The organism is Natronorubrum halophilum (genome assembly GCF_003670115.1).
In the GTDB taxonomy this organism is placed as follows: Archaea; Halobacteriota; Halobacteria; order Halobacteriales; family Natrialbaceae; genus Natronorubrum; species Natronorubrum halophilum.
Genome location: NZ_QQTY01000002.1, coordinates 558,603 through 614,990 on the forward strand (window position 1 = coordinate 558,603; position 56,388 = coordinate 614,990).

Annotated in this window: 55 protein-coding genes and 1 pseudogene (2 of these 56 running past the window's edge); 29 read left to right on the top strand and 27 right to left on the bottom strand. The window is 65.3% G+C overall.

All coding sequences use genetic code 11. The annotated features are described in order from the left end of the window. The 4 genes and pseudogenes from smc to DWB23_RS08845 form a co-directional block, all read left to right on the top strand. Window positions 1-3,431: the 3' portion of a chromosome segregation protein SMC gene (smc, locus tag DWB23_RS08830; protein WP_121742453.1), read on the top strand. 154 nt of this gene lie to the left of the window's left edge; only the last 3,431 of its 3,585 coding nucleotides appear in the window; its start codon lies off the left edge, out of view; it ends in the stop codon at window positions 3,429-3,431. Then, window positions 3,424-4,563 (top strand): segregation and condensation protein A, encoded by a 1,140-nt coding sequence (locus DWB23_RS08835; RefSeq protein WP_238717373.1) that lies wholly within the window; start codon window positions 3,424-3,426, stop codon window positions 4,561-4,563. Before smc ends, DWB23_RS08835 begins: the two co-directional genes overlap by 8 nt. A gap of 206 nt (window positions 4,564-4,769) precedes the next feature. Beyond that, on the top strand, window positions 4,770-6,221 hold the full coding sequence (locus DWB23_RS08840) for an MATE family efflux transporter (RefSeq protein WP_121742455.1): 1,452 nt from the start codon (window positions 4,770-4,772) through the stop codon (window positions 6,219-6,221). Window positions 6,222-6,281: 60 nt separating this feature from the next. After that, a pseudogene (locus tag DWB23_RS08845) lies at window positions 6,282-6,901 on the top strand (class I SAM-dependent methyltransferase). 65 nt (window positions 6,902-6,966) lie between these two features. Here the strand turns inward: DWB23_RS08845 and DWB23_RS08850 are convergent. Next, window positions 6,967-7,665, bottom strand: coding sequence for a phosphoribosyltransferase (locus DWB23_RS08850; RefSeq protein ID WP_121742456.1), 699 nt, complete (start codon window positions 7,663-7,665; stop codon window positions 6,967-6,969). Window positions 7,666-7,870: 205 nt separating this feature from the next. Here DWB23_RS08850 and DWB23_RS08855 point away from each other — a divergent pair, with 205 nt between their 5' ends. The 12 genes from DWB23_RS08855 (at window position 7,871) to DWB23_RS08905 (ending at window position 22,935) form a co-directional block, all read left to right on the top strand. Further along, on the top strand, window positions 7,871-8,692 hold the full coding sequence (locus tag DWB23_RS08855) for an undecaprenyl-diphosphate phosphatase (protein WP_121742457.1): 822 nt from the start codon (window positions 7,871-7,873) through the stop codon (window positions 8,690-8,692). A gap of 179 nt (window positions 8,693-8,871) precedes the next feature. Further along, entirely contained in the window at window positions 8,872-10,386 is a 1,515-nt protein-coding gene (gene thiC / locus DWB23_RS08860; protein ID WP_238717374.1) for a phosphomethylpyrimidine synthase ThiC, read from the top strand. A gap of 26 nt (window positions 10,387-10,412) precedes the next feature. Then, window positions 10,413-11,312 (top strand): PhzF family phenazine biosynthesis protein, encoded by a 900-nt coding sequence (locus DWB23_RS08865; protein WP_121742458.1) that lies wholly within the window; start codon window positions 10,413-10,415, stop codon window positions 11,310-11,312. Window positions 11,313-11,423: 111 nt separating this feature from the next. Then, window positions 11,424-13,550, top strand: a complete 2,127-nt coding sequence (locus tag DWB23_RS08870) for an AMP-binding protein (RefSeq protein WP_121742459.1) — start codon at window positions 11,424-11,426, stop codon at window positions 13,548-13,550. Between the two features lie 84 nt (window positions 13,551-13,634). Continuing rightward, entirely contained in the window at window positions 13,635-13,757 is a 123-nt protein-coding gene (locus DWB23_RS23720; RefSeq protein ID WP_275086296.1) for a hypothetical protein, read from the top strand. A 367-nt stretch (window positions 13,758-14,124) separates the two neighbouring features. Next, complete coding sequence (locus DWB23_RS08875) at window positions 14,125-15,933, top strand: L-lactate permease (RefSeq protein WP_238717402.1); 1,809 nt, start codon at window positions 14,125-14,127, stop codon at window positions 15,931-15,933. 240 nt (window positions 15,934-16,173) lie between these two features. Next, on the top strand, window positions 16,174-17,664 hold the full coding sequence (gatB, locus tag DWB23_RS08880; RefSeq protein WP_121742461.1) for an Asp-tRNA(Asn)/Glu-tRNA(Gln) amidotransferase subunit GatB: 1,491 nt from the start codon (window positions 16,174-16,176) through the stop codon (window positions 17,662-17,664). Between the two features lie 511 nt (window positions 17,665-18,175). Then, window positions 18,176-19,411, top strand: a complete 1,236-nt coding sequence (locus tag DWB23_RS08885; protein ID WP_121743057.1) for an ABC transporter substrate-binding protein — start codon at window positions 18,176-18,178, stop codon at window positions 19,409-19,411. Window positions 19,412-19,414: 3 nt separating this feature from the next. Further along, window positions 19,415-20,308, top strand: coding sequence for a branched-chain amino acid ABC transporter permease (locus DWB23_RS08890; RefSeq protein ID WP_121742462.1), 894 nt, complete (start codon window positions 19,415-19,417; stop codon window positions 20,306-20,308). Further along, a complete protein-coding gene (locus DWB23_RS08895; RefSeq protein ID WP_121742463.1) occupies window positions 20,301-21,491 on the top strand; it encodes a branched-chain amino acid ABC transporter permease in 1,191 nt (396 codons plus the stop codon). The genes DWB23_RS08890 and DWB23_RS08895 overlap by 8 nt, the downstream gene beginning before the upstream one ends. After that, entirely contained in the window at window positions 21,488-22,216 is a 729-nt protein-coding gene (locus DWB23_RS08900) for an ABC transporter ATP-binding protein (RefSeq protein ID WP_121742464.1), read from the top strand. Before DWB23_RS08895 ends, DWB23_RS08900 begins: the two co-directional genes overlap by 4 nt. Beyond that, window positions 22,216-22,935 carry an ABC transporter ATP-binding protein gene (locus DWB23_RS08905; RefSeq protein WP_121742465.1) on the top strand — a complete coding sequence of 240 codons (720 nt, stop codon included), beginning with the start codon at window positions 22,216-22,218 and terminating at the stop codon, window positions 22,933-22,935. Before DWB23_RS08900 ends, DWB23_RS08905 begins: the two co-directional genes overlap by 1 nt. A 52-nt stretch (window positions 22,936-22,987) precedes the next feature. Here DWB23_RS08905 and DWB23_RS08910 read toward each other — a convergent pair whose 3' ends face one another. Both DWB23_RS08910 and DWB23_RS08915 read right to left on the bottom strand, forming a co-directional pair. Next, window positions 22,988-23,446: an acyl-CoA thioesterase gene (locus DWB23_RS08910; RefSeq protein WP_121742466.1), complete on the bottom strand. Its 459-nt coding sequence runs from the start codon at window positions 23,444-23,446 to the stop codon at window positions 22,988-22,990. A gap of 103 nt (window positions 23,447-23,549) precedes the next feature. Then, window positions 23,550-24,341: an N-acyl homoserine lactonase family protein gene (locus DWB23_RS08915; protein ID WP_121742467.1), complete on the bottom strand. Its 792-nt coding sequence runs from the start codon at window positions 24,339-24,341 to the stop codon at window positions 23,550-23,552. Window positions 24,342-24,478: 137 nt separating this feature from the next. On the opposite strand from DWB23_RS08915, the gene DWB23_RS08920 reads away from it, so the two are divergent. Then, entirely contained in the window at window positions 24,479-24,613 is a 135-nt protein-coding gene (locus DWB23_RS08920) for a transporter (RefSeq protein WP_121742468.1), read from the top strand. Between the two features lie 124 nt (window positions 24,614-24,737). Then, the gene (locus tag DWB23_RS08925) at window positions 24,738-26,039 is read left to right on the top strand and encodes an NAD(P)/FAD-dependent oxidoreductase (RefSeq protein WP_121742469.1); all 1,302 of its coding nucleotides are present in this window, start codon (window positions 24,738-24,740) and stop codon (window positions 26,037-26,039) included. Here the strand turns inward: DWB23_RS08925 and DWB23_RS08930 are convergent. The 3 genes from DWB23_RS08930 to artA all read right to left on the bottom strand — a co-directional run bounded on the left by DWB23_RS08930 (window position 26,031) and on the right by artA (window position 28,234). Next, a complete protein-coding gene (locus DWB23_RS08930) occupies window positions 26,031-26,351 on the bottom strand; it encodes a hypothetical protein (protein ID WP_121742470.1) in 321 nt (106 codons plus the stop codon). The two genes, DWB23_RS08925 and DWB23_RS08930, sit on opposite strands and share 9 nt — an antisense overlap. Window positions 26,352-26,498: 147 nt before the next feature. After that, entirely contained in the window at window positions 26,499-27,209 is a 711-nt protein-coding gene (locus DWB23_RS08935) for a metallophosphoesterase (protein WP_121742471.1), read from the bottom strand. Continuing rightward, on the bottom strand, window positions 27,206-28,234 hold the full coding sequence (artA, locus tag DWB23_RS08940; RefSeq protein WP_121742472.1) for an archaeosortase A: 1,029 nt from the start codon (window positions 28,232-28,234) through the stop codon (window positions 27,206-27,208). Before artA ends, DWB23_RS08935 begins: the two co-directional genes overlap by 4 nt. Before the next feature lie 200 nt (window positions 28,235-28,434). On the opposite strand from artA, the gene DWB23_RS08945 reads away from it, so the two are divergent. Beyond that, window positions 28,435-29,214 carry a DUF7839 domain-containing protein gene (locus DWB23_RS08945; RefSeq protein ID WP_121742473.1) on the top strand — a complete coding sequence of 260 codons (780 nt, stop codon included), beginning with the start codon at window positions 28,435-28,437 and terminating at the stop codon, window positions 29,212-29,214. Window positions 29,215-29,314: 100 nt separating this feature from the next. Here DWB23_RS08945 and DWB23_RS08950 read toward each other — a convergent pair whose 3' ends face one another. Continuing rightward, entirely contained in the window at window positions 29,315-30,214 is a 900-nt protein-coding gene (locus tag DWB23_RS08950) for a glycosyltransferase family 2 protein (RefSeq protein ID WP_121742474.1), read from the bottom strand. 169 nt (window positions 30,215-30,383) lie between these two features. Next, window positions 30,384-31,091, bottom strand: a complete 708-nt coding sequence (locus DWB23_RS08955) for a class I SAM-dependent methyltransferase (RefSeq protein ID WP_121742475.1) — start codon at window positions 31,089-31,091, stop codon at window positions 30,384-30,386. Window positions 31,092-31,416: 325 nt separating this feature from the next. On the opposite strand from DWB23_RS08955, the gene DWB23_RS08960 reads away from it, so the two are divergent. After that, window positions 31,417-31,695, top strand: a complete 279-nt coding sequence (locus DWB23_RS08960) for a helix-turn-helix domain-containing protein (RefSeq protein ID WP_121742476.1) — start codon at window positions 31,417-31,419, stop codon at window positions 31,693-31,695. Between the two features lie 112 nt (window positions 31,696-31,807). Continuing rightward, window positions 31,808-32,620, top strand: coding sequence for an MBL fold metallo-hydrolase (locus DWB23_RS08965; RefSeq protein WP_121742477.1), 813 nt, complete (start codon window positions 31,808-31,810; stop codon window positions 32,618-32,620). Here DWB23_RS08965 and DWB23_RS08970 read toward each other — a convergent pair. Next, the gene (locus DWB23_RS08970; RefSeq protein ID WP_121742478.1) at window positions 32,604-32,867 is read right to left on the bottom strand and encodes a hypothetical protein; all 264 of its coding nucleotides are present in this window, start codon (window positions 32,865-32,867) and stop codon (window positions 32,604-32,606) included. The genes DWB23_RS08965 and DWB23_RS08970 overlap by 17 nt on opposite strands. Before the next feature lie 171 nt (window positions 32,868-33,038). Between DWB23_RS08970 and DWB23_RS08975 the strand changes: the two genes are divergently transcribed. Beyond that, window positions 33,039-33,710 (top strand): YkgJ family cysteine cluster protein, encoded by a 672-nt coding sequence (locus DWB23_RS08975; protein WP_121743058.1) that lies wholly within the window; start codon window positions 33,039-33,041, stop codon window positions 33,708-33,710. Between the two features lie 64 nt (window positions 33,711-33,774). Continuing rightward, a complete protein-coding gene (locus DWB23_RS08980) occupies window positions 33,775-34,539 on the top strand; it encodes a geranylgeranylglyceryl/heptaprenylglyceryl phosphate synthase (RefSeq protein ID WP_121742479.1) in 765 nt (254 codons plus the stop codon). Window positions 34,540-34,736: 197 nt separating this feature from the next. On the opposite strand, the gene DWB23_RS08985 is transcribed toward DWB23_RS08980, so the two are convergent. Both DWB23_RS08985 and DWB23_RS08990 read right to left on the bottom strand, forming a co-directional pair. Beyond that, window positions 34,737-35,147, bottom strand: coding sequence for a TRAM domain-containing protein (locus DWB23_RS08985; protein ID WP_121742480.1), 411 nt, complete (start codon window positions 35,145-35,147; stop codon window positions 34,737-34,739). Between the two features lie 154 nt (window positions 35,148-35,301). Then, window positions 35,302-37,086, bottom strand: coding sequence for a radical SAM protein (locus tag DWB23_RS08990; protein ID WP_121743059.1), 1,785 nt, complete (start codon window positions 37,084-37,086; stop codon window positions 35,302-35,304). Between the two features lie 258 nt (window positions 37,087-37,344). Here DWB23_RS08990 and DWB23_RS08995 point away from each other — a divergent pair, with 258 nt between their 5' ends. Together DWB23_RS08995 and DWB23_RS09000 are read left to right on the top strand one after the other, a co-directional pair. Continuing rightward, window positions 37,345-37,503, top strand: coding sequence for a DUF7559 family protein (locus tag DWB23_RS08995; protein WP_162989777.1), 159 nt, complete (start codon window positions 37,345-37,347; stop codon window positions 37,501-37,503). A 171-nt stretch (window positions 37,504-37,674) separates the two neighbouring features. Next, a complete protein-coding gene (locus DWB23_RS09000) occupies window positions 37,675-38,124 on the top strand; it encodes an Hsp20/alpha crystallin family protein (RefSeq protein ID WP_121742482.1) in 450 nt (149 codons plus the stop codon). Window positions 38,125-38,139: 15 nt separating this feature from the next. Here DWB23_RS09000 and DWB23_RS09005 read toward each other — a convergent pair whose 3' ends face one another. Next, window positions 38,140-39,324 (bottom strand): NAD(P)/FAD-dependent oxidoreductase, encoded by a 1,185-nt coding sequence (locus DWB23_RS09005; protein WP_121742483.1) that lies wholly within the window; start codon window positions 39,322-39,324, stop codon window positions 38,140-38,142. Window positions 39,325-39,503: 179 nt separating this feature from the next. Next, the gene (locus DWB23_RS09010; RefSeq protein WP_121742484.1) at window positions 39,504-40,283 is read right to left on the bottom strand and encodes a DUF7388 family protein; all 780 of its coding nucleotides are present in this window, start codon (window positions 40,281-40,283) and stop codon (window positions 39,504-39,506) included. 196 nt (window positions 40,284-40,479) lie between these two features. Here DWB23_RS09010 and DWB23_RS09015 point away from each other — a divergent pair, with 196 nt between their 5' ends. Next, entirely contained in the window at window positions 40,480-41,163 is a 684-nt protein-coding gene (locus tag DWB23_RS09015) for a DUF502 domain-containing protein (protein WP_121742485.1), read from the top strand. A gap of 28 nt (window positions 41,164-41,191) precedes the next feature. On the opposite strand, the gene DWB23_RS09020 is transcribed toward DWB23_RS09015, so the two are convergent. From DWB23_RS09020 to DWB23_RS09035, 4 genes are all read right to left on the bottom strand, one after another. Further along, the gene (locus DWB23_RS09020; protein ID WP_121742486.1) at window positions 41,192-41,785 is read right to left on the bottom strand and encodes an NUDIX hydrolase; all 594 of its coding nucleotides are present in this window, start codon (window positions 41,783-41,785) and stop codon (window positions 41,192-41,194) included. A 117-nt stretch (window positions 41,786-41,902) separates the two neighbouring features. Then, window positions 41,903-42,382, bottom strand: coding sequence for a DUF7109 family protein (locus DWB23_RS09025; RefSeq protein WP_121742487.1), 480 nt, complete (start codon window positions 42,380-42,382; stop codon window positions 41,903-41,905). Window positions 42,383-42,408: 26 nt separating this feature from the next. Beyond that, window positions 42,409-43,584 carry a glycosyltransferase family protein gene (locus DWB23_RS09030; protein WP_121742488.1) on the bottom strand — a complete coding sequence of 392 codons (1,176 nt, stop codon included), beginning with the start codon at window positions 43,582-43,584 and terminating at the stop codon, window positions 42,409-42,411. Between the two features lie 106 nt (window positions 43,585-43,690). Next, window positions 43,691-44,911 carry an MFS transporter gene (locus tag DWB23_RS09035; protein WP_238717375.1) on the bottom strand — a complete coding sequence of 407 codons (1,221 nt, stop codon included), beginning with the start codon at window positions 44,909-44,911 and terminating at the stop codon, window positions 43,691-43,693. 127 nt (window positions 44,912-45,038) lie between these two features. Here DWB23_RS09035 and DWB23_RS22960 point away from each other — a divergent pair, with 127 nt between their 5' ends. After that, entirely contained in the window at window positions 45,039-45,209 is a 171-nt protein-coding gene (locus DWB23_RS22960) for an HVO_0758 family zinc finger protein (RefSeq protein ID WP_162989778.1), read from the top strand. Window positions 45,210-45,251: 42 nt separating this feature from the next. Here the strand turns inward: DWB23_RS22960 and DWB23_RS09040 are convergent, their stop codons facing one another. From DWB23_RS09040 to glmU, 5 genes are all read right to left on the bottom strand, one after another. After that, window positions 45,252-45,806 (bottom strand): metal-dependent hydrolase, encoded by a 555-nt coding sequence (locus DWB23_RS09040; RefSeq protein ID WP_121742489.1) that lies wholly within the window; start codon window positions 45,804-45,806, stop codon window positions 45,252-45,254. Between the two features lie 76 nt (window positions 45,807-45,882). Beyond that, a complete protein-coding gene (locus tag DWB23_RS09045) occupies window positions 45,883-46,401 on the bottom strand; it encodes a metal-dependent hydrolase (protein ID WP_121742490.1) in 519 nt (172 codons plus the stop codon). Then, window positions 46,394-47,011, bottom strand: a complete 618-nt coding sequence (locus DWB23_RS09050) for a Slp family lipoprotein (protein WP_238717376.1) — start codon at window positions 47,009-47,011, stop codon at window positions 46,394-46,396. The genes DWB23_RS09045 and DWB23_RS09050 overlap by 8 nt, the downstream gene beginning before the upstream one ends. A gap of 124 nt (window positions 47,012-47,135) precedes the next feature. Then, window positions 47,136-47,972, bottom strand: a complete 837-nt coding sequence (locus tag DWB23_RS09055; protein ID WP_121742491.1) for a hypothetical protein — start codon at window positions 47,970-47,972, stop codon at window positions 47,136-47,138. A gap of 318 nt (window positions 47,973-48,290) precedes the next feature. Further along, window positions 48,291-49,472 (bottom strand): bifunctional sugar-1-phosphate nucleotidylyltransferase/acetyltransferase, encoded by a 1,182-nt coding sequence (gene glmU / locus DWB23_RS09060; RefSeq protein WP_121743061.1) that lies wholly within the window; start codon window positions 49,470-49,472, stop codon window positions 48,291-48,293. Between the two features lie 281 nt (window positions 49,473-49,753). Between glmU and DWB23_RS09065 the strand changes: the two genes are divergently transcribed. After that, window positions 49,754-50,875 carry a sigma-E factor regulatory protein RseB domain-containing protein gene (locus DWB23_RS09065; RefSeq protein ID WP_121742492.1) on the top strand — a complete coding sequence of 374 codons (1,122 nt, stop codon included), beginning with the start codon at window positions 49,754-49,756 and terminating at the stop codon, window positions 50,873-50,875. 79 nt (window positions 50,876-50,954) lie between these two features. Here DWB23_RS09065 and DWB23_RS09070 read toward each other — a convergent pair whose 3' ends face one another. The 5 genes from DWB23_RS09070 to DWB23_RS09090 form a co-directional block, all read right to left on the bottom strand. After that, the gene (locus tag DWB23_RS09070; RefSeq protein WP_121742493.1) at window positions 50,955-52,487 is read right to left on the bottom strand and encodes an aldehyde dehydrogenase family protein; all 1,533 of its coding nucleotides are present in this window, start codon (window positions 52,485-52,487) and stop codon (window positions 50,955-50,957) included. Between the two features lie 131 nt (window positions 52,488-52,618). Beyond that, window positions 52,619-53,560: a phosphatase PAP2 family protein gene (locus DWB23_RS09075; protein ID WP_238717377.1), complete on the bottom strand. Its 942-nt coding sequence runs from the start codon at window positions 53,558-53,560 to the stop codon at window positions 52,619-52,621. Window positions 53,561-53,618: 58 nt separating this feature from the next. After that, the gene (locus tag DWB23_RS09080; RefSeq protein ID WP_121742494.1) at window positions 53,619-54,146 is read right to left on the bottom strand and encodes a hypothetical protein; all 528 of its coding nucleotides are present in this window, start codon (window positions 54,144-54,146) and stop codon (window positions 53,619-53,621) included. 92 nt (window positions 54,147-54,238) lie between these two features. Further along, window positions 54,239-54,484, bottom strand: coding sequence for a hypothetical protein (locus DWB23_RS09085; protein WP_121742495.1), 246 nt, complete (start codon window positions 54,482-54,484; stop codon window positions 54,239-54,241). A 74-nt stretch (window positions 54,485-54,558) separates the two neighbouring features. Beyond that, window positions 54,559-55,368: an RIO1 family regulatory kinase/ATPase domain-containing protein gene (locus tag DWB23_RS09090; protein WP_121742496.1), complete on the bottom strand. Its 810-nt coding sequence runs from the start codon at window positions 55,366-55,368 to the stop codon at window positions 54,559-54,561. A gap of 259 nt (window positions 55,369-55,627) precedes the next feature. On the opposite strand from DWB23_RS09090, the gene DWB23_RS09095 reads away from it, so the two are divergent. Further along, window positions 55,628-56,388, top strand: the 5' portion of a protein-coding gene (locus tag DWB23_RS09095) for a DUF7544 domain-containing protein (protein WP_121742497.1). Its footprint extends 412 nt past the window's final position; 761 of the gene's 1,173 nt are visible here — the first part of the coding sequence; it begins with the start codon at window positions 55,628-55,630; its stop codon lies off the right edge, out of view.

Sequence of the window (56,388 nt, forward strand, 5' to 3'; positions counted from 1 at the left end):
GCACCCGCGGCATTCGCGCCGAGAAACTGACCGATCTCATCTACAACCCCGGTCACGACGGCGGCGACGAGTCGTCGGGGCCGCGCGAGGCGACCGTCGAAGTGATCCTCGACAACACGGACGAGACGCTCGAGCGCTCGCAGGTCGTCAACGCCGCCGGAAGCGAGGACATCGGCGATATCGACGAGATTCGCATCCGTCGGCGGGTCAAGGAAACCGAGGACAACTACTACTCCTACTACTACCTCAACGACCGCTCGGTCAACCTCTCGGACATCCAGGACCTCCTCGCACAGGCCGGCGTCACGCCGGAGGGGTACAACGTCGTCATGCAGGGCGACGTGACCGAGATCATCAACATGACGCCCCACGCGCGCCGGGAGATTATCGACGAGATCGCCGGCGTCGCCGAGTTCGACGCCAAAAAGGAGGACGCGTTCGAGGAACTCGAGATCGTCGAGGACCGGATCGACGAAGCCGAACTCCGGGTCGAGGAGAAACGCGATCGGCTCGCCCAACTCGAGGACGAACGGCAGACGGCCATGCGATACCGACGCCTCCGCCGCGAGAAGGAGGAGTACGAGGGCTACAAGAAGGCCAGCGAACTCGAGGAGAAACGCGAGGCGCTCGGGAACGCCGAGGATCGCGTCGAGAGCCTCGAGGACGAACTCGAGGGGCTCCAGCGCGAACTCGACGAGCGTCAGGGTACGGTCGTTCGCCTCCAGGAGGACCTCGAGGACTTAAACGCCGAAATCGAACGCAAGGGCGAGGACGAACAGCTCCGGATCAAAAGCGAGATCGAGGAGATCAAAGGCGAGATCTCCCGACTCGAGGACAGGATCGAATCCAGCGAGGAACAGATCGAGGAGGCGGAGTCGAACCGCCGTGAGGCGTTCGTCCAGATCGACCGCAAACAGGAGCAGATCGAGGACCTCGACGGCGAGATGCGCGAGCACAAACTCGAGAAGGCCTCGATCAAAGGCGAGATTCAAGAACGCGAGCGTGAACGGGACGAACTCGAGGCCGAGATCGACGCCGTCGACACCGAATTCGACGAGTTGAAAGCCGACCTCGCGGAGCGCAAAGACGACCTCGAGGAGGCCAAAACGGCGAAAAACGACCTCCAGCGCGAGCAGGATCGCCTGCTAGACGAGGCGCGACGGCGATCGAACGCGATCAGCGAGAAAGAGGAGACGATCGAGCAACGCCGCACGGAGCTTCCCGAAATCGAGAGCAAGCGCTCCGAACTCGAGCGGGAACTCGAGAAGGCGGAGAAGAATCGGACGAACATCGCGGGCGTCGTGGACGATCTCAAGGGCGAGAAGCGCCGCCTCCAGTCGGACGTCGACGATCTGGACGACGATATTCAGGCGAAACAACAGGAGTACGCCGAACTCGAGGCCAACGCGGGCGAGAGCGGCGACTCCTCGTTCGGTCGCGCCGTGACGACGATCCTCAACGCGGGGATCAACGGCGTTCACGGCGCGGTCGCCCAGCTCGGGACCGTCCCCGGCGAGTACGCCGTCGCCTGTGAGACCGCGGCGGGCGGTCGGCTCGCGAACGTGGTCGTCGACGACGACATCATCGGCCAGCAGTGTATCGACCACCTCAAGTCGCGCAACGCGGGACGGGCGACGTTCCTGCCGATGACGGACATGAACCAGCGTCGGCTCCCGAACGCGCCGAGCGATCCCGGCGTCGTCGACTTCGCATACAACTTGGTCGAGTTCGACGGGCAGTACGGCGGCGTCTTTTCCTACGTGCTCGGCGACACGCTGGTCGTCGAGGATTTAGAGACCGCCCGCTCGTACATGGGCGACTACCGGATGGTCACCCTCGACGGCGACCTGGTCGAGAAAAGCGGCGCGATGACCGGTGGCTCCGGCGGCGGTTCGCGCTACTCCTTTACCGGCGGCGGCGAGGGCCAACTCGAGCGCGTCGCCAAACAGATCACGGAGCTACAGGACGAACGCGAGAGTCTACGCGAGGAACTGCGGGGCGTCGAGGAGCGACTCGACGACGCCCGCGACCGGAAGACCGACGCGGCCGACGAGGTGCGCTCGATCGAGAGCGAGATCGAGAAACTCGACGATCAGCGCGATTCCATCGAGAGCGAGATCGAAACGCTCGAAAACGACCTCGAGGAGATCGAGGACGAACGCGAATCCGTCGACGAGCGGATGACCGAAATTTCCGCCGAGATCGAGGAACAGACGGCTGCGGTCGAGGAAATCGAGGCCGATATCGCGACCCTCGAGACCGAACTCGCCGACTCGAAGATCCCCGAACTGACCGAGCAGATCGAGACGCTCGAGGCCGAAATCGACGAGCGCGAGGACCGGATCGCCGATCTTGACGGGAAACTCAACGAACTGAGCCTCGAGAAGGAGTACGCCGAGGACGCGATCGAAGACCTTCACGACGATATCGAGACGGCCCAGAATCGCAAGGCGGAGCACGAGGATCGAATCGAGGAGTGCGAGGACGCGATCGAGGGCAAACGCGACGAACTCGAGGACAAACGCGAGGCCGTCGCGGACTTAGAGGAGGAACTCACCGAACTCAAGGCCGATCGAAGCGATCTCAAGGAGGAACTGTCCGAAGCGCGGACGAAACGCGACAAGCAACAGGATCAGGTCAACGCCGTCGAGAGCAAACTCGCGGACAATCGCAGCCGCGTGAGCGACCTCGAGTGGGAGATCGAGAGCCTGGAGTCCGAGGTCGGCGACTACGACCCCGAGGACGTACCGGATCACGAGACCGTCCTCGAGATGATCGACATCTTACAGGCCGACATGGAGGCGATGGAGCCGGTGAACATGCTCGCGATCGACGAGTACGACGAGGTCAGGGGCGATCTCGAGGAACTCGAGGACGCGAAGGCGACGCTGGTCGAGGAAGCCGAGGGAATCCGCGAGCGGATCGAGCACTACGAGACGCAGAAGAAACGGACGTTTATGGACTCCTACGAGGCGATCGCCGCACACTTTACGGAGATCTTCGAGAAGCTCTCGGAGGGGACCGGGACGCTCCATCTGGAAAACGAGGAGGATCCGTTCGACGGCGGGCTGACGATGAAGGCTCAGCCGGGCGACAAGCCGATTCAGCGCCTGGACGCGATGTCCGGCGGCGAGAAGTCCCTGACGGCGCTGGCGTTCATCTTCGGGATCCAGCGCCACAATCCGGCACCGTTCTACGCGTTAGACGAGGTCGACGCCTTCCTCGACGCCGTCAACGCCGAGCGGATCGGCCAGATGGTCGACGAACTCTCCGAGAAGGCGCAGTTCGTCGTCGTCTCACACCGCTCGGCCATGCTCGATCGTTCCGAGCGAGCGATCGGCGTGACGATGCAACAGGACAACGTGAGCGCGGTGACGGGAATCGACCTGAGCAACGAGGGTGATGGTGAGGAGGTGCCGGCGAGTGACTAGCGAGTCGCGCAGCGACTCGGAAGAGTCGAGCGAATCGCGGCGCTACGCGCCGCGGAAACGCGAACGGGGAGCGACGCGACCCGTGAGCGGGGAGTGTACCGATCCGCGAGGAGATCAGAGCGAGGAGATTCGAACCGATGGCGGCGACGACATTCCGCTGAACATCGCCGGCCACGACGACCGCGACCGCCCGGGAGAGTCGAACGCGGAGTCCGACGCCGACTCGAGCGGCGACCGGCGAGAGCCGGAGTCGACGGAGTCGGTCCTCGAGTTTTCGGAAGGCGACGAGATCGACCTGGGGGACGACGACGGCGCGGACGACGAGGACGAAGTCGAACCCGTCGAACTGCTGGTCCAACTCGCCAAAAACGGGGAGATCGATCCGTGGGATATCGACATCGTCGCGGTGACGGACAAGTTCCTCGAGATCCTGGACGACGCCGACCTGCGGACGTCGGGACGGGCGCTGTTCTACGCGAGCGTCCTCCTCCGGATGAAGAGCGACGAACTGTTCGCCCCGGACGAACCCGAAGAGGCGGAACTGCCGCCCTGGGAGGCCCCCTTCGCGGACGACGGAGCGATGGACGGCGACGGAGACGGCGGCTCGGTACCCGGATTCGACCCCGTCGAAGGACTCGAGGCGGAGATGGAGCGTCGCCTCGAGCGCAAACAGGCCCGGGGCAAGCCGGAGACGCTCGACGAACTGGTCAGGGAACTGCGAAGCGCCGAGCGCGGCACGCGGTGGAAGGAGTCCCGGAGTTACGACACGAGCGACTCCCCGCGCGGGTACGACCGCGGGATGCAGGAGCTGAACTACCACTCGGGGGACGATTTCCGGGTCGACGACGAGCCGACGAGCGACGACGTCACGCACACGACCCACGAGGAGGACATCGAGACGGTCATCGAGGACGTCGAAGCCGAACTCGAGGGGCAGTACGAGCAGGGCCGCGAAGAGGTGCTGTACGCCGAAATCGAGGCGGTCGGCGGGACGCGCGTGATGACGTACCTGGCGCTGCTCTTTCTCGCCCACCGGGGTCGGGTCCGCCTCGAGCAGGACGAACTGTTCGGCGATCTCTGGGTCCAGGATACGACGGTGGAGCGGGAGCCGAGCGAGGCGGTCGCCGACTGACCCGACGGCGAACCTGCCACAAACGGTTACCGAACGCCGCGCGCGGACGGAGGCGAGCCCCGAAGAGGGCGACACCGAACTCGTCCGCCGCGTCGATCTACACGACGAGACGACCGCACCCGAAATCGGGCGAGTCTTCGACAAATAGTGGTTGAAGATATCATATCTCACGGGTAATAAAGTAGATCGAGCGATAGTGTTCGTCTATGTCCTCCGGTGAGTTGACGGACGAGGGGACCCTCACGGAGGGACCGCTCGTCCGACCGATGTTCAGGCTGGCCTGGCCGCTCGTGGTCATCCAGTTGTTGCAGGTCGCCTACAACGTCGGTGACACCTTTTGGCTCGGTGCGCTCTCGCCCGACGCCGTCGGTGCGGTGAGCCTCGCTTTTCCGCTCCTCTTCCTCGTGATCGCGGTCGGCGGCGGTTTCACGACGGCCGGCGCGATCTTGATCGCCCAGCACACGGGCGCTGAAAGCGGCGAGGGCGGTCTGATCGCCGGCCAAACGATCTCGTTCGTTTCGCTGGTCGCGATCGGTCTCGGTATCGTGGGCTATGTTGCGACCGATCCGATGCTCGCCGTGTTACCCGCCGATCCCGACACGCAGGCCGCGATCATCCCGCTCGCCGCCGACTACCTGAAGATTTTCTTCCTCGGGGTTCCCTTCGTGTTCGGCTTTTTCGTCTTCGCCGCGCTCATGCGGGGCTACGGCAACACCCGCGCGCCGATGCGGGTGATGATCATCAGCGTCGTGATCAACCTCGTGGTCGACCCGCTGCTCATCTTCGGCGTCGGTCCGCTGCCCCACCTCGGAATCGCGGGCGCTGCCGTCGCGACCGTCTTCTCGAGAGGGATCGCGACGGCGGTCGGGTTCTATCTGCTGTACTACACGGACGTCGGTCCCGACATCCGGACGGAGCATCTAGTCCCGCGCTTCGAGTACGTTTCCAGGATCACCCGACTCGGCGTGCCCACGGCGCTCGAGCAGTCGATGACGGCGATGGCGTTGGTCGCGATGACGGCGATGGTCGTCACCTTCCCCCCGGCGGTCGTAGCGGCCTACGGGCTGGGTAACCGGCTGATTTCGCTCGCGTTCCTGCCGGCGATGGGAATGGGACAGGCGACGGACTCGATCATCGGCCAGAACCTCGGCGCTGGCAGACCGGACCGGGCGGCGAAAGCCACGTGGATCGGCGCGGGCGTCGTCGCCGGGATCATGGCCGTCGCCGGCGCACTCGCCCTCCTCTTTCCGGAACCGTTCGTCTCGGTGTTCGTCACGGCGGACGAGGTGGGTCGAGCCGAGACGATCGAGTACGGGGTGACGTATCTCCGTTTCGCCGCGTTCGCGTTCGTCTTCATGGGCGTCATGCAGGTGATTCAGGGGGCGTTCCGGGGCGCCGGGAACACGAAGACCGCGCTCGTGTTCGCCGTCCTGGGGCTGTGGCTGGTTCGCGTGCCCGTCACCTACTACCTGATCTTCGTCGCCGGGTGGGGGACGACGGGGATCTGGACGGGCGTCGTTCTCGGCGACATCGTCGGCGCAGTCGCCGCCGTCGCCTGGTTCTCCCGCGGGACGTGGAAGGAGTCGCTGCTCGACGACGACGAGGAACCGGACGCGGAACCGGTCGACTCGAGCGAGACGGAAACCCTCGCGGAGTGACGAGTTGCAGTTGTTACGACGGACGAAGAGTTAACGGATTGTGGCCGGTATCAACCGGCAATGGTCGACAAAGACGCCGTTCGTCGGGGGTACGATGACCTGGGGAAACGTACGCCGCACAGCGGTCCGCGGACGATCCGGAGATGGACGTCCTCGCGGCGCTTCTCGACTCGCTTCCGAACTCGGCGACGATCCTCGATGCCGGTTGCGGACAGGGGACGCCGGTTCTGGCGCGAGTCTGCGACTCCGGAAGTGCGGTCGGCGTCGATTTCTCGCGCGGGCAACTGAACTTGGCCGCGACGAACGCCCCGTCGGCGGCCCTCGTCCGAGGGGACATGACGACGCTTCCGTTCCGCGACGACGCCTTCGACGCCATGATCGCCTTCCACTCGCTGATTCACGTGCCGGTCGACGAGCACCGGGCGGTCCTCGACGAGTTCGCGCGACTCTTGAGCCCCGGCGGGCGAGTACTGCTCTCCGAGGGCACCGAGGCGTGGACCGGCGAGAATCCGGACTGGCTCGGAACCGGCGTCGAGATGCAGTGGCACATCGCCGGCGCGGAGGCGACGCGAACGCAGTTGCGAGACGCCGGATTCGCGGTCGTCAACGAACGGGACGTTACCCACACGTTAGGCGCGGACGAGCGCTGGCGTTACTTCTTCGGTCGACTCGAGGAATAGCCGGCGGCTGACCCCAGCGCGTCTCGAGCCGAGGACGCGACACGAGAGAAGGCGAGCGAGCGACGCTACGCGTCGACCAGTTTCCACTCGCCGGGTCCGGCCGACTCGAGTACCGCGCGTCGCTCCATCTCGTTCAACACTTCTGGAACCCGGTCCGGCTGGGCGATTTCCATCTCGATGCGTTCGATGCCGTGGAATTCGGCGAGATAGTGGCGGATCTCCTCCTGCGTGAACGTCCCCTGGTCGGCTTGGTCCATGACGCTCGAGATGAGATCGACCATGTCCTCGATGAAGTTCCACGGGTAGACGATCCACGTCCACTCCTCGAGGCGTTCGCCGACGTAGTCCGGCTGGTAGTCGCTGGTTCCGAGCAGTTGCAACGTCGCGGTGCGAACCTCGCCGGCGTCGCGGTCGGTGACGTACTCGTGGGCCCGCTCGATGGAGCCGCCGGTGTCGGCGATGTCGTCGATGATGAGCACGTCTTTCCCCTCGACGCTGCCCTCCGGCATCGGGTAGCGGACGGAGGGCTCGCCGCTCTTTTCGGCGGTTCCGACGTAGTGTTCCATCTTCAGGCTCGTCAGATCGTCCAGGCCGAGGAAGTCACAGAGACACCGGCCCGCGAACCAGCCCCCGCGGGCGAGGGCGACGACGACATCGGGTTCGAACGAGTCGCCTCGAACCTCGTCGCGGACGTCGCGACAGAGGCCGTAAATATACTCCCACGTGGTGATCGTACAGTCAAAATCGTCCGGTAGATCGGACATCTATTGCACCTACTCGAGGGAGGGAGCGCGGCCCTCATAAGTCGGCTGGAACCGGGCTGTGCTCACTCCGCGTGAAGCACCCACAACATGACCGTTCGTGGCAGTACACGATAACGGACGATATCGTCCGCTCTATCGTCCCACAGGCGTCTATGAGAACGTTTAATCCGTTGTCCTGTACAGTGTGCGTACACCGTTGGTGTCGATGAAAGAGTACCTCATTGCGGTCATCGCCGGTATCGTGCAGGGAATCGTCGAATGGTTGCCGGTCTCGAGCCAGGGGAACGTGGCCCTCGTTCTGACGGGTCTCGGTACCAGCCCCGACGTAGCGTTGCAACTCGCGCTGTTCTTTCAGGTCGGTACGACGCTCTCCGCGGCGACGTACTATCGAGATGATATCGTCACCGCACTTCGGGCGCTGCCGAAGTGGCACCCCGACGCCGCCTACAACGGGGACAGTGCGGTGACGTCCTATCTCGTCGTCGCGTGCCTGATGACCGGCCTCGTCGGGATACCCCTGTACGTGGTCGCGGTCGATCTCGCGGGACGGGTTTCCGGCGGCGTGTTCGTCGCCGGTATCGGCGTCCTGTTGGTACTCACCGGACTCGTGCAACTCGCCCCGAAATCGGGCTCGGCGGGGATGCGCGAGGACCCGACGCTGATCGATTCCGTGCTCGTCGGGGCCGTTCAGGGTATCGCGATCCTTCCCGGCGTGTCTCGATCCGGCGTCACGACGAGTGCGTTGCTGTTTCGAAGCTACGATCCGCCCGCCGCGTTTCGACTCTCGTTCTTGCTTTCGATCCCCGCGAGCCTCGGCGCTGCCGCCCTCACCGTGGCGGATGCCGGCGGGCTTCCCGGGGTTAGCCCCGGTGCCGCGCTGACGGCCCTTCTCGTCAGCGCCATCGTGGGCTATCTGACGATCGACGCCCTGATGCGGATCGTCGACCGGATCCCCTTTTCGCTCGTCTGCTTCGGTTTGGGCGGACTCGCCATCGTCGGCGGGGGTATCGTCTCCGTGGCCGTGTGACGGGTTCGGACGACGGCGACCGCAGATCCACCGCGTTGTCCGCTTGCGTCGTCTTCCCAGAACGAGAGTCCCCCTCGTCGATCAGGGTATCCGACTCCGTCTCGAGGTCGGGCAACTGCGAACGTCCCCATCGGAACCGAGAGACAGGTTTATAACCCGATGGTATAACCTAGTTATTGATGGCGAAGACGCAGATAGCAGCCGCCCGAGACGGAACGGTCACCGCGGAGATGGAACGCGTCGCCGACCGCGAGAACCGCGATCCGGAGTTCGTCCGAACGCAGATCGCGGAGGGGCGGGCCGTGATCCCGGCGAACACGAACCACGAGGTGCTCGATCCGATGATCATCGGCCGCGAGTTCGCGACGAAGGTCAACGCGAACATCGGCAACAGCGAGACGACGAGCGACCTTGAGGAAGAACTCGAGAAACTCCACACGGCGGTCCACTACGGCGCGGACACGGTGATGGATCTCGGCACCGGAAGCGATCTAGACGAGATCCGCGAGACCCACGTCGAGCATTCGCCGATACCGATCGGAACCGTGCCGCTGTACGAGCTCGTGAAACGGGCGGGGAGCCCCGAGGAGATTACGACGGACCTCCTCCTCGAGGTCGTCGAAAAACAGGCCGAGCAGGGCGTCGACTACATGACGATCCACGCCGGGATTCTGGCGGAGCACCTGCCGCTGACCGACGGCCGAAAGACGGGAATCGTCTCGCGCGGCGGCTCGATCGTGGCGAAGTGGATGGAGGCGAACGGCGAGCAGAATCCGCTGTTTCAGGTGTACGACGAACTCTGTGAGATCTTCGCCGAGCACGACGTCACGTTCAGCCTCGGCGATAGCCTCCGCCCGGGCTGTCTGGCCGACGCCTGCGACGAGGCCCAGTACGCCGAACTCGACACGCTCGGCGAGCTAACTCGCCGCGCCTGGGCACGCGACGTGCAGGTGATGGTCGAAGGGCCGGGCCACGTTCCGATGCACAAGGTCGCCGAGAACGTCGAACGCCAGCAGGAGGTCTGTGATGGCGCGCCGTTTTACGTCCTCGGCCCGCTCGTGACCGACGTCGCGCCGGGCTACGACCATATCACGAGCGCGATCGGAGCCGCGATGGCGGCGCAGGCTGGCGCGGCGATGCTGTGTTACGTCACGCCCAAAGAACACCTCGGGCTTCCCGACGAGGACGACGTCCGCGACGGACTCGCCGCCTACCGGATCGCCGCCCACGCCGGCGATGTCGGGAACGAACGCCCCGGTGCACGCGACTGGGACGACGCCCTTTCGGAGGCCCGCTACGCGTTCGACTGGCGCGAGCAGTTCGATCTCGCGCTCGACCCCGACCGCGCTCGCGACTATCACGATCAAACCCTCCCCGAGGATAACTACAAGGAAGCGCGTTTCTGCTCGATGTGCGGCGTCGAGTTCTGTTCGATGCGGATCGATCAGGATGCGAGGGAGGACGGGGAGATGAACCGTCTCGAGACGACGACGGACCTCGAGGCCTCCCCGGCAGCGGCGGTGAACCGTCCGCCCGTCGGAACGCACGAGTCGGGTACCCGCCGCCCGCTCGAGGACGACGAGCGAGCGGTCGAACGACCGGGCGACGACTGGCCGAATCGGTTTCGTTCGACCGCGGACGCTCCGAGCAGACTGACCGTGTTCGTGAATCCCGAATCGCGGACCGAGGATTGATACGCCGCTCGTTCGATCGGTGTCGTATGGAGACGATTCGGATCTTACAGGTCGACGCCTTCACCGACGAACCGCTGACCGGGAACCCGGCGGGTGTGGTCCCGAACGCGGACGGCCTTTCGGCCGACCAGATGCAATCGATCGCCGCCGAAATGGCCGTCAGCGAGACGGCGTTTCTCCGCTCGAGCGAGCGCGCCGACCGACGGGTTCGGTACTTTACGCCGTCCCAGGAGGTCGACCTCTGTGGACACGCGACCATCGGCTCGTTCGCCCACCTCCGCGACGAGGGCCTCGAACCGGGGACGACGACGCTCGAGACGAACGTCGGGACGCTCGAGATCGAACTCGACGACGACGGCACGGTCTGGATGACACAGGACGCACCGCAGGTTCGAGAGGTCGACGTCGGCTACGATCGCGTCGCCGACGCGCTGGGGGTGGATCAGGCCGCACTCGAGGGGGCGAGCGACGACATTCCGCTCGCGGTGTCCTCGACCGGGCTCCCGTTCCTGATCGTCCCGATCACGTACCTCTCGGACCTCGGCAGCGCCGACCCCGACGTGCACGCGATCGACGAACTGGCCGAGTCGGTCGGTGCAACCGGGGTGTACCTCTTTACGTTCGACGCCCTCGATCGAGAGTCGACCCTTCACGGGCGCATGTTCGCGCCCGGCGCTGGCGTGCCCGAAGATCCGGTCACCGGGACCGCGAGCGGGGCCACCGGTGCGTACCTCGACCGCTTCGGGGCGTTCGACGACGATCTGCCGGACGAACTCCGCCTCGAGCAGGGTCACTACGTCGATCGGCCGGGGGTGGTTCGGGTTCGCGTCGACGGTGACGTACGGGTCGGCGGTCGCGGCGTGACGGTGCTGGACGGATCGCTCACGGTTCCGGACGACGAAGCGGACGAGATTCTCGAGGCCTGACGTCGGGTTCGGAGCGCGTACGCGGTCCCGCCTTACCGTCGATCCCGGTCGCCGTTTCGACGATTGCGACCTATTGTTTGATGGGGATCTGACTCTAACGTGGGAGTAACAATGACGGACCACACATCGAAGCCGAGTCTCGAGGACGTCGACGAAATCGTTCACGAACCCGGCGAGGAGTTCGTCGAATCGACAAACGTCGCCGAGTTCATGCGGGAGTACGGGATCGACGACTACGACGAACTCATCGAGCGGACGACGACCGAACTCGAGGGCGAACCCGAAAGCGGGATCGAGTGGTTCTGGGACGAACTGGTCGAGTACCTCGACATCGAGTTCTACGAGCAGTACGAGACGGTCCGGGACAACAGCGAGGGACCGCAGTTCACCGACTGGTACCCCGGCGGCGAACTCAACCTGGCCCACAACGTCGTGGATCGCCACGCCGCCGTCGACGAGGAGCGCCGGAACAAGGTTGCGACCATGTGGGAGGGCGAAGACGGCGACGTTCGGGAGGTAACCTACCACGAACTCCACCGGCAGTCGAACCAGGTCGCGAACGCGCTCGAGGAACGCGGCGTCGAAACGGGCGATACGGTCGGGCTCTACATGCCGATGGTTCCCGAGGTCGTCTCGATCCTCTATGGCTGTTTCAAGGCGGGAGCGATCGCCGTCCCGATTTTCTCCGGCTTCGGCGTCGACGCGGCCGCAACCCGAATCGCGGACTCGGCGTGTTCGGTGCTGTTCACGGGCGACGGCTTCTATCGCCGCGGTAGCCCGATCTTTCTCAAGTCCGCGGCCGACGACGCGATCGCGGAGGCGGGACACGTCGAACACACCATCGTCTTCGACCGGCTGGGGAGCGAGGCGCGTAGCGCCGGTGAAATGCGAGCGGAGAGCGAAGCGGGCCGCGAGCGGAGCGATTCGACCGCCGAACACGAAATCCCGTGGGGCGACGACCGCGACGAGTGGTGGGACGACGCCGTCGAGACGCAAGCGGACGAGTACGAGTCGAAATCGCTCGACTCGAGCCAGGAGTCGATGCTCCTCTACTCGTCCGGAACGACGGGGAAACCGAAGGGAATCGTTCACACGCACGCGGGCGTGCAGGTTCAGTGCGCCAAAGAGGTCTACTTCGGCATGGATCTCAAGCCCTCGGACCGGTTCTTCTGGGTCTCCGACATCGGCTGGATGATGGGGCCGTGGACCCTCATCGGAACGCACACGTTCGGCGGCACCGTCTTCATGTACGAGGGCGCACCCGATCACCCGCAACCGGATCGGTTCTGGGAGATGATCGACCGTCACAAACTCACCCAGTTCGGCATCTCCCCGACCGCGATTCGCGCGCTTCGCAAGCACGGCAAGCGCCAGACTACGTCCGGCGAGCCATCCGGCTCCGACGGAGCCGACGACTGGCTCTCCGGCCACGACCTCTCCTCGCTCCGAATACTGGGATCGACCGGCGAACCGTGGGACCCCGAATCCTGGCGGTGGTTCTACGAGAACGTCGGCGGCGGCGAGGCACCGATCATCAACATCTCCGGCGGCACCGAGATCTGCGGCTGCTTCCTGATGCCGATGCCGATCCAGCCGCTCAAACCCTGTACGCTCGGCGGACCGGGTCTCGGGATGGATATCGATATCGTCGATCCGGACGGCGAGTCGATCGAAGACGACCACGAACGCGGCTTCCTCGTCGCTCGCGACTCCTGTCCCTCCATGACCAAGTCGCTCTGGTCGGGCGACGAGCGCTACCTCGAGGAGTACTGGTCGACCTTCGAGGACATGTGGAACCACGGCGACTGGGCCCAGAAGGACGAAGACGGCTTCTGGTTCCTCCACGGCCGGGCCGACGACGCGCTCAACGTGGCGGGACGGAAAGTGGGGCCGGCGGAGGTCGAGGGTGCGCTGATCGACCACGAGGCGGTCAACCAGGCCGCCGCCGTGGGCGTCCCGGACGATACGACCGGAACCGCGGTCGCCACCTACGTCATCCTCGAGGACGGCCACCAGGTCTCCGACGCGCTGCGCGAGGAACTGCGCGCCAAGGTCGGCGAGGAACTCGGCAAGCCGTTCCGCCCGCGCGAGGTGTTGTTCGTCGACGACCTCCCGAAGACCCAGTCGGGCAAGATCATCCGCCGAGCCATCGAGGCCACCTACACCGGCGAGGAACTGGGCGATATGAGCAGTATCGAGAACCCGTCGGCGCTCGAGGGACTCGAGGACGCCCGCTGAGGGCCGGCCACTCCCGTCGACCGGTGGACTGGCTCCGAAGCGGAGTCCGGTACAGCTATGATCGTGACGTGGTAGAACGTGGCGATGAAACCGATTATCCTGCGCCTTCTGGAGAACGAGGAGACACACGCCGAACTCGGTGCGGAATCGCACGCGGACAGGCCCGCGGTGCTTCGTCGACTCGTCCGTCGAGGGATCGCCGACTAGCGCCGCGAACGGGCGCTCGACCGATTTCGGTGTGCCGGTACGGTAGCGTTTCGAGCGCTTCGGGACGGATCGAGCACTTCGCTCGGATGGACCGCGTCGCGATGGAATCGCTTTCGACCGTGACCCGTAAGCGCGCCGCGACGCTCGACCGTCGCGTTTCGCGACGTCTCCGCATCGAATGCGTTGTCGAGCGAAGACCGGCGTTAGGCTCTCGAAACCGATCGCCGATCTGGTTGAATTATGTGAACGGTCGAAGATTATATATAGTCATTTGATGGTTTCCGCACTATGCCAGATCCAACTCCGCGCGGTGCCGGCACCGGTCGCTCCCGACGAGGTCCACCGGCCGGGCGTCGAGGTGGTGTCCGTGGCTAGCCCGGTCGAAATTCTGCTCGCGGCGACGCCGCTCGTTCTCACGGGCGTTCTGCTCGTCGGACTGCTGTGGCCCGCAACGCGAGCGATGCCGATCGCGTGGCTCGCCGCGGTGCTCGTCGGCTACTTGGTGTGGGGGAACTCGGTGGAGTACCTCGTCGGCGCTTCGCTCGTCGGCGTCATCACCGCTCTCGAGATCCTGTGGATCGTCTTCGGCGCGCTCGTGTTGCTGTACACGCTGATGCAGGCGGGCGCGTTCGATCGGATCAACGAAGGATTCGCCGCCGTCTCCGACGATCGTCGGGTACAGGTCGTGTTGCTGGCGTTCTTCCTCGCGACGTTCATCGAGGGGGCCGCGGGCTTTGGCACCCCCGCGGCGGTCGTCGCGCCGCTGCTGCTGGCGCTCGGATTCCCGGCGCTCGCGGCGGTGATCGCGGCGCTGATCGGCCACGTGATCGCCGTCACCTACGGCGCGGTCGGAACGCCGATCATCGTCGGCATCGAATCGCCGCTCGGAACGTACAGCGATGTGATCGCCGCCGGCGGCGGGATGAGCGTGGCGGAGTACTCGATGGCGGTCGCCGCCTGGGCCGCGACCTATCACGCGCTCGTCGGCTTCGCGATGCCGTTGTTCGCCGTCGGAATGGTCGTCTACTTCTTCGGCGAAGAGCGCTCGATCAAGCCCGCCCTCGAAGTGGCTCCGCTCTGTCTCTTCGCCGGCCTCGCGTTCGCGGTCCCGTACTGGGCCTCGGCGTGGTACCTCACGGCCGAGTTCCCCACGCTGATCGGCTCGATGGTGGGCGGCGCGATCACGGTGGCCGCGCTGCGCGCCGGCTACTTCCTGCCGGAGGAGGAGTGGGAGTTCCCGCCCCAAGAGGAGTGGCCCGCTCACTGGGTCGGAACGATCGAACCCGGGAGCGTCAACGAGGTCGACGTGCCCGCCGTCGGCGGTACCGGCGGGGACACGCCGGCCGCCGACGGCGGAACGCCGACGACGTCGTCGGCCGCGAGCGAACTGTCGCTGCTCCGTGCGTGGTCGCCGTACGTGTTGCTCGTCGCGTTGCTCGTCATCACCCGCGTCTCCGACGGCATCAGCCGGTTCCTCACCGAGGGCGTACTGATCCCGATCGAGACCGGTTTCGGCGAGTTCGTCGTCGGCGTCGCCTTCGCCTGGAACGGGATCTTCGGCTACGACGGGCTCGAGGCGAGCGTCGGGTGGCTCAACGTTCCCGGCTTCTGGCTGCTCGTGAGCGCCCTCGTCGCCATCCCGCTGTTCGGGATGAGCGGGCGGCAGGTGAAAGACGCCTGGCTCGAGGCCGGCGAAAAGATCGTCTCGCCGTTCATCGCGCTGGTGTTCGTCATCGCGATGGTGCAGGTGATGATCAACGCCGGTTCCTACCCCGGAGCGGCGGTCGAAGAGAGCATGATCGAACTCCTGGCGGTCGCGACGGCCACCGTGACCGGAGCCGCCTATCCGGCGATTGCCGCGTTGATCGGCGCGCTCGGCGCCGCGATGACCGGGTCGAACACCGTCTCCAACATCACCTTCAGCGGCTTCCAGTTTACGGCCGCCCAGGAACTGGGGCTGCCGACGCAGATCATCGTCGGTGCCCAGGCCGTCGGCGGCGCGATCGGCAACCTCGTGGCGATCCACAACGTCGTCGCCGCGCTCGCGACCGTCGGCCTCGTCGGCCAGGAAGGCCGCGTGATGCGGCTGAACCTGATCCCGCTGGTGTACTATGCGATCGGGGTCGGTATCGTCTCGATGCTGTTCAGCTACGTCCTCTTCCCGGGCCTCTTCTAGGCCGGCAAGGTGCTTTCCGCGCCGATCATCTGTTTTCGAAACCGTTTCCGATCCGGCTTCGGTGCCGAGCGCTATCTCGAATTTTAGCAGAGCCAGCGTCGCAACCGCTCCGGCTGGGTTTGAGATCTGGGATGGTACGTTACGAACCGACCACGGTGTACCGGTCGCTCGCGAGCGGATCGAACGCTCCCGTGAGTCCGTCCCGTTACGTTTTACCCCCACGGGCCCGAATCGCCTCCAATGACTGCCCAGACCGTCCAGCAGGGCGACCTCGTGACCGTCATCGGCCTCGAGGTCCACGTCCAGCTGGAGACCGACACGAAGATCTTCTGTGGGTGTTCGACCGACCAGACGGACGAGCCGAACGAGAACGTCTGTCCGGTCTGTCTCGGCCTCCCCGGCGCACTCCCGGTCCTCAACGAGGCCGCCGTCGAGGCCGCCGTCAAGATCGGCAAGGCCATCGACGCCGACATCCCCGCAGAGACCCGGTTCCACCGGAAGAACTACTACTACCCCGACCTGCCCAAGAACTTCCAGATCACCCAGTACGACGAACCGGTCTGCGCCGACGGCGACCTCGAGATTTCCGTCGAGGGCGAGCGCCGAACCGTCGCGATCGAGCGCGCCCACTTGGAGGAGGACCCGGGCAGCCTCCAGCACGTCGGCGGCGGCATCGACTCCGCCGACTACACGCTCGTCGACTACAACCGCGCCGGCACGCCGCTGATGGAGATCGTCACGGCACCCGACTTCCGCAGCCCGGACGAGGTGCGGGCGTTCCTCGCCGAACTCGAGGAGGTCCTCGAGTACCTGGGCGTCTTCGACGCCGAGCGAGACGGCAGCCTGCGGATCGATGCCAACCTCTCGATCATCCCCGAAGACGAGATCGAGAGCGACGACGTCACCGAGATCGGCGCGGAGGCGCTCGCGGCCGCCAACCGCACCGAGGTCAAGAACATCTCGAGTCACAAGGGGGCTCAGAAAGCCCTGGCATACGAGGAAACCCGCCAGAAGAACGCGATCCGGCGCGGCCGCGCGGTCGAACAGGAGACCCGCCACTGGGACGAATCTCGAGGGATCACGGTCTCGATGCGTTCGAAAGAAGAGGAGAAGGATTACCGCTACTTCGAGGAGGCGGACCTGCCGCCGCTTCGCGTGTCTCACTGGAAGGACGAGATCTCGATTCCGGAACTCCCCTCCGCGCGACGCGAGCGGTTCCAGACCGAATACGACCTGAGCGAGGAGGCGGCCTCGAAGCTCACCTCGACGAAACAGGTCGCGGACTTCTACGAGGACGTCGCTGGCGAGTTCGACCCCGACCTCGCCGCCACGTGGGTCGCGGATAACCTGCTCGGCGAACTCAACTACCGCGACATGGAGATCACGGGAATCGAGGGGCGACTCGAGGAGGTCACGCGCCTCGTCGAACTCGTCGCCGAGGACGAGATCACGGCGAAAAACGCCCGCGAAACGGTGTTGCGCTCGATGCTCGACGATGGAAAGACGCCGGACGAGGTCGTCGCGGACGAAGGACTGGGTAAGACCGACGGGGACGAAGTCCAGCAGGCTGTCGTCGACGCGATCGACGAGAATCCGGACGCCGTCGCGGACTACGAGTCGGGCGACGACGGCGCGATCAACTTCCTCGTCGGCCAGGTCATGCAACGGACCGGCGGCAGCGCGGATCCCGGTGACGTCAACCAGTTGTTGCGAGCCGAACTCGAGAGCTAGCGTACCCACTGACAGTCACTGCGCACTTGACCGCACGAGGGAAGCGCGGTTCGGAGCGAACGGAGTGAGCGAGAACCGCGGAAACGCGAATAGCGCGGGATCTCCGATCCCGCGAACCATGCGAACGGGCGCTGTGCGCCCGTGAGCAGACGGCGAGCCCTTTGAGCCGTGAGTAAGCGAGCGAGAACCGCGGACCATTCGATCGGTGTGTGAATCGTTTCAGGTGTTACGATAGGCGCTGTTCTCCGATCGGTGTCGGGTTTGGAACCCCCGGTTAGGAACCGGGAGACGTCCGAACGGTAAGTGTGAACGTTTCTTCGGCGACCTCGAGCTGTGGTTCTGTGGTACCCACCCTCATCTTTAATAGGGGTGAATAGAAAGAGTGGGTTGAGATTCGGTAACTGAGTGATGGTCAATGGCTAACAACGATAACTACAAAACCGGAGTGAGAAAATATGGTAAGGGAGAGGTCGGGCGACGGACGTTCCTCGGAGCGGCCGGGGCCGGTGCGATGACGACGGTGCTTGCGGGCTGTCTCGGTGGCGATGACGACGGGTTAACGATCGGACATCTCGCGCCCATGAACAACGTGCTCGGAGTCGGTTCCGATCGAACTGCACAGATGGCCGTCGAGGAAATCAACGACAACGGTGGGTTCAACGGCGAAGAAGCGACGCTCGAAACGAGGGACACGCGGACGGAACCGTCCGAAGCGCAGAGCGTTACCGAGGAACTCATCCAGCAGGAGGACGTGGACGTGCTCGTCGGGACGTTCAACTCCGAGACGACGCAGTCGATCTTGGACCTCACGTCGGAGTTCGACGTGCCGTTTATGATCACAGGATCGGCCGACCCCGGGCTGATCACGGACTACGTCGGTGACGACTACGAGGAGTACAAGAACGTCTTCCGAGTCGGACCGATCAACTCGAATTTTCAGGCGGAGTCGATCGCGGATTACTGTGCGTATCTCTCCGACCGTCACGGCTGGGACGAGGTCGCGTTCCTCCGTGACAACGCCGCGTGGACGGAGCCGTTCGGGGAGCACATCCCGGACCTGCTCGACGAGCGCGGATTATCGATCGTTCACGAGGATGCGCTCTCGATCGAGATCGATGATTTCAGCTCGGTACTGAGCGACGTCAACGATTCGGACGCCGACTTCGTTCTGCGCTTTTTCGCTCACATAGACGCCGGCGAGATGTTGGGCCAGTGGGCCGAAGCGGAGTACGAATTCGGGATCGAAGGCGTGTCGGTCCCCAGTATGCTCCCGGTGTACAACGCCGGTGCCGAAGGGGCCGCAACCTACGAAACGACGTCGCAGTCCGGTGCCGCCGGCGTGTCGCCGATCACGGACCGAACACAGCCGTTCGTTCAGGATTACGCCGATCGCTACCAGGACGAGGAGGATTACCCGACTCGAGCGCCGATGTACATGGGATTCAACACTTATGACGGGATCTCCGTCTTCAAGGAGGTCGTCGACGAAATCGAGACGACGAACACGCGAGACAATCTCGACGACTTCGTCGCCGCGATGCTCGGCATCGACTTCACTGGCGTCGCCGGTCAGGTTACCTTCTACGGAGAGGATTCCGACTATCCCCACGATGTTCAGGAGGAACGCGAAGACGGCACCATTACGAACTACCCCATGACTCAATGGACGGGGATCGAAGAAATCGAGTGCGTCTACCCCGAGAAGCACCGCACTGCAGAACACCAGATGCCTCGCTGGATGCAGTAAGCAATGCTCGGAGACATTGGGACGTTGGTACTTCAGGGGGCGATGATCAGCGCCGTCTACGCACTGATCGCCATCGGGTTTACCATGATCTTCGGCGTCGGGGGTATTCTGAACCTCGCCCACGGTGCCTTGATCATGGCCGGTGCGTACCTGTTTGCGATCCTCGTGAGGGAGACGACCGTTTCCTGGATCTCGATACATCCCGTGATCGCGTTCCCTCTCGCAGTCCTGGGTATTGCGGGTCTCTCGTGGGGGCTGTATCAGGGACTCGTTCGATGGGTCGAAGAGAACGTCGTGATAACGTTCCTGGCGACGGTCGTCGTGGCGGTCGCCTCGACGGAACTCGTCATCTACTGGTTCGGCAGTTCGCCGATCGGAATGACGTTGATCGGGGGAGCGATAAATCTCGAGCCCTACGGGTTCAACGCTCGACCCCGGTACGTCGAGTTCGCCGGATTCGTCGTCTCGTGGATCGTGATCGGGCTACTGTGGTATTACATCACAAATACCGACGACGGCCGGTCGATTCTCGCGGCCTCGATGAGCGAACGTGGCGCGCAACTGACCGGCGTCGATCTGCACTCGGTCCGTTCGAAGACGTGGCTCATCGCCGGAGCGCTCGCCGGGATCGCCGGTATCTTCCTCGGTTCGACGGGGAGCGCAACGCCACTCATGTGGCTCAACCCGCTCGCACTGGCGTTCATCATCGTCGTTATCGGCGGGATCGGATCGATCAAGGGGTCCGTCATCGCGGCGTACTTCATCGGATTCCTAGAACAGTTCACGGTCACCTTCATCGGACAGGGTTTCAGAGGCATCCTCTCGCTGGTTGTTCTCGTCCTGTTCTTGCTCCTGTTGCCACAGGGTCTCTACGGGAGGGAGTTCGTCCATGATTAGCACGATTCTACTCTTCACGACGGTACTCTCGACGGTGTCGGGACGCCTCGATACCGCCGGCAGCGCGGTGCAACGGTTCGCACAAACCATCGGCGGCACGGCTCGACGGCGGGTCTTGCTGCCGATCGGCCGAGCGCTCGATCGCCTGCTTGCGCCGGTCGATCGGGCGTTCGAGCCCGCCTCGAACGCATACAACCGACTGCTCGGACCGTACTTCGGAGCGATGACGGGACTGCAGTTCGCGCTGATCCTCGTCAGCGTCGTCGCGCTCCTTACCGCGGGCGTCTGGGCACCGGCGGTCGGCCCGCTGGTCGGCGGCGGCCTCTTGCGGACGCTGGCGCTCGCCAGCATCTGGGCCATCTTCGCGATGAGTTGGGACATCCAGAGCGGCTACACCGGCTACATCAGCTTCGGCCACTCCGTCCTGTCGGGAGCGGCCGGCTACACGACGGCGCTCCTCATCGTTCACGTCGATCCGGAGCTGTCGATCTGGATTACCGGACCGCTTTCGGTCCTGGCGGCGCTCGTGGTCGGCCTGCTGGTCGCACTGCCGACGCTTCGGCTCGAGGGACCGTACTTCTCGCTGATCACGTTCGTCGCCGTGCTCCTGTTCTACAGGTTGACGACCGCGTACGGCTGGCTGGGTGGGATCCCCGGCTTCGGCGACCCGGATGTCTTCACCTGGGATCCGGTCGTGCGGTACTACTACATGGTCATCCCGATGCTCCTCATCGCGCTGGCGCTGACGTTCATGGCGCGGTCGAACCTCGGGATGATCCTCGTTGCCATTCGGGAGAACGAAGCGGCGGTCTCCGCCGCCGGGATCAACCCCACGAAGTTCAAGATCTGGTCGTTCGCGCTCAGTTCGATTCCGATGGGGATCGGCGGGGTGCTCCTCGTCGGCTTTACCGGCAACGTCGATCCGGATACCTTCGTCATCGTCGACAACAGTATCGAGATGATCGCAATGGCCGTCATCGGCGGCATGAGTTCGATCCTGGGACCGCTCGGGGGCGCGTTCTTCTTCGAGTTCCTCAACCACCAGATTTTCCACGGATTCTCGACGCCGGTTCGATACCTCTTCCTCTGGGGACTGGTCTTACTCGTGCTCGTGTTCGCACGGGACGGCCTGTTCAGAATGATCTGGCATCGGCTCGGAGCCGTTCGAGGTGAGTCCGAATGAGCGTCCTCACGGTCGAGAACCTGACGAAACGATTCGGCGGACTCGTCGCCGTCGACGACGTCTCGCTCGACGTCGAAGCGGGCGAGATCGTCGGCCTGATCGGTCCGAACGGCTCGGGCAAGTCGACGGTGTTCAACTGCATCATGGGTATCTACGACGTCACCGAGGGGACGGTCACGTTCAACGGGGACGAGATCACCGACGACAGGACCCACAAAGTCGTTAACAAGGGTCTGTCGCGGGTCTCTCAGGAGTCGAATCCGATCGATCTCTATCCCGTCGCCGGCAACATCAAGCTGTTCACGCTTCCGAACAGCGTCCGCTCGTTGCACGGTGGTGCCACCGACGAAGAGATCTACGAGTACGCCGCGCGAATCGACATCGAAGACAAACTTCACGAGATGCCCGACGAGTTGGCCCACGCGGACGTGCGACGGCTCGAGATCGCCAAGGCGCTGGCGACCGAGCCGGAGATGCTGTTGCTCGACGAGCCCTTCGCCGGGATGAACCAGGCCGAGATCGACGAACTCGCCGCGCAGATCGAGCGCTTCCGCGAGGAAGGGATGACGATGGTCGTCGTCGACCACAACATGGGGGGACTGATGGACCTCGTCGATCGCGTCGTCGTGCTCAACAACGGTGAAAAACTCGCGGCGGGCTCCCCCGAGGAGATCGCCGAGAACCAACGCGTCCAGAAGGCCTACCTCGCCGGGGAGGGGATATAATGACGGACACGATACTCGACGTTCGGGATCTCGACGTCTACTACGGCAAGTCACACGCGCTGCACGGCATCTCGCTGTCGATCGAACGGGGAGAAATCTACGGCGTGATCGGCCCGAACGGTGCCGGCAAGACGACGATGCTGAACGCCGTCGCCGGGTTCCTCGACTACGAGGGAACGGTCCGGTACGACGGAACGGATCTGGCGACGGTCGGCCCGCAACAGCGCGTCCACGACGGACTGATCTACTGCACCGAGGATCGGGATCTGTTCCCGTTCTTCTCGGTCCACGAGAACCTCCTGATGGGGGCGCAGTTCCGCGACGACCGCGAGGCGGTCCAGAACGACCTCGACATGGTTTACGACCTGTTCCCGCGGCTGGACGAACGCCGCGAACAGGAAGCCGAAACCATGAGCGGCGGCGAACAGCAGATGCTCGCCGTCGGGCGGGCGCTGATGAGCGACCCCGAACTGCTGATGCTCGACGAACCGACGCTCGGCCTCGCGCCGGTCATCATCGAGGACATCGGCAACGCACTCGAGACGCTAAACGAGGAGGAGGGGCTCACGATCTTGCTCGCCGAACAGAACTCGACGTTCGCGCTCCGTCACGCCGACCGCCTCTCGCTGATCGAAACTGGCGAGATCGAACTGGCGGGAACGCACGAGGAGTTCCACGACAACGAGTACGTTCGCGAGGCGTACGTCGGCGTTCACTGATCACGGTGCTTCCTCTGCTATCGGTCGACCCGAATTCCGCGTCGCCCAGCCGTTAGTCGTCCGTCTCGAGACTCCCCTGAAACGCCGCGACCGCCTCGCGAAATTCCTCGGGCACGGCGATCGGCTCCTCGGTCTCGAGGTCGACGGCGACCTGCGTGACGCTGCCGTCGGCGAGCAGGCGGCCGTCAGCGCTCCGTTTCACGCGGTACTCGAACGCGATACTTGCCGTCCCCATCTCGGCGACGCGCAGTTCGTTGACGAGCACGTCGCCGAACTCGGCCGCGTCGCGGTAGTTTAGTTCTGCGTTGACGACGTGGACCTGCCAGCCGTCGGCCGCCATCCGCTCGTAGCTGTAGTCGATCTCTCGGAAGAACTGGGAGACGGTCTCGTCCTGAAAGGTGAAGTACTCGCCGTAGAAGACGATTCCCTGCTGGTCGGTTTCGGCGAATCTGACGCGGTTCTCGAAGACGGGCTGAAACTCGGGATCGGTCTGACCGTCGGCGCTACCCATACTGCTACCGTCGTCGGGAGAGGCAAAGCCGTATCGGCCTCGAAACGGCGTGAGTTCGTGGTTCGTTCGAACCGTGACTCCGGCGTTACGCTCGAGCGGCGGACTACAGCCCTCGTAGCGTCTCGAGGTCGTCGCCGTCGTGGCCGCAGATGACGGTCGCGTCGTGGCGACGCTCGAGGTCCTTGACGGTGCGCAGGCTCTCGAGCCAGTGGCGTTTGCTCCAGAGCAACTGACCGCCCATCGGTCGTTCGTCGCGGTAGTTCGCCCGCGTGTAGGCCTGATCGCCGGCGAGGATCACGGTTCCCGCGTCGTCGAGTTCGAGTCGCACGCCGAGCAGACCGGGCGTGTGGCCGGGCAGGTGGACGAACTCGAGGTCTTCGAAGTGCTGTTCGCGGTCGCCGTGGACGACCTGCCAGTTCAGATCGTAGTCGAAGTCGCCAGCGACGTAGGCCTCGTCGCCCGCGTCGGTCTTGGCGCTGTAGTAGGCGTACTTGAGTTCGCGCTCGTGGACGTAGATCGGGACGTCGGTGTCCGCGAAGGCGGAGAGACCGCCCGCGTGGTCGAGGTGGAGGTGGGTCTGGATCACCGCGTCGATGTCCGAAACGTCGTAGCCGGCGTCGGCGAGGTCGTCCTCGAGCGGTCGGAGACCGGTGTGCTCGAAGGCGGCGTAGAGGTCGGCGGGCCAGTGGCCCGAATCGGCCTCCGGGTGAGAGCCGGTATCCCAGAGGATCGTCGCCTCGGGATGGTCGATCACGACGTTGTAGACCGGACCGTCGCCCATCGTCGTCTCCGGGTTCGGGTCGTCCGCCGTCCCCAGCGTACCCCCTTCGATGATGTTGTTCGTATCGGTGGTGATCGTGCCGCGATCGATCGGCGTGATGGCTGCGTCGACCATACGTCGGCCACGGCACGCGGGAGTATAGGGATGATCGATCTCCGCCGAAAAATCTCGAGATCCCCGGACCGAGTCGTCTTTTGTACCGCTGGTAATGCCGGCCGTAACGCTATCTGTCGCCCCACCCGAAACTCCGTATGGTCAGACTGTCGACGATCGTCATCCTCGCCGGTATCGTGCTGCTGTTCATCCCGATTCCACCGATCGCGACGATAGCCGGCGCGGTCGTGATCCTGATCGGTCTCGCGTTACGGCTACTGACCGATCACTGAATCGCCTGGACACCGTCGGAGGTGGCGATCCGGATACCGAAGCAACGTACCGCGTGGATACCCCAACCCGAAGTGTGGGTCGTTTGGCTCTACGGTTTTGTGCATCGATCCCGTCCATCCGCGTATGCAGTCGACGCCACGGGTGATCGTCGTCGGCGGCGGACTCGCCGGACTCGTCGCCGCGCGCCACCTCGCCGGCGGCGGGGTCGGCGCGACCCTCCTCGAGCGCGCCGAGTCCGTCGGCGGTCGCGTCCGAACGCTCGAGCGAGACGGATACCGGTTCGACCGGGGTTTTCAGGTCCTCTTCCCCGCCTATCCAGCGGTCGAGCGGGAACTCGACCTCGAGGCGCTCGACCTGCGGCGGTTCACCTCGGGTGCGACCATCGCGCGACCGGGTCGCCGCTCCGTGCTCGCCGACCCGCGCCAGCGGCCGGGAACGATACCCGCGACGCTGCTCAATCCCGATATCACGATCGGTGACCGACTCCGCGTCGCTCGCCTCTGGTGGGAACTGCGCGGAACCGATCCGGATCGGTTCTTCGACGGCGACAATCGTGCGCGCGATGCGGACGAGTCGATCGAGCGCTATCTGCTCGAGCGCGGCTTCTCGGCGGGGTTCATCGACCGTTTCGTCGCCCCCTTCTACGGCGGGATCACCCTCGATCGGTCGCTGTCGACCTCGAGTCGCGTCTTCGAGTACACCTTCCGAACCCTCGCGGCGGGCGGGGCTGCGGTCCCGGCCGCGGGGATGGGAGCGATTCCGGCGCAACTCGCCGATCGCGTGCGGGCCGTCGGCGGACGGATCGAGACCGAAGCGGCTGTCGACGCGGTCTCGAGCGCCGGTTCGTCACCGAGAGTCACGACGGCCGACGGCACCAACTACGAGGCGGACGCGGTCGTCGTCGCGACCGATCCGCCGGCCGCCCGAGAGCTGACGGGGGTCGAGTCGATCCCGACCGCCGCGCGGGCCTGCGTCACGCAGTACTACGCGCTGTCGGGAGACGAATCCCTCGAGACCGGCAAACGACTCCTGCTCAACGCGGTCGACGACGACGGGCCGAACCACGTCGTCCCGCACAGCGCCGTTGCTCCCGAGTACGCGCCCGCCGACGCGACCCTTATCAGCGCGACGTACCTCGGCGAATCCGAAGCGAGCGATTCGGAACTGGCTCGGCGGACGCAGATCACCCTCGAGTCGTGGTATCCGGACCGACGGTTCGACGCCCTCGAGACGGTCCACACCGACCGAATTCCGTTCGCTCAGTTCGACCAGCCGCCGGGGATCCACGACCGACTTCCGGACGCTCGTTCCCCCGACGGGACGGTCTATCTGGCCGGCGACTACACCCGCTGGTCGTCGATCCAGGGGGCGATGCGAAGCGGTCGAGACGCCGCGAAAGCGGTGCTCGAGGATCTATCACGGTGACGGTCGCCAACTTCGACCAGCGGTGACGATGCACCCGGAAGCGGTGCGCCTGTGGTACTCGAGCGAACCGAGATACGCCAGCAATCCGGTCCACAGGTAGATCGCGGCCGCGTTCGCTCCGAGCACATCGAACGTCGCGTCGGAGCCGATCACGACGAAGAGGACGACGAACGCGACGTACCCGGCCCGGTAATGCGAGCGGCGCGTTCGCCCGTCGAGAAGGAGCGTTCCCCGTCGAGCAAGGATCACGTCGCGCATGCCGACGGCGACCAGAACGCCCGTGACGAGGAAGACGCCGAGCAACGGGTCCACGGGTCGCCGGCGGTGACATTTCGGACGGTGAACGCGATAGCGAGGACGATACCCGTCCCGACCAGCAGATGGCCGTATCGCTTTTGCTGGGCGGTCGTGGACGGCGGGGTCAGCATAGCCGATTGGTTCCCCTACACGTCTATAAATTCACAGGAACCGTCGGCACGCCCCGAGCGGTGGAAACCACAGCGCCTCCTCGCTCGAGTCGTCCCAGACGGCGGGATGAAACGAGTCCGGGTCGGCGACCAGCGGCGACTGAAAATCCCGAGCGCGCATGCCGTTGACGGTCGCACCCGCCGCGAGCGTCGTGAACGCGGGGCAGACGATCACGTCTGCCCCCTCGGAAGCGTTGGGGCCGTAGAGGAAACACGGGCGCTTGCGCCCCTCGATGGAGAGCGCCGGGTGGTCGTGGCCGATGACGTACCGGGCTGCGTCCATCTCCGGGCGTTCGTGGCCGTGGCAGACGACCGTCTCGCCGTCCGCGAGGCGATACGCGGCGGCCGCGTTCCCGTCGAAGACGTCCTCGAGCATCGTGTCGTGGTTGCCGGGCGTGACGACGAGCGATGCACCGGCCGCCTCGACCGCCGCCTCGAGCGCGGCCAGGTCGCGCTCGACGCCCCGCGGCACCCGGTGGAAGGCGTGTAACAGGTCGCCCGCGACGACGACCGTGGACGGCTCCGTTCGGGAGAGGAGAGATTCGAGGCGCTCGCAACTGTCCGCCCCGTCGGCGATCGGTGCGTCGACGCTCGAGGCGGCGGCCCGTCCGAGGTGGATGTCCGCGATGACGAGCGCGTCGGCGTCGGGGACGAACAGCGCGCGTTCGACCGGCGAGACGGCGAGATCGACGGGGGCGGTCACTGCTGTTGATCGGGGTCGGCGCGTCCGGAGCCGCCGTCGGCGCGCACATCCGTCTTGCCGAGCGCGTCGAAGAGGTCGTACTCGGTGCCGGTGAGGATGAAGAGCACCTCCTCGAGGGGCTCTAAGATCTCGGGCACGATTTTGATGAGGAGGTACGTAATTCCGATGAGCGCGACGACGGACAGCGTCTGGGCGATGTAGTTGTGCGCGACGAGGAAGGAGACGCGGCTCGGTTCCGCGCCCATGTAGGTCGTCATGAACGAGACGAGCCACCCCTGCTGGAACCATCCCCACGGTGACGCCAGTCCGATGAAGACGTTGCGAATGAGGTTGAGAAACCAGATGACGCCGATAGCCATCGAGAAGGCCGTCACCTTCCGCTTGAGGGGGGCCTTGACGGCGGCGATCAGGCCGCCGAAGATGGCCATGCTCCCGATCCCGGTGCAGGCGAGGATGATGTAGGTCGTCCGTCCCGTCACCGTCTCCTCGGGGTCGAAGTCGAACTTGCTCTCGTAGCCGTTTGCGCCCTCGACCAGGCCGGGGCTGTGACCCAGTAGCTCCATCCCGTAGTGGGTCTGGGCCGCCGTCGTCTCGATCAGCCACGTTCGGACGAACGGGATCGTTTCCACCGGCAGATAGATCAGCCCCATGAACGCGATGGCCTTCGTCAAGAGGAACAGCGAATCGCGGCCACCCCACAGGAGGTAGCCGGCGTAGGCACACAGCGGGAGCGCGGCGACCGCCAGCAGCGTCTGCAGGGGACTTTGCATCTCGTAGTAGTAGTACGGCACCATCGTCAGCCAGAAGACGCCGAAGGCGACCCACGCGCCCGTCGCGAGCGCGCGCGCTGGCTCGAGTGCGCCCTGCCACCGGAGGAGCAACGCCCCGAAGAACGCGGCGATCGCGACCCAGGCCAGCACGTCAGTCAGCTGGATCGAACCGAAAATCGCCGGTGTCAGTGTCGTACTTGCACGCTCGATGCCGACGACCGACGCCGCGTCGGTCGCGACAGGAACTGACGGCATATTCATGAAAGACTGAAGCACGCTTGCGCTATCAACTTGACGCCTCATCGATCGCCCGACCGCGGCCGCGAGCGTGCAGCCGGGACCGAGACCGAACGTCCGAGGGACTCTCACTCGGGGGACGCTCGAGCGACGTTCGACGTGCGCAGAGCCGTCCGCGACCGCGTACCTTTTTGTCTCGGTCGGGCAAGGGTAGGCGTATGGTCGACGTCCTCGACAACAAGCGAGCCGCGACGCGCTTTCGGATCCTCGTCCAGATCGCCGAGCGCCAACCGGCCGTCAGTCAGGGTGAGATCGCCGAGGAAGTCGGCGTGACGAGCCAAGCCGTCAGCGAGTACATCCGCGAACTCGTCGACGAGGGCCTCGTCGAGAAAGAGGGACGGTCGCGCTACCGCGTCACGCAGGAGGGCGTCGACTGGCTCTTTCGGGCCGCCGACGACGTCCGTCGATTCGCCGATCACGTCACGGGGGACGTCCTCGGCGCGATGAGCGAGGCCGCCTACATCGCGACCGAGGAGATCACGGAGGGCCAGACCGTTTCGCTCTCCGTCAGGGACGGCTTGCTCCACGCGAGCCCCGGCAGCGACGGACCGGCAACCGGCGTCGCGACGACCGACGCCGAGGCCGGCACCGACGTCGGCGTGACGAGCTTCGAGGGCGTCATGGAGTTGGCACCCGGCTCCGTGACGGTCTTGCAGGTGCCGACCGTCCGCACCGGCGGGAGTCGCGCCGTCGCCCAGGAGACCGTCACCGACGCCTGCGGCGACGCGGACCTCGTCGCCGCCACCGGCGTCGAAGCGGTCGTCGCCTGTCGACAGGCCGGAATCGAACCGGCCATCACGTTCGCAGCGGGCGACGTCGCCGCCGAGGGCGCTGAACGGGGCCTCGAGGTAACCGCGGTTGTGACGACCAACGAGGTCGGCCGCGTCACCGACGCGCTCCGGGACGCGGACGTCTCGTATGAAGTTCTCGAGGCCTGAGCACGCGTCGTCCCGTCACATCCAGAACCGAATGCCGGAGTTCTTCGGTCGCTACTGCTCCCAGCACGGCGGAGTATCGGTATCGAGGACGAGAGAAGCGCTACCGCCAATCGTACAGCTGCACCGCTCGGTCGTGTCGGGCCGAGAGCCCGTTCGGGTTCCGTTGAGCCGACCGATCGGCGTAGCGAGCGCGGAGTCCGTCGCGCACCCCGCGGGCAGCGCTCGAGATGACGTCGGTACCATTGGAAATCCACCCCGTCGGCGTTTCGTCTCCGCTGAGGACGCCTCGAACGCCCGCGAAGCCGTCCCGGAGGGCACTTCCGACTACGCGAGCGCCGACGGTCGGTCGCGGCCCGTAGTTCTTCGCGAGTCGATACGAGAGTGAGCAGTAGGTCGCGCCCCAGTCGGGATCGGGCTGGCCGCCGTCGGTTCCGACCTCGCATCTCGCGGCCAGTTCCGCGTCCCACACGGTGTCGAAGCCGAACCCGGCAACGCGATGCGCACAGTCCCGTTCGCCGCCGACCTCGAGATACTCGTCGAACCCGTCGAGGGCCTCGAGGACGGTTCGGTCGAACGCGACGTTGTCGCCGTCGAAGTGAATCACGTCGCGGCCGGCGACGGTCCGCGGCGTCCGGAGATCGTAATCGGTGCCCCCGCCGGTCACGGGGCCGGTGACGACGTCCGCCCCGTCGGCGATCGACCGATCGATGGCGTCGTACCAGCTGTGTTCGACGGCGTACTCGCCGTCGAGGAAGGCGACGGTGTCGCCCGTGGCGGTCCGAAAGCCCGTGTTCCGCGAGACGTTGGGGTTCCGTTCGGAGATTTCGACGAGCACGTCGACGTCGGTTCGTTCGCGGACCACGCCGGTCGTACCGTCCGAGGAGGGGCCGTTGACGACGATGACCTCTGTTGACGGTGGCGTTCGTTCCGCGAGCGCGTCGAGACACGACAGCAATCGCTCCCGGTCGTTGAGCGTCGATACCACTACCGAGAGCTCCATACCCCGTGATAGAATTCGTTGATAGTAAAATTAGGGGGGTTCGTCGCCGAGAGCAGACGCCACTGGCTACCATTCGTCACGCCGCTGGCAGTGAACCCGGGAACCGCCACACCATCCCGGCAGAAGAACTCGTTTCGGCACTCGGGGCTGCAACGGGCTCGCCTGCCGTCTACCGCACTCGCGTGTTCCAGTACGAGACCGATGCGAGGTGGTCGCTCACGGGGAGGTTGCCGATCGCCTCGTCGAGCGTTCGAATCGGCGAGGCCAGGCTGTTCGGTATCGATCGGTAGAGTCCGTAGGGAACGATGAAATCGTCCTCGACGTCGACCAGCGTGAGGTTCGTCTTTGCAAGCAGGACGGCCACTTCGCTCTTCGAGTAGAGTCGGGACCCCATCGGCAACGCCCAGTTGTAGACGCTGCGGGAACTAAATCGGTTGAACGTATCGAAGACGATCTGCTCGGAGGACACCCGGTTCATCTCCTCGAGAAACGCCTCCGGGTCGTCCGCGAGGTGGAAAAACCGCATCGCGATGACCGTATCGAAGTGATCGTCCGGAAACGGCAGTCGCCCCGCGTCGCCGCGAAGGAACTCGAGCGTCCCCTCGAGTGCGACGTTCTGGGTCTTCTTGCGGCCCTGCTGTAACATCGCCGCCGAAATATCGAGTCCGACAACGTCAGCGCCCTGCTCGGCAAGCATCACCGAAAACCGCCCGGTACCACAGGCGATTTCGAGGATGTTCTGGTCCTCGACGGGCATGATGGCCTCGAGGACGGCTTCTTTCTCCCGGCGGTCGATCAGCTGTCCGCCCTTGGAGAAGCGCTTGTTGTCGTATTCCTCGGCGACATCGTCGGCTTGGTACCACTCCTGTCCTTTCACACTGGGCGCAACTACAGTAGCCGGAGGATAAAACGATACTGGAGTCCATCTACGAACAGCCGATACCCGGCACCGGGTTGGCCGGCAGATCCAACGGGGATCTCGAGACGCCATTCGATTCCAGTGACCAGTCAGCGTCCGTGGTTGTTGACAGCTCTCCGGGGAAGTCGCGCACGCTGAGCGAGGCGTATATAAACGCAATCGAGAGACGACGCGTCGATCTAACGACCTGTGTTAATACCTCATTCATATACCTTATACAAACTGGATTATTCGTATCTACATATAGGGAAGCTTTACCACTGCCGATTCCGCTGACGTAGGTATGAGCATGAGTACAGCCGAGGACCGTGCCGCCGCCGAGGAAACCCTCTCCGAAGACGAATACCGCGATCGGCTTCGCGAGTTGCCGCCGAGCGCGAAACTCGTCGCGAAGGTTTTAGAGACCGATTCGCCGCTCTCGCAGGGACAACTCGCCGAGGAATCGCTGCTTCCCGACCGTACCGTTCGCTACGCGCTCAACCGACTCGAGGACGTCGGCCTCGTCGGATCTCGATACAGCTTCCGCGACGCCCGCAAACAGGTCTACTTCCTCACGCACTGATCGGCTATCCGGCGACTCGATCTACATCCCACGGGACGGACGGGGTGGTCCGCCGGCACCGGTCACGTCGATCTCCGACACACGTTTTTTCGCGCGGCGGTATCCTCGAGACATGGACGTCAAACGGTGTTCGGTCCCGGTCGCGACGCGCGCTCCGACCGGAACGACCAACGCGTATTTGCTCGGCCGCGACCCGGCCGTACTGGTCGATCCCGCAGCGAGGACGGACGAACTCGACCGGTTGGTCGGCGAGCGGACCGTCGCACACATCCTCGTCACGCACACCCACCCCGACCACGTGGGTGCCGTCGCGGCGTACGCCGACGAAACGGACGCGACGGTGTGGGCGCGATACGGTCGCGTCGAGCGCTTTCGTGACGCAACTGGTCTCGAGCCAGACCGGACGGTTACGCCGGGGACGACGATCGCGCTCGGCGACGACCGCGTTCGGATCCTCGACGCACCCGGACACGCGCCCGACCACGTCGCCCTCGAGGCCGGTCGCGACGGACCGATCCTCTGTGGCGACTGCGCCGTCCGCGAGGGAAGCGTCGTCGTCGGCGCGCCCGAGGGCGATATGCGCGCGTACGTGACGACGCTGCGTCGGCTCCGGGCGAAAAAGCCGCCGGTTCTGTGGCCGGGCCACGGTCCCGAGATCGACGCGCCTCGAGAGACGCTCGATCGACTGCTCACCCATCGCCAGCGCCGGGAGGAGCGGATCCTCGAAGCGGTCGAAAACGGCGCGGAGTCGCTCGAGCAGATCCTCGAGGCGGCCTACGAGAAGGAGCTCTCCGGCGTCCGTGACCTCGCGAGAGCGACGGTCGCGGCACACCTCGAGAAACTCGCCGTCGAGGGGCGAGTGACGTGGAGCGATGGGCGAGCGAGACCGCGTCGAGTCGAGGCGGACGCTACTCGTTGCTCGTGAACTGGAACTCGAAGCGCATCTGATCGTCCATCTTCACCTTCACGCCGCCGAATCGCTCCGAGAGCTGCGTCCGCGCTTCGGAACTGGGCTCGACGGTGGCGGTCACGCTGTTGTTGTTCGTATTGTAGTCGATCGTTCCGACGACGACGTCGAAGTCGAAGAGTTGGGGAACGTCCTCTCGGATGCGTTCTCTCACCTCGTCGATTTCCGCCTGGACGTCGGCCATCTCGTCGTTCAGTGAGGGCATTAGCCACCATAGGCCACGAGGGATGGTAACGGTTTTGCCGGGGGCTGGCGGGTCAGTGCGTCTCGCCCCGAGCGACAGTCGCAGGTGGAAACCGACGGCGAGCCCGTCGGTTTCCTCACGACGGACGGCCGTGAGCGACCGACTTATCCGCGTCGAGGCGTAGGTGTAGTCGTGCAATCGCTCGAAGCCGAACTCGAAGACGCGCGCCAGCTCGCGGTCGAGGATCTCGCGGACGCTATCGAGTCGATCGGCTTCGAATGTACGCGGTGTGGCGCGTGCTGTACGGGGACGGACGAGGACGAACACACCGCGACGGTGTTCCCCGACGAGGTGCGCGACCTCGAGGCGAGCGACGACTACGAGGGGGAGTACGACTGGCGCGACGTCGCCCGTCCGATGCCGTACGGCCTCTCGGAGAGCGACGACGGGGGCCTCGAGGGCGAGACGTTCGAGTGGGCGCTCCAGACCGACAGCTGCGGCGACTGTACGTTCTACGAAGAGAACGACGGCGTCGGTGCCTGCGCCGCCCACGACGACCGCCCGCTGATCTGCCAAACGTACCCCTTCAGCGTCGCCCTCGCGGGAACCAGCCAGCCGATGGGCGAGGCCGTCGACGAGGCCGGCGTCGTTCGCGCCCACGAGTGCGAAGGGTTGGGCCGGGAGATCTCCCGCGAGGACGCCGAGGATCTCGCCCGCGCGCTGAAAACGCGCGCAGTTCGGGAACTCGAGGAAGCGATCGACGTTCGGGATACGTACGAGCCTGCGGTCCCGGATCCGGGCGAGGTCGTCGTCCACGACTCCGAGGGAGCGAAGGGGATCGACGGGACGCCGCTCGAAGAGTAACCGGGGTCGCCCGCCGTTCGCCGAAACCGACAGGAAATTCAGCTAGTTCTTCGAAGGTGTGTCCATGGATATCGACTGGGACGGGATCACCCACGTCACGAAGGTCGATCCGGCGAAGCCGCTACCGTCGGATCTCACCGTCCTCTCCGGGACCGATCTGGTGATCGTCGGCGGCTCCGACGACGTTACCGAGGCGAACACGCTCGAGGCGATTCGGGCGATGAAAGAGCGGTTTCCGGAGCTGCCCGTCTTTCAGGAACCGTACAGTTCGGCGCACGTTTCTCGGGAGACGATCGAGGCGGCCGATTACCTCTCGATTCCCGCCGTCTACAACGGTGATCGGGAGCATTTCGTGGGGAAACACGTCGATCTCTTCACGCAGGTCGGACGCAAGCCCGGTGAACTGATCGGCTCCAGTCTCCCGGTCGTCGGCGACCTCATCGCGTCGAAAGGTATCGACGCGATTTCCGAACTCGCGACGAACCTGATCGGCGAGGGGTACGTGGTCCAGCACCTCGAGTCGGCGGCGGCGACGACCTCGGGGGTCGATACCACCTACACGCCCGAACAGGTCGCCGGCGCTGCGCTCGCCACGGAGACGTTCTACGGCTTCCCGATCTTCTACGTCGAGTACTCCGGCACCTACGGCGGCCCCGAAGACGTCGCGGCCGCCGCTCGCTACCTCGAGGAGACGACGCTGCTCTACGGCGGCGGGATCGACAGTCAGCAGAAAGCGACGGAGATTCTCGAGGCCGGCGCGGACGCCGTCGTCGTCGGCGACTGTTTCCACGACGATCCGGAGACGTTCCGCGACACGATTCCCGAGTAACGACGGTATCGGGGGTGGTCCACGCACTGGAGAGTCAGGGACGCTCGAGCGGAAAGCGATGGCGACCCGACGGACGAGTGAACCGGTCAAACGGCGCTCCGCGCCTTCGGCATCGCTCGGCCTTTTTCGGTCCAGATTTTTTGTCGGGGTCGGGCTTGCGATTTCGACCCGGCCGATTTCCCGACAAAAAGTGATTCTTAGAAGGTTTCCTCGATAATCTCGCCGACGGCGAAGTTCGACTTGACCTCGGTGACTTCGACCTTGACGCGGTCGCCGACGTCGGCACCGGGAACGATGATGACGTAGCCGCGTTCGACGCGAGCGATGCCGTCGCCCTGTTTGCCGATGTCTTCGATCTCGACGTATCGCGTTTCGCCGACGTCGACCGGTGGCTGCGGTTCCGACGGTGCACTCTGTGGCTGTGCCGGTGTCGTCGTCCCCTCGGTGTCCGTCGACTCATCGCGGGAGATGAGTGCGACCCGGTAGACTTCCTCCGGGTCGATGTCGCCGGTTTCGACCTCCTGACGTGGTACCTCGATGACGTATCGGTCCTCCTCTGCTGAGACCTCCGTACTGAACAGACACAGGAGTTTTTCAGATATTTCCACAGGTAGACCCTCAATTTCACCTCTGACGGCCATCCATAATAGAACTACCGACTGAGTCCCATTTTTTCAGGAGTTTCGCCCGTGATCTCCGCTCGAGGCGCGCCGATTCGAAATTTCATCGCCGATTCGTGCACGCTGCATCAGTTCGAACGGGTCAGTCGGCGGGTTCGAACGTGCGCGTCGTCATGAACTGTGCGAGGTCGAACTCGGTCTCGAGGTCGGCGTCCGCGACGGAGTCGTAGGGCCGGTTGACGACGATATCGCCCGCGGTGCGGTCGCCGACGCCGGGGATGGCGGTGAGTTCGTCCATCGACGCGTCGTTGAGGTCGAGCGGGTAGGGGACGCCGGTCACGGACCGATAGCCGTGATCGACGACGGCGACATCGATGGTCTCCTCGAGTTCGCGCTCGCCCGGGATCCCGACGAGCAGCGGGTAGGTTCCCAACTGGCGACCGAAGGTCTTCCCGTCCTGGTGGTACTCGAGGTGGATGTTCGGGAGGACGGTTCCGGGCGGGGCGACGCGCTCGAGCATCGGCTGGTCGATCTCCTCGCGGACCTGCCGTTTGTACCGCTTGAAGAGTTTCTTGTGCTCGTTGGCGATCTCGGCCCCGGTGTCGGCCATGTCGGTGCCGTCGAAGGCCATCACCTGCCGGATGTTGATCCGCCGGAGCATGTAGCCCTCGTCGTAGACCCGTTGGAGGAACTCGCGGTTGCGCTCGTAGGTCTCTTCGCGCTCGCCCTTGAGGCCGTGTAGAAGGTTGATTCCGGGAAGGAGTTTCGGGAGGCGGCGCGGGGTGTCGTCGCCGAAGGTGGGCGCGTCCGCGGGGTCTTCGCCTGCGCTCGCGGCCGGGACGCGCTCGGATTCGGACGGTCGCGGATCGTTCGGTCCTCCCGGCCGCCAGCCGGCTTCCTCGTTGACGATCTTGACGGCCTCGAAACACTCCTCGGCGCTGACGTTCAGGTTGTTCTCCTCCTGAACGACGGGGTCAGCCGACTCGAGGCCGAACGCGGCCGTGTCGCCAGCCGTGTTGTGCTCCGCGATGATCCGAATCCCCTCCCGGCTCTTCTCGGGCCAGTTGACGATGGTGATGGGGTTCATGTTGTCCAGGTGCAGCGTCTCGAGGTCGGGCGCGACCTCCCGGATACCGCTGTACAGCTGGCGGAGCGCGTCGGGGTTCGGCGCCTCGCCGTCGCCGCCGTAGGCGAGGATGTCGGCCTGCCGGCCGATCCGGAAGTGTTTGACGCCGCAGTTCGAGAGCGCGTCCACCTCGCCGACGACGCTCGGCGGCGGCCGGAACGTGGGGTTGCCGTAGAGGGGCTCCGTACAGAACGAGCAGCGGTAGGCACAGCCCCGCGAGGTCTCGAGTTCGGCGATGAGGTACGCCGGGTGGTTCGGGTGCTGTTCGACGATGAAGGCACCGTCCTGAGCCCACCGGGATACCTCGTCGACGTCTCGCATTCGGTTGTTGAATCCCTCGAGACCGCTCTCGACGAGATCGTGGACGGCGGCCTCGACGTCGCCTTTGGCGACGAAGTCGAAATCCAGGTCCTGGCGTTCGGTCTCGGTCGCGCCGGCGTTCTCGTCGCCGACGCCGAACTTGACGGGGCCGCCCATCAGGCTCGTGCCGGTGGCCGTCCAGGCGAGCTTTCGCACTTCGTCGGGTTCGGCGGGCGTGCCGCCGACGTACTTGCCGGGAACGGTCATCCCGCCGAGGTAGATCAGAAGGTCGGCCTCGTCGACGTTCCGCCAGTAGTCCGGTTCGTCGCGGAGCCGGTCGATCGTGTGGTACGTGATCTGCTCGCGGGCCACGCCGGCGTCGACGAGCGCCCCTGCGGTGTACCGCGGGTACGTCGAAATGTACGGCGGCACCCCGAAGTGAGCGGGTTCGTCGACGTAGCCGTCGACGATCGTCACCGACAGCGTCTCGGGGTCAGTCATGATCCGGAGTAGCGCCTCGAGTGGTAAAACGGTGACTAACGAACGCCCCTGTCGGTCACGCCGCTTTGTGGCGGACCGGCAGCCCTTCTCAATCCCGCCCGCGTCGGCTGGTCGGTCGTCCGCCGGCTGGAACTTTCGGAGTACTTCTGGCCGAATCGGAACGATCGCACCGGCCAGCGACACGGATTCGAGTATACACCGTCGATCCGAAACGCCGAAACCCCGACGTTGATGGTCGTCGTCCGCGTACCGGCGAGTATGCCACCGACGGAGGAAATCGTCTGCACCGCCGAGGACTGTTTTCTCGACCTGTTCGAGAACCACTACACGTACGACGCCCCCGAAGACATCGAACTCACGTCGCTGTCCTGTCCCGTCTGCGGGGGGAGTGACTGCCTCGAGCGGGTCGAACTGTAGACGAGCGGCGACGCGCCGATAGTTCCCTTCAGGCGGAACGCGTCAGACGTTTATTTTGTCCCATCCAAAGGGATATGAACGTGGGTCGTGTAACCTATGGTAAGCCATGTCCTCGACGTACCTCCAGGTCCCCACCGTGGCTCCGAGCAACGCCGGCAGGGGTGACTCCGCGTGAGCCTCAGCGACCTCCGCAAGTCGGTCGGCAACGCCCTCTATCGACAGGTCGGTCGCGCGCACAGTCACGTCCAAAAACACCGCACTCTCCCCGTCGACGTCCTCGAGAACGATACGACCTACCGCGTCGTCTTCGACGCTCCCGGCGTCGAACCGGACGACGTACAGGTCCGCTACCTCGAGGGCAACGTCAAGATCCGAATCGATCGGTTCCGCCAGTTTCGCGACGGCTACGAGATGCGTTTTCCCGGCCGCGGGATGGAACTCGACGGCGAAGCCGAACTGCCCGACGACGCGCTCGTCGATCCGGACGCGGGACGCGCGGCGCTCACCGAGACGGGAACGCTACGAATCGACATCCCGAAGGATCCGTCGGCCGGAAGCGGTGAGTCCGAAGTAGATTCGGACGCCGAAATCGAGACCGACGAACTGACAGTCGACGAGTGAGCCGTTTCGACCGGGTTAGGACTCGGAATCGATCGCCATTCCGTCGACGATCGCGAACGACTCGTCGCCGTCGAATCGAGTGGGATCGAACGCGTCGATCCCGCCGCCACCGAGAACCTGTTTCGCAAGCCGCTCGCCGACCGCCGGCGCGCGCATGAAGCCGTGTCCCTGAAACCCGGTTGCGACGTACAACCCCGATAGCAATTCGCCGACCAGCGGGTCCCGATCCGGCGTCGCCGTACAGAGTCCGGCCCACGCCCGATCGAGTTCGAGGTCCGCCCCGGGGAGTCGTCGGTGGACGCGCTCGAGCAGGTCCTTTGCGAAGTCGGGATCCGCACCGCGCTCGTAGTCGTCGGGATCGGCTTCGACGTGTTCCGTCCCGTCGCCCGCGAGGAGTCCCTCCGGGTGCGGCCGCAAGTAGAACCCGCTGCTCGCGTCGTAACACATCGGTTCCTCGAGAGCCGCGCGCGCGACGAGCGCCTGCACTCGGTAGGGTTTCATCGCGATGGGGACGCCGGCGTCCGCAAGCACCCGCTTGGTGTGTGCGCCGGCGGTGACGACCACTGCGTCGACCTCGCGTTCCGTGCCGTCCTCGAGAACGACGCGCGAGGGATCGGTGCGAACCCGAACGGAGGTGTTCGGCTCGAGGCTCGCGCCCGCGCCGGATGCGGCAGCGGCGAGACAGGCGGTGTATCTTCCGGGGTCGGTGTATCCCGCCCCGCCGGCGATTCCCGCGACGGCGACGTCGTCCGTCCGGAGCGTCGGAAAGCGATCCTCGAGCGCGTCGGCGTCGCCCTCGAGCGCGACGACGCCGTTCTCTTGCATCCGCTCGATCTGGTCGCGGATGGCATCCGCTCGGTCCGCGTCTCCCTCGCGGGCGAGCCAAACGTACGGACACTCCACGAAGGGGAAGGTATCGTCGCCCGAAAACGCCCGAAACCGTTTGATGGCGTCGCCGCCGATTTCGGCGTCGACCGGGTCCGCGAAGGCGTCATAACAGAGGCCCGCCGCCCGGCCGCTCGCGCCGCTTGCGACCTGGCCCCGATCGTACAGCGTTACGTCCACACCCTCGCGCGCGAGGTCGTAGGCCGTCGTCGCGCCGACGGCACCCGCGCCGACGACGGCGACCTCGAGCCCTTCTCCCTCCCGAACGAACGCGTCCGCTCCGACGGCGAGTTCCGCCTCGAGGGAGTCGGTCATCGTCGATCACGCGCCGGCGCGACTCGAGTCATCGGCTGGCGGTTCGTTCGATCGCGAGCGTGGCGTCGGCTCCGAGCATCGATCGCGTACGCGAAAGTCCTCGTCATAGCGGCTACTGGGAACGGCTGACACTTACCTCTGGGTGGTTGCCGCGTCCGGTCCGGTGATTCGGATGCCGATCACGCCAGAAACGGCTCGAGGCCCTGCGCCGGGTAGCCGACGACCGTCGTTGCGCCGGTCGCGCGGAGCGAATCGGTCTGCTTGCGTAGCTCGGCGGCGGTCCCGGCGAGCGCGTAGTCGGCGACCGCCTCGAGCAGGATCTCTCGAGCGCGTCCGGTAGCGCTCGCGTCGGTCGCGGTGTCCTCGGGCAGCGCCCGTGCGACGGGCTGTCGCCGAGCGACGTAGGTGCCGACGGCGTCGAGGAGGGCGTTTTCGTCGTCGGTCAACACCGTGGGGGCGTAGACGGCGATATCGCCGTCGAACCCGGCCGACCGAAGCGCGCGCAGTTCCCGGTCGGTGCTCCGCGAGAGCAGATCGTACTGCGTCGCCCCCGTCGCCATCGCGATCCGTTCGACGCTTTCGGTCCCCACCCACGCGTCCGGTTCGGCCTCGAGGGCCGCGCCCAGTCGTGGTGCGACGGCCCGCTCGCGTTCCTCGTCGGTGAGGTAGGCGGGGTGGCCCGCGACGAGGACGCGGCCGACCGCGTCGGGCAGGTCCGCGACTAGCGAGTCGTCGCCCAGCGGATCGAAGCCGTCGGCTCGGACGGGCGTCGTAAGGAGGACGTTCGCACCCCTCGAGAGGGTTCGAAGGGTCTCCGCGGCGGGTAGATGGTCGCGACCCTCGTAGTCGATCGCGATCGTGTCGACCGGGATCGACGCGGCGTCCGAGACGGTACACTCGGCGGGTTTGAGAGCGATCGCATCCAGTCCGGCACGGGCGACGGTGTTCGTTGTGAGCATCGGGTGATGGTCCTCGCGCGACGAGTCGGTCGCCGATTCGTCACTCGGGACTCGTCTACGCGACTATAGCCGTGTTGTGGGGCCTGTGTGCAAAAATCTGGCGTTCCGCGACCACCGCCGATCCCGTCTCCGGTCGACGCGAGTCCACAATCTACTCGTAGGTGGCCCTCCAGATTCGGACCGTGAGCGTTGCTCTATGAGTTCGGTAAAAGGGGACTTCGGACGGGGACTCATCGTCATCGTCCCCGTTCTCGTGACGCTGTTTATCCTCTACGCGCTCTACTCGTTCATCGCGAACGTCACGCCCGGCGTGTTGCTCAACTCCGAAACGCTCGGGGCGGTGGTGCCGGGCCTCGGTGAGTACGCCCTCGAGCGACTCGCCGGCTTCCTTCGCGTCCTCTCGTTCGTCGGGTTTCTCGCCCTCCTGATGTACGTTATCGGCCAGTTTATGGAGACGACGATCGGCGAGGTTCTCGAGGCGATCGTCGACTACGCCGCGAACCGTATTCCCGGCGTTCGGGTCGTCTACAACGCGTCGAAAACCGCGAGCGAGACCACGTTCGGATCGGAGAAAACCCTCCAGACGCCGGTCAAAGTCGAGACGTGGGATGGGCTCTGGATGACCGCGTTCAAAACGGGACAGACGACGCGCGAGGGGCGAATGACGCTCTTTTTGCCGACCTCGCCGAACATCACCACGGGATTCGTCCTCGAGGTAGCCGCCGACGAGATCATCGAACTGGACGAAACCGTAGAGGAAGCACTCACTCGAGTCGTCAGCGCCGGCTTCGGCGATGCGGACCACGCTGAAACCGAGGGTGGCGACGTCTCGTTGAACGTTATCGGCGAGCTACAGCCGGAACGAGAGCGGCGGGACTAGGATCGATTTTCACTCCATCCGATGGACGCTATCCCTGCGACCGGTCGACCCGAATCGGGGCCTCGAAGTCGGTCGTCAACTCGAGTAGCTGGACGAGAATGCGGCCGGTCGCCCCCCAGACGGTGTAGCCGTCGACGTGGAAGTAGTGGATGACGATGTCGCCGTAGTAGGGGTGGTCGCGGCGTTCGTACTCGTAGTTTGCGGGGTCGAGTAGTCCCGAGAGCGGGAGGACGACGATTTCGGCGACTTCGGAGCCGTCGCGCACGTACTCGCGGTCGGGAACGCGGGCGACGAAGGGAGTGACGGCGTACTCCGTGATCGTTCGGATATCGTCCAGTTGGCCGATGATCTCGGTCTCGTGGGCCTCGAGACCGATCTCCTCGTTCGCCTCTCGGAGCGCGGTCTCGAGAATGGTGTCGTCGATCGGTTCGGCTCCGCCGCCGGGGAAGCTCATCTGCCCGGGGTGCTCGCCGAGGTGGTCGGCCCGTCGGGTAAACAGCAGGTGATCCTCGCCGTCGCGCTCGATGATCGGCGCGAGGACGGCCGCATCGTATTCCTGGTCGTCGATCTCGAGCGGGTCGTACGCCGCGACCGGCTCGAGGGTCATGGTCGTCCGTGGCATTCGATTACACAGTTCCCGCAGCCGCTCGGTGTCGGCTCGTCGGGTGCGGTTCGGGGATCGATCGTCGGTGCTGATTCGTTCGTTTGCGCTGTCCGGTCGGCCGCCCGCTCGAGACGGTCATTCGAGCGTCGCCTCCAGCCGGTCCCGGTCGGCCGCGAGATCGACGGGTGCCCACGCTTCGATGTCGTAGCTGACGTCGAGCAAGTGACGGAGCCGGTCGTCGTCGCCGGCAGCGACGGCGTCCTCGAGTTCCTCGGTGAACTGCCCGTGGACCGTCTCGCCGAGGGCGTCGCGATCGAGGTGTCGTCGGTCGATGTCGAGGATGTGTGGCACGTCCTCGGCGTGTTCCGGAACCGACGGAAACGCCGTCGGGCCGGCGACCAGCAACGATTGGCGCGTGCCGTCGTGGCGTCGCTCGTACCGGACGAGCGCAAACGACTCGAGGGCGTCGTCGATCGCCGTCTCGAGCGCCGTCTCGTCGACGGACTGGCCGTCCGCGCGGAACGCCGCCTCCGAGAGCGCCCGCTCGAGTTCCGGGCGCGTCAACCCGCCGAAGAGGTCGACGATGCCCGCCAGTTCGTCGCCGGTCGCGTTCATAGTCGCCACAACGAAGGGTGGGCAGATTAGTCTTGTGCGCGAGAGTCGATCGGATCGCGCCGGGTCCGCCGGCCGTCTTCGGCCGGGGGAGCGGGACGAGCCGCCTCGAGGACGGCAGCCGGTTCGAACGGTGCGTCGGTCCACCGCGGCAGGCGACGGTCGGGTCCGGGCGGCGCGATAGCGGCGGCGTAGCGAGCGAGTTGGTCGCGCTCGCTCGCCGAGTCGTACGCGAGGCCGTTGAACGCCGCGTCGGCCCGGTACTGATCGATGAGTCGGGCACCGGTCGCGCGATACCGGTCCTGAAGGGTTTCGTAGTCCGGTTCGACGCCGCCGTCCTCGACGACCCGCAGCAGCTCCGCGGCCACCTGGCGGCTCATCCCCTCGAGCCCGGTTTCGCCCGCCACCGCGCGGTGGTCGTGTTCGTGGCGACCGAGGTCGACCTGGGCGGAGCCCGCAAAGCCCGCGACGTCGAAGGCGTCGCCCAGGGTCCCGACCTCGAGCCCCCAGGCGCGAGGGGCGCGAAGCCGTCGGGCGAGCGAGGCGGTAGCGGCGAACTCCCCGGCCAGCGCGTACCGGAACGCGCCGAGGTAGTCGAGAACGGGCGCGTCGTGACGAGTCGCGAGCGTCCGGACGAGGGGGGCGTAGAACAGCCGAAAGAGCCGGCCGTAGAGCCGGTCGTCTTCGATGCGGGCGTAGTACCCCTTCGAGAAATCGAACCGCATCGTGAGTGGGGCGAGGAGTCGGTGAACGTGCTCGGCCTCGTAGCTCTTCGCGTCGGCGTCGTGAACGACGACGTACTCGCCGGTCTCGGCGGCGGGACCGAGCGCGAGCCAGACGTCCCGGCCCTTGCCGAAGCCGTTCGCCAGTCCGGCGTCCGCGAGGAGGTCCGTGACGGCGGGCGCGTTACACCAGAGGACGCGAATCGGCAGGGCGAACGACTCGAGCCACTCCCGAAACGGCTCGATCCGATCGGCGTCGGCGCGAACGGGGACGATGACTGCAGCGGGTTCGCGCGTCAGACCCTCGAGTTCCGAGAGCACGCGCTCGGCGGCGGGGCTCTCGTGTTCGCGGCCGGCCATCGGAACGACGACGGCAGTCTCGGCGACCGCGTCGGCTGCGTCGCAAGCGAGGCTGTCGCCCGACGCTCCGGCCGTCCCGCCGAACTCGTGGAGCGTGGCGATTCGCTCCTGTACGTACTCCATCGGTGGAGTGTTCGGCCGGACCGGTAAAACGGCCACGACTCCGGCAGATCATCCGATCGGTTTTCGGAGCGTCGCGACGGGCGCAGGGAACCGTCGCCGAGCGTCGTTATCCGTTTTCGCCGGTCGGGAGGCGGCCCGCGGCGGTAAGCGCGACGAGGACGAGCAAGACCACGCTGATGGCGACCGCGAACAGCCGGAAGGCCTCGTCGAAGCCGACGCCGGCGTCGACGAGCGCTCCCAGGATGGCGCTTCCGGTCGCCTGGATCGGCATCATCAGCCCGATGAACAGGGCGTAGGCGCTGGCGCGGTTCTCGTCGGGGACGGACGCGAGTACGTAGGTGTCCGACGCGGGGAACACGCCGTGGATCGCGAAGCCGAGAATCGCCGTGACGAGCAGGATCGACCAGCCGCTCTGGACGACGGTCAGCGCGAGCAGCGAACAGACGAACGCGCCGACGATCACGTGCAACAGCGGCAAGAACGGAACCCGATCCGCGATCCAGCCGGTGAGTGCGAACGACGGCACCCCAGCGAGAAAGAGCAGAGTGAGGAGAGTCCGCGAGTAACTCGCAGAGAGCCCCTTCGCCTCGACGAGGTACGTCACGTAGAAGTTGAACACGCCGTTCCAGACGAGCCCCGCGAGGCCGACGATCGCGACGGCAGTCACGATGATCGGCCACTGCCGGCGCAGGGCCGCGAGGAGATCCTGATCCGATCGCCCGGCCGTCGGCAACGTTGCGCGCCTCGCAGCGACGAAGAAGACGACCGTCGCGCCGACCGTCACGACCGAGATCGCGAGAAAGAGGGCGCGCCAGGCCGCGATCGGCCACGTCAGTGCGAAGAACGCGCCGACCAGCAGCGGAGCGACCACCGCGGCGGTCTGGCTCGACATCCCGTGAACGCCGACCGCGCGGCCGACCCGCGCCGGAAACAGTTCGCTGACCAGCGGGTTCGCCGCGACGAAGTACGCGCCGCTCGCGACGCCCATGCACAGCGCACCCGCGTACAGCGCCTCGAGGTTCGCCGCCGTCGCCGCGAACGCCGAAGCGGCGGCGAGGATCCCGCCCGACGCGAGCACGACCCAGTGACGCGGCACGCGCGTCAGGAGGTAGCCCGTCGGAATCAACAGCGACGCGCTTCCGACCCACGCCAGCGTCGCGAGCAGCCCGACGGCCCCCGCGCTCGCGTCGAACGTCGTTCGAAACGGCTCGAGCAGCGGCGCGTAGATCACCCGACCGAGATTGACGAGGAAGACCATCGCACACAGCGACCCGAACACGCCCACTCGACCCGGGAACCGCTCCTGTCGGGTCGTCGTCTCGCTCATACCGCCTCTGTATCGTCGGGAAGGTCAACGCTTTCGACACGACCGCGAGCGAACCTGTCGAAGCGGTGACGGCACAGTGCTCGATAAAGCCCCGGTCTTTTTCTTCTCTACCTTCGTGAGGGGGAACATGAGATCCGTCCGGAAGGCGCTCCGCGAGGGCGAACTCGAGAAAGACACCTACGATCGACTCGTCTGTGGCGAGTGTGAAAAGCCCCTGAAGACCGAAAACGACCCGGATCAGATCAAGACCGTCCGCATCTGTCCGGACTGCGACGCGGAGTGGAAAGAGATCCGATAGTTCTGCGTTCCGCGTCGCTCCGGACTCGGAAGGGATCCTACACTACCCGGGCGTCGGTCGAACCCGCTCGAGCGCTGCGCGAAGCGCCGCGAGACCGGGATACCCGTGCTGACGCCAGAGGGTGAACGCGATAGCGGCGAGGACGAATTCCAGAAGGAAGTACGGGTCGGTCGCCGAGTCCCGTAAGAGCCCGAGAACGGTCGGCGGTCCCTGTTCGTACTCCTCGACCGGAATCGCCGGCCAGAGGAGGTGGTTCGCGTCCGCTTCGGGCCGCCAGATGACGGGCAGGGCGTCGACGACGACGTGCGAGAACGCGCCGATCGCGAAGGCGATGCCGTACTCTCTACGATCGTAGTGACTTGCGAGCGCGTACGCCGCGATCGAGAGCGGTACCAACAAGAACAGCGAGTGTGCGAGCGTCCGCCCCGTCGGGATCACGCGCAGATACCACGCTAACGGCTTATCTACGAGGTCGGGGAACTGACTCCCGAGTACGAGGATTAGCGCCGGAACGTGCGCCGGCGGGGCGTCGAACCGGGCTCGAGTCGCGAGGGTGTAACAGAGGTACGCGACGGCGACGTGTCCCAGTGGCCACATGTACGTCGGGCTGATGTGAGGGCGGAATATAACTGGCGCGGTTGGGAGTCGCGGGGGGTCGAAGACGGTATCGCGGTCACTCGATCTTCGACGCTCCCGTTCCAGTCGGGTCGTCTCGGTACCGAGCGATCGTCCAGACGAGCGCCGCACAGAGGCCGGCGACGGCCGCCGGCCAACGGTCGCTGCTCAGGAAGAGCCCGCCCGCGGGCAGCCGGTACTCCGTGAGCGGCCAGAAGACGGCGTACGCCTCCCCCGTCGGCGTCATGAGAAGCACGTCGAGGACGTGGTGTGACAGGGCACCGATCGCGAACAGCGCGATCGCTTGCGTCCGGTACTCGGGGGCGAGCAGGAGCGAGCAGAGGCCGACGACGAGCACGGAGCCGACGAGCGTGTGCAACGGCGACCACGAGAACGGTACGCCGAGCAGCGCCGCCACGAGGCCGTCCGGGACGAACAGATCGATTTTGGCGAAATCCGGCGAGAGCGCGCCGATCATCGCGAGCGTGACGCGGGCCGAGCGCAGTCGCTCGTATCGAAGCGAGAGGAGCATGCCGATGACGTAGCCGACGAGCACGTGCGTGAGCACGTCAGGCACGGCGATCCCCTCCGTCCGTCCGGGCTCGTTGGTTCTGTCGGGTTCGTGCCTGCTGACTCCGGCCCGACCGGTCCGATCCCTGTCGTCTCGAGGACTGGTCGGCGGTTTTCGACGACCGTTCCCGCGGGATGAACGCGAGCGTCGCTCGATCGAAGCGCCAGCCGCGGATGAATCGACCGGCGACCCAGAGCCCGGCGATCGCCGAGACGGCGAGCATGTAGCCCGTCTCGGACGATTTTCGGGTCGTCGTCCGCTCGACGACGAGCGTCGAGTCGGCCTCGAGCGTGCCGAAGGCGGTCACGCGGTCGCCCCGCTCCAGCGGCCCGTCGGCGTTCTGGAGTCGATCGTCCGCGTTTACGAGCGTGAATCGGCCGTATCCGCTGGCGCGCGTCGCGATCACCACGGGGTCGGTGTCGACGACCCGCCCGCCGAGGACGACCTGCTCGCCGACGTATGCCTCGGGCGTCGGCGTCACTTCGACCTCGTCCGGATACGCGCTCTCAAGCGGATCGCCGGGCGTCGCGCCCGCCCAGAGCAGACAGCCGCCCAGAAGCGCGCCGAGAACCACGCCGGCGAGGAGACGACCGCGTTGTCCAGCGAAAAACTGCATGTGTGTCGCTCGAGGGGAAGGGCTACCCGGAGGAAAGGTCTTCTGTTCTCGTTCGGGTCGGCCCGGAGTGAGGCGGAACGACGAACCTTCGTGGACACGCGTTGGTGCGTCGTTCAACGCGTATCTACGAATTCGAGGCCCGCGTCCCGCTCTCACCGTTCGGCGGTGGACCGACGACCCGTCTGAGCGGCGGGTAACAGAGGCCGAAGACGAACCCGAAGACGAGCAGCCCGATCAGGCTCTGCCAGTGCAGGTACGGGAAGGGACGTGAGGAATCGAAGACGACCCGCATCCACAGCGGGAGTGCGATCGCGATACCGAAGAGCCACCCGAAGATGGCGATCAACAGCCCGACGGACAGCCCCGCCGCCGGATCGGTCGCTCGCATCGTCGAGTTCGCGGCCGCGATAATTCCGTCGATACCCATTCCGGTGAGGACGCTCCACGCGAGCAGTAGTGCGATCCCGGCTCGGGCGCTCTCGCGGCCGTAGAGCGAAGCGACCGACTCGAGTCGGCCGGTCGCGTACACCCCGGTACCGACGACCGCGCCGGCGAGGAGCGCGGCCACGGCGATGCAGACGACGGTCGCTACTACCCGCGCGAACCGCGACGCGAGACCGTTCTCTCGAGGGACTCCCGCGACCGTAACGACGGCCGTCGCGACCAGAAAGGCGAGTATCGACGCGAAGACGGTCTCGAGGTACAGATCGGCGAGCGGTGGCTGATCGAGGGTGTAGTGAACGGCGAACAGGTCGGCCCACGACGAATCGTGGACGATCCGAAGCTGACCTCGAAAAACGGGAGCAATGTTGTAAAGGTCCGGCGCAAGGCCCCACAGGCCGCCGATACTGACGATCCAGAGTCGCCCGCGGCGGACGAGACCGGACCGAAGCGCGAACGGCGCTGCGAGGACAAGGAGGAGGGATGCGCCGACGAGGAAGTGGACGATAGCTGGTGCCATGGGAGTCGACGTGTGAGTACGGATACTTCGGATCCGTCCTTTAGTAGGGTCGCCGTACGGCCCGGTACGAACCGCCGTGCAGTACCCGGTGTCGCACTCGGTTTGATCCGTCGAGCGGGGCGTTCGGCGTCCGCCGGCGATCCGACGAATTCGTCGTGGAAATCGCGTCGCGTCCCTCGCTCTCGAGGCAATCTCGAGTAATATCGCTGGAACGCCGATTCGCGGCGTGCTCCACCTGATGGAACTCGCGGCGGGTACGCTCGACGGATCAGTGTGAGTGGAACCGCAGTCAGGATAAATCCACGGGCCGCGATCGACTTATCGATCCCGCTCGACGGTCTCACCGGGTCGCGTGGTCGCGCCGGTATCGAGTTTTAACCCGGGAGAGAGGCTCGAGTTGATGCCCGTTTTGGCCCCGTCGCCGGCGACCACGCCGAACTTGCGCCGGCCCGTCGAGACGCGCTCGCCTTTCACGGTGAACTCGATGTCCGCGTCGTCGTGGCGGAGGTTCGCGACGTTCGTCCCCGCGCCGAAGTTGACGTCCCGGCCGAGAACGCTGTCGCCGACGTAGGAGAGGTGGCTGACCGACGTGCCTCGAGAGAGCACGCTGTTTTTCACCTCCGCGGCGTGGCCGATCTTCGCGCCGGACTCGACCAGCGTCGCACCGCGGACGTAGGCGTTCGGCCCGATCGTCGCGCCCGAACGGATCAGCGCCGGCCCCTCGATGACGACGCCCGGTTTCACCGTCGCGCCGTCCTCGACGACGATATCGCCCTCGAGCGTCGCGTCCTCGCTCACGTCGCCGTCGATCCGTCGCTCGAGGTTGCCGATCTTCCACTCGTTGGCTTCGAGCAACTCCCACGGGCGGCCGACGTCCAGCCAGCGCTCGAGCGTCACGGGGGTGACGTCGAACTCGTCGATCACGGTCGCCACCACGTCGGTGATCTCGTGTTCACCGCGGTCGCTCTCGGGGACCTCGAGCCACTCGCGTGCCTCTGCGGGGAAGGCGTAGGCACCGGCGTTCGCGAGGTTCGTCGGCGGATCGTCAGGCTTCTCGACGATACCGGTGACCGAGCCGGCGTCGGTACTGAGAACGCCGTAGTTACGCGGGTCGTCGACCTCGATCGCGCAGACGGCCGGACACTGATCGAAGAGTCGAGCGACCGCCGCCGGGTCGTACAGGTTGTCGCCGTTCAGCACGGCAAAGGGTCCCTCGATGTGGTCTCGAGCGGTGTTGACGGCGTCCGCCGTGCCGGCCTGTTCGGTCTGGACCGCGTAGGAGACGGGGACGCCGCGGTACTCCGAACCGAAGTACTCGCCGACGGTTTCGGCCTCGTATCCCACGACGAGGACGATCTCGTCCGCTCCGGCGTCGATCGCCGCGTCGATCGTGTGAGCGACGAGCGGCCGATCGGCGACCGGTAACATCGGCTTCGGGACCGAATCGGAGAGTGGTCGAATACGCGTGCCCTGCCCCGCCGCAAGAACGACTGCTTTCATGTACTCGGTGTCTTCCATGAACGGTCGGATAAGCGATTCGCTCGCCGGTCGATTTCGTGTGAATCGGGGGCATTCCGGAACGCGATCACGGTCGTCGTCGGCCGCGGCCGAACTGACCGTTCGTCCCGTCCGTCGGTCGGGAGTACGAGATCGCGGCCGAATCGGTGCCTGTGACGGATGCGATCCGTCCTCGCGGAAGCGGCTCACGGCGTGTTCCCGATCGGAGAAAACGACATATCATTTATATAATGGGCGTTCGTCGTGGCAGACGAACGACACCGATGACTATCCGACGATTCACAGCGGTCGTTGCCGTCTCTCTGTTGCTGGTCACCGCGGGCTGTCTCGGCGCGGTTTCCTTCGACGACGGCGACGCCGACCCCGACGAGGATGCTGACGATGAACTGCCCGCTACGAACGAGCTACCCGACGCGGACGAACTGCTCGAGCAGACGATGGAAGCCGAATCGTCCATCGACGACGTCCACGGCGTCCAGACGGTGACGGTGGACGACGGCGACGACGTCGTCACGTCGACACACGAAGTCTGGCAGCGCTCGTCCGGCGAGTACCGAAGCGAACTCCTCGAGACCGACGACTCCGAGGAGTTCGACGTCACGGTCTCGAACGGAACGACGACCTGGATGTACGATGAAGCCGACAACGAGGCCGTGCGAACGGACCTCGAGTTCGACGCGGAGGAACTGGAAGCGCTGAGCGAGGAGATGGCCGATTCCCTCTACGCCAACATGACCGCGACGGTCGACGGGACCGCCACCGTGGCCGACCGCAAGGCCTACGTCCTCGAACTCACGCCCGACGGCGACGACGCGATCTACGAGTCGGTTACGCTCTGGATCGATCAGGAATCGAAGTACCCGCTGAAACAGGAGAGCACGATGACGGCTACCGGGAACGTGACGGTAACCATCGCGTTCGAAGAAGTCACCTTCAACGAGGGTATCGACGACGAACGGTTCGCGTTCGAACCGCCTGCGGACGCCGAGATCATCGACACTAACGACTTCGCGTTCGAACAGTTCGACGACATCGGGCCGGCCGCGGACGCGACACCGTTCGAACTCCCCGATCCCGACGTTCCTGCCGAGTACGCACTCGAGGGCGTCACGGTCTCCGAGGGTCTCAACGGATGGAGCGCATCCCTCCAGTACGCGGACGACGCCGAAACGTTCCTGTTCGTCAGCGTCACCAATGGCGAGACCGACTCCGTCGTTGACCCGGACGGCACGCCGGTCGAGATCGGCGAAACCGACGCGATCGTTCGCGAGTTCGGACCGGAGACGACTGCGATCGAGTGGAATGACGGCGGGCTCAGCTACACCGTGAGCGGCGACCTCGAGACCGACGAGCTGACCGCGATCGCCGAGTCGATCGTCGACTAACGAGACGCGTCTCGCGAAGTACCTGTTTTCGCCGTACGCTGGCACGCTGCCGAAAAATATCGTCAGCACCGAGCTGCCGTCAGTCCTCGCCCGTCGTGATATCCGCCGACAGCCCCTGTGCCATCTCGATCTCTTTCGAGTTGTTCATCGTCCAGGCAGTCCGCTCCGTGACGGCCTCGATGGCCTCTCGAGCGCTCGGATAGCCGTTACCCGACTTCTTCACGCCGCCGAAGGGCAACTGCACCTCCGCGCCGATACACGGCAGGTTCGCGTACGCGAGGCCGATCTCCGCCCGATCGCGGAACGCGTGGAGCTGACGGTAGTCCTCGGAGATGATCGCCCCCGCGAGCCCGTAGGGCGTGTCGTTGTGGATCTCGAGCGCGCGCTCGATGTCGCCCTCGTATTCTATCAGGGCGACGTGCGGGCCGAAACACTCCTCTTGCAGACAGCGCAGGTCGGAATCGTAGTCGATCTCGTAGACGAACGGCCCGACCCAGTGGCCCGCGTCGGAGCCGTCCGGAATCTCGCTCTCCTCGAGTTCGAACCGGTCGACGAGTACCTCCGCGCCTTCCTCCCGGGCCAGTTCGTTGTGCTGGCGAATCTTCTCGACGTGGTCGGCCTCGATCGCCGGCCCCATGAACGTGTCATCCTCGAGCGGATCCCCGACCGAGACGTCCTCGGCGATGTCGACGAACCGGTCTTTGAACTCGTCGTAGACGTCCGTGTGAACGATCAGGCGCTCGCTCGAGACGCAGCGCTGCCCTGTCGTCTTGAAGCTGGACATGATCGCGGAGTGGACCGCGATGTCGAGATCCGCCTCCTCGGTGACGACGATCCCGTTTTTCCCGCCCATCTCGCAGGCGGCGAGTTTGCCGGGTTCGCCGCCGACCTTGCCCGAGATTTCGTGGCCGACCTCCGCGGAGCCCGTAAAGAGGACGGTGTCGACGCGGTCGTCTTCGGTGATCGCCGCGCCGGCGTCGCCGAAGCCCTGGACCATGTTGAACACGCCCTCCGGGATTTCGGCGTCGTCCATCATCTCGGCGATGACCTGCCCGCACCACGGCGTCTGTTCGGCGGGCTTCCAGACGACGGTGTTGCCCTCGACCAGCGCGATGGCCATGTGCCAGAACGGGATGGCGACGGGGAAGTTCCACGGCGTGATACAGCCGATTACGCCCCGCGGTTTTCGGCGCATGTAGGCGTCCTTGCCCGCGACTTCCGAGGGGACGACGTCCCCGTGAGGGTGACGGGCGTTGCCCGCAGCCCACTCGACCATGTGCCAAGCTTCCGTGACGTCCGCCTTCCCTTCGGAAATCTCCTTGCCGCACTCCTTCGAAACGATTTCGCCCAGTTCCTCGTGGCGCTCGCGGAGTTCGTGGTAGATATCCCAGAGGTACTCCGCGCGGTCGATGTAGGACAGGGAGCGCCACTCCTCGGAGGCGTTCTCTGCGGCCGCGAGTGCGGCGTCGACGTCGTCGACCGTTCCGCGACGGAACGTCGCCAGCGTCTCGCCCGTAGCGGGGTTTCGACTCTCGAACGTGTCGCCGTCGTCGTCGCTCCACTCTCCGCCGATGTAGTGGCCGTACATCTGTTCGGTGGCTTGCTGACTCATACCAAAATAAACGACGAGCGCCGTGAAAACCCTAATGGTGGGTTCCGGACGGACGCACCACCCGGCGAAGGCGTCGGTTGGCTCGAGCACCAACCTCGAAATCGAAGTCGCTCCGACCGTCGTCGATGAGGTTACTTCGATCGTCGCGGATGTCGTGTTCGTGCGAACAGGTCTCGGACGCGCTCCGAGTGGCGAACGACGGGGAGCACGACGATCGCACCCGTTACGAACCCGACGATCCCGGCGACGGCGGAGAGCGATACGAGCGCCACGCCGAGCGGAATCGACGCGACGACCGCACCACCAGCCCGCAACAGGATCGAGCGGAGCGCCCTCGAGAGCGACGAGACGGCGACCGCGTCCCGACCGAGCATAACGAGTTGCCAGCCACCGAAGGCACCCACCGAGCCGGCACAGAGGAGCACCGCGTCCGCCGTCCAGTCGCTCGCAACGAGAAAGAACGCGCTGAAACCGATTCCGAGCGCGAAGGTGATCGTCGGTCGGTCGGCGAACTCGCGGGCCAAAAGCGCTCGAGTCGCGAGCAACAGAGCCAGTCCGATCCCGACTCCGGCGACGACGTCGACGACGTAGTGGACGCCGAGTGCGACTCTGGTGAAACTGACCAGCGAGACGAGCGCGGCGGCGAGGCCGAACCGCAGGTGTTTCGTTCCGATCGAGAGCACGCCCGCCAGTCCGACGTAGACGATCGTGGTGTTGACGGCGTGGCCGCTCGGAAAGCCGTAGCCGCCGGCCGTCGCCGTCGCCTCGTACAACGGCTGGACGAGCCGCGGCAACAACATCGGATCGAGCAGCGGCATCTTGGGACGGGGCAAACCGAACAGCTCCTTGAGTCCGTTGTACAGCCCCATTCCGGCCAGCGCGACGCCCGCGACGGTGGCGATGTCGTCGCGAGTCGGCGCGTCGGCCCAGTAGAGAATCGTGAGGACGAGCGCGAGAAACCAGACGTCGCCGAGTTGCGTCAGCAGGGCGATGAGCACGGCTCCCCACTCGGGGATCGACTCTCGAAACAGATCGAACTCGCCGACGCCGCGGGACGAGGGTACGCGGATCACGCGGCCGAGAAACGGATCGAGGCAGGAGCGAGACGGTCGAGGGATACCGAACCGCCGGTCACCGGTCTTCCTCCTCCCCGCGCTCTTTCGTCACGGTCCGGTCGCCCTCCGGCGGTTGGTCCTCGCTATCGGGGTGGCGTTCCGCTCCCGACTCGTCCATCTCCTCCGTCGCGGGCTCCATTCCCTCGCCGGACCTCCCTTCGCCCGTCGCCGACATCTCGTCCGCCTCGTCTTCTTCATCGGTCGGCGCACCGGCTCGTTGCCGTTCGCTCCCCTCGTTCTCGCGGACCGTGGTTTCGTTGCGCTCGATGACGAGGTCGGTTCCCTCCTCGAAGTCGTTCCGTGTGGTCTCTCCCTCCAGACGAACCGCGTCTCCGGTCACCTCACGGACGGCATCCACGCCGATCGGGACGATGTCTTCGGTGTCCCCGTCCCAGTCGAGAACGGCCGTGACAGAGTCCATCACGCCCTCCTCGAGAGCGACGTACGCCGTTTCGTCCCCGGTCATCTTGACGACGCCGATCGGTTCACCGGCGGCCGTCTCGACCCGTTTGCCGACGTCACCATCCGCAAATCCCGAACTCATGTACGACAGTAACGGCATCCGCTGAAAGCGTGTGGTGCCTGCACAAGCCAGCGGTCCGAACGGGCTGGACGGTGGTACTCGAGTCCGCAACGCTACCGCTCTAGCGGTTCGTCACAGTAGCCACAGCGGTTCGATTCGACGGGTATGCGAGCACCGCACAACGGACAGTTGGTTTTCGTCCGTGCCGCGGAGCCGTCGTCGCTGAACGCCGCCCGTATCAACTCGAAGTCGAAGAGTATCCGCGCGAGTACGAGCACTCCGAACGCTGCGAGGAAGAGATACCGCCACAGCGGGGACGAACCGTCGGGGAGAGAGATCGGTACGCTAACGGGGTCCATCAGTACGATCGAACTGTCACTCGAACAAATAATTTTCCCTGACGGCGTCGACTGTCGGTTTGAACGGGACCGACTCAGCCCTGGCCCAGCTCCGCCGCCCTCTCGAGTTCGGTTCGGAGCGTCATCGAATCGAACTCGTGGTCGGGGCGCAGCCGAACGAAATCGAGGAACCGCCGCGTCGAGAGCAGTTCCTCGGCGTCGTAGACCGTCGCGGCCGCGCCGACGGCGTCTCGAGCGCCGATTCGCGGCTCGAGGACAGCCAGTGCACACGCGAGGTCGTACGCGGTGGTCTCGGCGACGCGGTCCTCGTGGACGTTGGTGGCGTCGATGAAGTAGAACTCGCCCTCACACAGCAGGATGTTCTCGGCGCGCAGGTCGCCGTGAGCCATCCCGTGGTCGCGTAGCGTGGCCAGCATCTCGAACAGTTCCGGCGCGCGCTCGGCGACGAGCCAGTCGGGGGCGTCGTCTAACGAACGGAACTTCGGCAGGTACTCGAGGACGAGCACGCCCAGCCCGTTGACCTCGAAGGCGTCGATCGGTTGGGGCGCGTTGATGCCGATCTCGCGCATCCGCTCCGTCGCCTCGTACTCGTGTTCGACCATCTCTCGCGGCGTGTCGAACCGACCGAAAAAACCGCCGGTGCCCGCCGATACCGCGCCGACGTTACGTCCGGTCGTCAACACGGCATGGACGAGCGCGTTCTGCCTCGAGACGATCTTGACGAACCACTCCTCGTCGATGACGCAGGGCGTCGACAGCCAGTTGTCGGCCTCGAGAAACTCCACGCGAACCGCCTCGCGGTCGTATCGATCCGCCAGCGTCTGGACAACACGCTCGAGGCGGTCCCACTCGACAGTCCCTCGCGCGAGCCGGCGGATGTCCATACGTCGACTGTGGGTGCTTCGGGGTTAAATGCCTCCCGAACTGTCGCCCTCGAGACGTGTTTCCGTCTCGGCGGGTCTCGCATCCGGTCGTCACGTCATCCGTCGGCGATCGAGACCGGGGCCCGGCTGGTTTCGAGTTTTTCACCAGCGCCTCACGGCGGGGGTGATGAGGCGAGCAACTCCAATCCGGCGTATTCGCGCTCAATCGGTGTCACGAACAGCATTCTTATCAGGATTGCAACGAAATATCTGGGCTGTTATGGATGCGATCGACGACCTCAGTGATGCGATCACCGTCACGCGAAACTTTCTGACGCCGATACGGGTGGGAATGTGGGTCAAACTCGCGATCATCGTCTTCTTCGTGAGTTCGCTCGGGTTCAATGGGGCGGCTCCCGGCGGCGACTTCGGGTCCTTCGCCGGCGATCCGGCGTTCGAGAACGGGCAGACCGACCAGGTCGAGGGGGACGTCCCGACCGATGAGCTCGTCCTCGGGCTGGTCATCATCGGTGCGATCGCGCTGGTCCTCTGGCTGGGCTACTCGCTCATCGCCGGAGTCATGGAGTTCGTCTTCCTCGAATCGTTACGGACGGGCGAGGTCCACGTGAGACGCTACTTCTCGGCGAACCTCGGCAACGGGATTCGGCTGTTCGCGTTCCGAGTCGGCGTCACGCTCGGTATCGGACTCCTCGCGGGTGCCCCCGTAGCGATCGTCTGGTTGCAAGGAACCCTCAGTGACGTTTCGGCCGCGTTGATCGGGTTGTACGCGCTGTACGCCTTCGGACTGTTCCTGGTGTACGCGCTCGTCGACCGCTTTACCAGCGAGTTCGTCGCCGCCATCATGCTCCTCGAGGATCGCGGCGTTCTCAGCGCGTGGAGTCGATTCTGGGGGACGTTTCGGGCTAACTGGACGGAGTACGTCGTCTACCTCGTGTTGGTCTGGATCCTCTCGCTCGCGATCACGATCGCCGCCGGGTTCGTGATGGTGCTCGGCATCCTGGTGCTGGCCATCCCCTTTGG

Bases quoted from the DNA above. Each gene is read 5' to 3' on its own strand.
- DWB23_RS09010 (WP_121742484.1), bottom strand. From the start codon at position 40,283: ATGCTCACAACGAACACCGTCGCCCGTGCCGGACTGGATGCGATCGCT.
- glmU (WP_121743061.1), bottom strand. From the start codon at position 49,472: ATGAAAGCAGTCGTTCTTGCGGCGGGGCAGGGCACGCGTATTCGACCA.
- DWB23_RS08950 (WP_121742474.1), bottom strand. From the start codon at position 30,214: ATGGAGCTCTCGGTAGTGGTATCGACGCTCAACGACCGGGAGCGATTG.
- DWB23_RS08865 (WP_121742458.1), top strand. From the start codon at position 10,413: ATGGAGACGATTCGGATCTTACAGGTCGACGCCTTCACCGACGAACCG.
- DWB23_RS09090 (WP_121742496.1), bottom strand. From the start codon at position 55,368: ATGGACATCCGCCGGCTCGCGCGAGGGACTGTCGAGTGGGACCGCCTC.
- DWB23_RS08995 (WP_162989777.1), top strand. From the start codon at position 37,345: ATGCCACCGACGGAGGAAATCGTCTGCACCGCCGAGGACTGTTTTCTC.
- DWB23_RS22960 (WP_162989778.1), top strand. From the start codon at position 45,039: ATGAGATCCGTCCGGAAGGCGCTCCGCGAGGGCGAACTCGAGAAAGAC.
- DWB23_RS08990 (WP_121743059.1), bottom strand. From the start codon at position 37,086: ATGACTGACCCCGAGACGCTGTCGGTGACGATCGTCGACGGCTACGTC.
- DWB23_RS08850 (WP_121742456.1), bottom strand. From the start codon at position 7,665: ATGTCCGATCTACCGGACGATTTTGACTGTACGATCACCACGTGGGAG.
- DWB23_RS08885 (WP_121743057.1), top strand. From the start codon at position 18,176: ATGACGACGGTGCTTGCGGGCTGTCTCGGTGGCGATGACGACGGGTTA.
- DWB23_RS08965 (WP_121742477.1), top strand. From the start codon at position 31,808: ATGGACGTCAAACGGTGTTCGGTCCCGGTCGCGACGCGCGCTCCGACC.
- DWB23_RS08840 (WP_121742455.1), top strand. From the start codon at position 4,770: ATGTCCTCCGGTGAGTTGACGGACGAGGGGACCCTCACGGAGGGACCG.
- DWB23_RS08945 (WP_121742473.1), top strand. From the start codon at position 28,435: ATGGTCGACGTCCTCGACAACAAGCGAGCCGCGACGCGCTTTCGGATC.
- DWB23_RS09030 (WP_121742488.1), bottom strand. From the start codon at position 43,584: ATGGAGTACGTACAGGAGCGAATCGCCACGCTCCACGAGTTCGGCGGG.
- DWB23_RS09050 (WP_238717376.1), bottom strand. From the start codon at position 47,011: ATGCAGTTTTTCGCTGGACAACGCGGTCGTCTCCTCGCCGGCGTGGTT.
- gatB (WP_121742461.1), top strand. From the start codon at position 16,174: ATGACTGCCCAGACCGTCCAGCAGGGCGACCTCGTGACCGTCATCGGC.
- DWB23_RS09080 (WP_121742494.1), bottom strand. From the start codon at position 54,146: ATGAGTTCGGGATTTGCGGATGGTGACGTCGGCAAACGGGTCGAGACG.
- DWB23_RS08920 (WP_121742468.1), top strand. From the start codon at position 24,479: ATGGTCAGACTGTCGACGATCGTCATCCTCGCCGGTATCGTGCTGCTG.
- DWB23_RS08960 (WP_121742476.1), top strand. From the start codon at position 31,417: ATGAGCATGAGTACAGCCGAGGACCGTGCCGCCGCCGAGGAAACCCTC.
- DWB23_RS09085 (WP_121742495.1), bottom strand. From the start codon at position 54,484: ATGGACCCCGTTAGCGTACCGATCTCTCTCCCCGACGGTTCGTCCCCG.
- DWB23_RS08980 (WP_121742479.1), top strand. From the start codon at position 33,775: ATGGATATCGACTGGGACGGGATCACCCACGTCACGAAGGTCGATCCG.
- DWB23_RS08970 (WP_121742478.1), bottom strand. From the start codon at position 32,867: ATGCCCTCACTGAACGACGAGATGGCCGACGTCCAGGCGGAAATCGAC.
- DWB23_RS09040 (WP_121742489.1), bottom strand. From the start codon at position 45,806: ATGTGGCCACTGGGACACGTCGCCGTCGCGTACCTCTGTTACACCCTC.
- DWB23_RS09055 (WP_121742491.1), bottom strand. From the start codon at position 47,972: ATGGCACCAGCTATCGTCCACTTCCTCGTCGGCGCATCCCTCCTCCTT.
- DWB23_RS09015 (WP_121742485.1), top strand. From the start codon at position 40,480: ATGAGTTCGGTAAAAGGGGACTTCGGACGGGGACTCATCGTCATCGTC.
- DWB23_RS08915 (WP_121742467.1), bottom strand. From the start codon at position 24,341: ATGGTCGACGCAGCCATCACGCCGATCGATCGCGGCACGATCACCACC.
- artA (WP_121742472.1), bottom strand. From the start codon at position 28,234: ATGCCGTCAGTTCCTGTCGCGACCGACGCGGCGTCGGTCGTCGGCATC.
- DWB23_RS09025 (WP_121742487.1), bottom strand. From the start codon at position 42,382: ATGAACGCGACCGGCGACGAACTGGCGGGCATCGTCGACCTCTTCGGC.
- DWB23_RS09005 (WP_121742483.1), bottom strand. From the start codon at position 39,324: ATGACCGACTCCCTCGAGGCGGAACTCGCCGTCGGAGCGGACGCGTTC.
- DWB23_RS09065 (WP_121742492.1), top strand. From the start codon at position 49,754: ATGACTATCCGACGATTCACAGCGGTCGTTGCCGTCTCTCTGTTGCTG.
- DWB23_RS08905 (WP_121742465.1), top strand. From the start codon at position 22,216: ATGACGGACACGATACTCGACGTTCGGGATCTCGACGTCTACTACGGC.
- DWB23_RS23720 (WP_275086296.1), top strand. From the start codon at position 13,635: ATGAAACCGATTATCCTGCGCCTTCTGGAGAACGAGGAGACACACGCC.
- DWB23_RS08895 (WP_121742463.1), top strand. From the start codon at position 20,301: ATGATTAGCACGATTCTACTCTTCACGACGGTACTCTCGACGGTGTCG.
- DWB23_RS08900 (WP_121742464.1), top strand. From the start codon at position 21,488: ATGAGCGTCCTCACGGTCGAGAACCTGACGAAACGATTCGGCGGACTC.
- DWB23_RS08890 (WP_121742462.1), top strand. From the start codon at position 19,415: ATGCTCGGAGACATTGGGACGTTGGTACTTCAGGGGGCGATGATCAGC.
- DWB23_RS09020 (WP_121742486.1), bottom strand. From the start codon at position 41,785: ATGCCACGGACGACCATGACCCTCGAGCCGGTCGCGGCGTACGACCCG.
- DWB23_RS08925 (WP_121742469.1), top strand. From the start codon at position 24,738: ATGCAGTCGACGCCACGGGTGATCGTCGTCGGCGGCGGACTCGCCGGA.
- DWB23_RS09035 (WP_238717375.1), bottom strand. From the start codon at position 44,911: ATGAGCGAGACGACGACCCGACAGGAGCGGTTCCCGGGTCGAGTGGGC.
- DWB23_RS09070 (WP_121742493.1), bottom strand. From the start codon at position 52,487: ATGAGTCAGCAAGCCACCGAACAGATGTACGGCCACTACATCGGCGGA.
- thiC (WP_238717374.1), top strand. From the start codon at position 8,872: ATGGCGAAGACGCAGATAGCAGCCGCCCGAGACGGAACGGTCACCGCG.
- DWB23_RS08855 (WP_121742457.1), top strand. From the start codon at position 7,871: ATGAAAGAGTACCTCATTGCGGTCATCGCCGGTATCGTGCAGGGAATC.
- DWB23_RS08870 (WP_121742459.1), top strand. From the start codon at position 11,424: ATGACGGACCACACATCGAAGCCGAGTCTCGAGGACGTCGACGAAATC.
- DWB23_RS08910 (WP_121742466.1), bottom strand. From the start codon at position 23,446: ATGGGTAGCGCCGACGGTCAGACCGATCCCGAGTTTCAGCCCGTCTTC.